The following is a 57,671-nucleotide window of genomic DNA, read 5'->3' on the forward strand; positions in this document are numbered from 1 at the left end:
TATTGTAGTAGAAAGACCAACAGACAGTCGTCTTAATAGTTGGGTGTAAACCCAGTCTATAGCATGAAAAAATGGGTTGTGCTCTCTTTCAATCAACCGATGGCGTTAATGGATAGTCCGGATGTGTTTTTCTCTGATTTTGCTTTGTACATATCTTGATCTGCCGAGGCCATCAGTTCATCTAAATCACGAGGGGACCGATGGTTAAAGAGGGCACAGCCAATACTGAGCGATGGGTAGATATGATAGCGCTGCCATCGACATGCGGAGGCCTCGACCGTTTCTTGCAGGCTCTTTATCACTTTGTTGACATCGCTAGGATGTACATCTCGCAATATAACAATAAACTCGTCACCGCCCATCCTTGCGACCAAGTCTGATGAACGGGTGCTTTGGTTTAGTGCTGAGGCGACATGGCTAAGCAGTGCATCGCCAGCTTCATGACCGTATGCGTCGTTAACCTTCTTAAAATCATTTAAGTCGATATTGAGCAGCGCAAAGGACTCTTTTTTCTCTTGCGTGAGTGAATCAAGTTTTTCGATCGCGAACCGCCGGTTAGGAAGTTGGGTTAACTCGTCGACGAGTGCTTGTTTTTTCGCGATAAGAAAACTGCGATAGAAAAGTAATATGAGGCCATAAATAACGATAAATATGCCCGCGCTGATCACGTAAATCATGATACCTAGGCGCACGATTTCGGGCGAGCGTTTAAGTGTGTATTCGACGGCGAGAGACCATTCGCCGCTAGGTAAAGAAATCGGGACTGTAAAGTCGGCATTGACAACTGTCGATTGGGAGCCATAAAAGTAAGCCAGTGTTTCACTGTTTTTGATGGCTACATTGGCGCCACTGAGATCGTATAATCCGACTTCACCGAGCATCTTGATATGGTCAATGACAACACTGACTCCTCCCCAATAGTCCGACGTATCTGTCGGGGAGGAGAAGATAGGAAACCGTGCAATGATCGCTTGGCCACCTTGAACGAGGTTAACGGGCCCAGCGATGTAAACGTCGCCAAGATTTCGCGCTTTTAATACCGCACGGTACTGGTCTGGACGAGAGCGAAAGTCTAATCCGATGGCAGCTTGGTTCCCTTCGAGAGGATACACATGACTGATAATATTATCGGGCGCTAAACCCACATTGCGGACATAATCTGCCTTGTCTAGGAGTTTTTGCGCCACACTGTCCCAATTGGCCATGGCGAATTCCGGATCAATGGTGACCACGGTCGCTAAGCTATCAGCGACATAGGTATCATGATATATCGCCGCCTCAATCCGGGACCGTATCAAGGAGGCTTTACGATTAATGTCCTCTTGCTCTTCTTGGATGACTCGGTTGACGATAGTGTCGCCAATGAGAGCCGTCACGCCTACTGCAGCACCTAGGTACGCGAGCGTGAAAAGGATAAACCAAGTTTTAAGGCGGCGAGGTAAAACCATATTGCTCCAAGCTAAAAAAGGGGAAAAGAACCATTCTCTTCCCCTTAAGCATACTCAATATTTCTGTATGCGATCAGTTTATGCCATATTTTTTCAGGATTTTTTCAAATGTACCATCTGCTTTTATCGTATTAAGCCCTTTATTGTAGGCATTGATAAACACCTGGCTATCGGGGTTGGCTTTGCCACTCGTGACATGTAAAGGGTTGGTTGAGAGCGCCTGGTCAGTAAAGGCAAACTGGTTACTATCAAGCCCTTCTTCTTGCATCACTGATTGGGCGACGATCTTGTCTTCCAAGGTCAGGTCAATACGGTCGGCGAGCAGCTTTTTCAAATTGGTTGCTAAGTTATTGGCAGCGGGTTTATCAAAATGCGTCGCCTCCAAAAACGCATCACCATAGCCGTAATCGCGCACAATACCAACCACTTTTCCCTGTAAGTCATTCAAACTCGAGAACTGAAAAACGTCATCTGCGCGTTTAATAAATGTTAGCTGATTGCTCATATAAGGGTTGCTGTAACGCAGGAACTCAGTGCGTGCTTCAGTGTGCCAAGTGGCGGGAAGCAAGTCGATATTCCCTTTGCTGACAGCATCGAGGGCGCGAGCCCATGGCATGTTTTTAAACTCGACTTCATAGCCTTGGGTGGCCATCGCAGCTTTGACAAGCTCGACAGAAATCCCCGGCCGATCGGGATCTGTAGTCACAAAGGGTGGCCACGGATCCTGAGCCGCTGTCAGCGTTCTTGCCATCGCACTAGGCACCAGTAATAGTATTGCCAAGCTAACGGTAAACAGCTTTTTCATGTTCTCTCCTTGTTATTATTCCTTTGATTACGTTTTAAATTTCCCCATTTGTGCTTTGATGTCTTCACTTAGAGTGAGCACTTTGTCGGTGCGTGCTGCGTTTTCTTGTGCACCTTCAGTCACGTAATTGGTTGCTTCTGAGGCTTCATTGATTGCTTGACTCACTTCATCAATGGCTTGACGTTGCTCGTCAGTGGCTTGCGAGATTTGTCCACTACGCTCGGAAATATCCGTGATGGTCTCGCGTACCTGACTGACAGACTCTTGCGACTCAGAGACACGACCGGCGGTGTTTTCTAAGATACTACCAATGCGTTTTATCTCTTTTTCTACCGACTCAGTCGCTTCACTCAACGACTTGATGTTGGATTGAATTTGCTCGGTGGACTCACTGGTTTTGACTGAAAGACTACGGACTTCGTCAGCCACCACCGCAAAGCCTCGGCCTTGTTCACCCGCACGCGCCGCCTCAATCGCAGCGTTCAGCGCCAAGAGGTTGGTTTGTTCAGAGATATCATTGATGACGTTCACGACATCTGAAATTTTCTCACCTTCCTCAAGCAGTTTATGCATTTCAGCATTCACGTTCTCCATCTCTGAACGCATATTGATGATTTCAGACGCGGAGCTCTCAATGGTGCCGTACACTTGGTTAACCAGATCCGTGGCACCCGCCGCACGGGTAGCCGCATCGTTCGCCGTATCCGCAACGGTGGCAATGGATTGATTCATCTGCGTGGCGGCGGCAGCAACGGTAGAGAGGCTTTGTTTCTGTTGCTCCAAGCGTTCCGCATTCGTGCGCGCCATTTGCCCACTCTCTGCCGAAACTTCAGCGAGATTGATAGAAGCTTGGGTCACTTCATTGACGATTTCACGCAACGAAGCGGTGAAGTGGTTAATATGCTCGGTGATCTGGGCGAATTCTTTGTATTTCGGTGCTGGTATAACGGTAGAGAGATCGCCATCACCACTGGCGAGTTCTCGGACGCGCCCAGTTAAATCGTTGAGCGGTTTAACGACGGTGGCAGTTAAGGCCAAAATTAAGAATACGATGATCACAAGATCGAGCACTAGCAGCTCAATGAGGCTTCGAGTGAGGGTCTCGGATAACTCCGCCTCTAGCCTGTCGGTATTGTAGAATACCTGAAGTGTCCCAACTTTGTTGGTTTCACCATACTCGGTAAATGAAAGCTCACTTTCTTCGTTGGGCATGGACTCGTACATCGATTTTTCGCCGTCGCCAATGTCTTTCGGCTGGCGTTGCCCCTCGTCATCGGGTGGCCCGAGGCGCAGAAAGACGATGGCAGACCCTTGATTATCCAGTATTCGCACCGCTTTGATATCGGGTGCTTTTAATTCGGCAGAAATCGAGAGTTTGGCCGCTTCCAGGTCGAAGTCCCAAATGGCTTTGGGCAAACTGAGATTCATACGATTGGTGGCATTTTCCACTGTGGTTTCAAGCGCGCTATTCAGTTCCTGTTTGGTATTTTGATAATCAATATAACTTGATATCCCTAATACCACAGAAACAGCAATAACCACTTGAGTGACAAATATTGCTTTTAGACTCTTAAACATAGCGCTACTCTTCCATTTACATTGTCATGCGACCTGACTGCGGCCACTTTCCCCTCGAGTGTTCATTATTCACCCAAGTGTTCTGTCATTATCTGCTCAATATTGATTTTCTTTAGTCCTTGATTGACGATGTCACGCCATTTTTGCCCTTCGGCATTGTCGGCAAACGCAATGTAGAGTTTTTTATCAACCAAGAGTTTTTTGTTCATTTGTAGATTGGCTTTAACGGCACTGAGAGCAGGGTCATTCTCTTTGAGATAGTCCAGCACATTGGCATCCACGACGGCTAGCGGGATACGTTCACGTCCTACTTTTTGTAAATTTTGTGTGTCACTGGTGACCGCAGACGACTTGAGTGTGCCATTCGCAATGCGCTCATCTAGTTCTGGTGTGTTGACATAGCCACGCACCACACCAATGGTATGTTGAGTAAGATCATCAAGGGTTGACCACTCGATAGGCTTATTGACGTTTTCAACGAACCCTAGCGGGCCTGTGCCTATGGGGTCAGAGAAGATCAGTTCGTCTGTTTCGTAGTGATATTCTGGGAAATAGCCAGCGTACTGCGCATCATTCTTGACCAAATACACAGTGCGCGACCACGGGTAAAATTCGACGTTAAGTTCGTGACCCATGGCTTGTACGGCTGCACGCACAACCGCAACGGATGCGCCCTGATCAGGCAAATTTTTGCCAGAATAAGGCGGCCATTCGAGCGATGGCATGGTGAGAACATCGGCTCGAGCTGGTGTTGCTAGAAGAAGGGCCGAGAAAACGATGGCGAACAGATGCTTGAGCATAATGCCTCCAATTTATCCATAATTCTCTTAAGCGTAGACGAGATAAAAATAGGTGGGTGCAGTGATCGTTTATTTGTCGAAAAATATGCGTTTTTTATTGTCATAATGTGATGAAAATAAACAATTTTCTGGTCGGGCCAACAGAAGAGAAGACGATGACTAGCCGGAAATACAGGGGGGATTTCTGGCTTTGTCTATAAACCTGGCCTTTTTTGTCTTTGAGTTAGACAAAAAAGCCGCTGCTTTAAACAGCGGCTTGTTAGTGAGCGATTAATCACGCTCAAGGCTGACGTTAGAGTAGCTACGGTAGCCACGTACCATTACATGGTACTCGGTACCTTCTTTTGCACTGATACGACAGGTCTCATCGTTGCCATAGTCATAAGGACGACAGTCCCAGTTGTTAGTAGTGGGTTTGCTGCCCGCTTTTACATAAAGGTCGGCATCACCCGTGCCACCGCTCATTGCCACATTCACGTTACGGCTGCTATCAACTGTGAACGTAAAAAAGGTTTCACTGCCGCTGCCACCACTTAAACCGGTAACCGGCTGGTTGGGCTGAAGCACGTTTCCACCGTTGTCACCACAACTTGCATCGACGCCTACGGTATTAAATGCATCGATAACGTCTTGCGCATTGTAAGCCAAGTCTTGCGTGGCTTTCACTACGCCGCACGCACCTTGGTCAAATGTGCTGCTGGCGGTCCAGTACAGTTGGTTCGCGGTGGTGAATACTTCGAAGCCTTTGCGAACATCCCAGTTTGCTTTGTTAGCGAGGAGGTAGAAAGCACGGTTATATACGCCGCTTGAATAGTGCACATTCATGCCATCACGGTACTGGCTGGCGTCATCAATTGATTTGCCATCGCGTGAAGGTTGGTCAAAATAGCGCAGACCACCAGTGCCTTTAAAGATGTCGGCACCGACCACCCAATCGACTTCATCATGCATGTAGTATTCTGCAGCTTCACCGGCAATATCAGAAAACGCCTCATTGATCCCGCCCGACATGTCTGCATAGATGAGACCAGAGTTTTGCTCAGTAAAGCCGTGGCTGACCTCGTGGGCACTCACGTTGATATCGACCAGTGGGTAGAACGTTGATTTGCCATCCCCGAATGTCATTGAGCTACCATTCCAGAATGCATTCTCATAGTCGTTGCCGTAGTGGACGCGCATAGTGAGCTGGAAAGTCAGAGGTGCGGTGTTCATCCAATCTTGGTACATGTCAAAAACAACGTTACCGAAATAGTGCGCATCGTTCAGTGCAGAGTAAGCGCCGTTAACATATCTTTCGTCGTTGTAGTTACTGCTATCTGTACATGGGTAGGTGAAGGCAGTGCTGCCTGTGGTACCGTTCTCTAGATCGACCGTTTTCACTTTGTCGTTTTCTAACGTACACGTGGTGCCGGTTTTGTCGATAGGGAAGCCATCATAGTCCGTGCCATAAATATATTGGCCCGTTTTTTCGTTCCCACCAGGGCCTGTTCCAACGGCAGTGGCATGATTAATACCATCCCAGTGCTTCAAGATCTCACCAGTGTCGGCATCAATCATATAAAAAGGACGGCTTGGGTCGTCACCAGCGATAAAGAAATCAACGATGTAGACGAGCTGCGCATTCTGCTCATCATCCAGTTTGACCACCAAGCGAGTGTTCTCGTTTTCAAATGGGGCAGAGGTAATGGTTTGTTGGTTCTGCGTGAAAGCAGCCTTCGCGGTTTCTAAGGCCGCTTGGCTATTGAGCGCGGGTGAGATAGAGGTGATATCGTTCGCGACACCTTGTGCCATGGTACCGTAGACGTCGCTACGTTGACCTTGTTTTTCTGTCGCGACGACAGCCGTGTCAATAACGGGCACACCTTGATAGGTTTGCTGGTAACGCACTTTGACTTTGCCGTTTGGCAAGGTGACACGCTTCACTTCTTTAAACCCTAGTGGGTTGGCTTGTGAACCTGATGGCGCATAAACACCTGCAGGTTGGTCTAAGACCTGACTTAGCATTGCATCATCAGTGACGTTAATCAGTTCTGCACTCAGTGCCGGTGTGCTAGCGACAACGCTAGAGGCGATAAGCCATGTCAATTTAGAGAGTTTCATTTTATTGCCCTAATTGTTGTTGAAAGATTCCTTTCTTCCCAACTGCACAATAGGAAGACGAACATGTCGGTTCGCATCTTTAACGTGGCCTATCAATAGAATCATTTACAAGCTCGTTACAATTAACAGTGTAAACAATAAATTACGCTATCGGTGTGTTTCAAACGTCAATGAGGTAGAAAACGTATCGTGACTAGTTTATCTGACAGTTATGCTGGTTAATTATTAATTAATGACCATAATTCTTTACAGCATAAATGACTGTTCATTTATGAGATATTTACCGCAATATTGATGAATGAGCTTGCCGCCCAAAAAAGAGGTGAAGGCCACAAATTAAGTGACCTTATTGTTATTTGTGGGGCGTGAAGCGGTCAGCTTGTTAAGGATTACTGATACGTCGCCACATACAGGTTTTGTCGCCTGTCTGGGTGTCAGTCAGCCAAGTATACTGGCAATTATCATCGTAGCTATAGCGTCCTGTCTGTACTTGAAAGCGACCTAGCTCCGTGTCTTGCAGAGACGTGAAACGACCATCTTTAAGGATTGAGAAGTGCAGGTGCGGACCTGTTGATGAACCGCCTTGGCACAAGGCGACTGTGCGTTGGCTAGCATAGGTACCGATTTTTGTGTTCTTACTGACCCACTGATTGTTGTTCACTTGAATCCCATCCATGTGGAAATAATTGGTTGCCCAACCATTATCGTGCGTGACCCGTAATTGGCAGCGAGATAGCACAGTGACATAGCCGTCATGTGCGGCTGTGACACTGTAGGTTGTCCCGCCCCAGCGAGGCCAATCGTATGAGACGTCGATGGATGAAAGTGGATAGCCTGAACCCGAGTGGGCATGTGGACCATTTGGAACCCAAGCATATCCTTGACGCCACGGCCACTGCATGAACCCAGTGGCTTTTGATCACTAAACCAAGCTTGATAGTGCGCTTTCCATGCTTGCCAATCACTGGGCGTATTAAGTGCGCTGACTAGCACTTGTGTCGCATGATGCGCCATTTGAGTGGTAGGTTTTTGGGACTGGTATAACAGAGAAGATAGAGTTGCCGCCGTTTGTTTAATGTCTTCGAGCAGCTTGAGTTTGCTGATCCGATCGAGGGCGATGTTTTGCGCTAAAGCAGGCTCATTTGTAATCAGCGTTGTAATCACAATACGCGGGTCGATACCAGATGCGCCGCTCCAGTGCATAACAGCTTCACTCACCGGTTGCCAGTGTGGGAGGTGTGATCCGAGAAACGCATTGATATCGAGCGGATACTGCCGTGGTCGAAAAGTCAGGTCTTCTTCCGTGACTAACTGACTATTAATGCCGACATTTTCAAGGCTTGTCACTGGGCGTGTTTGTACGTGATTTGCCATCAATGTATGTGCTTGCGATGAGATTGAAAATGCAATAGCGCAGGCTGTAGCAAGGTGGGATAAACGAATCATGCTATGCTCTCCTTTCATGGTATGAAAAGTAAGCGTGGCACGACATGCCTTACTTTCTAGTCATTATTGTCAGTCTGCGATTGCCTAAAAAGATTGAATGTAATGAAGAAGACACAATGATAGAAAGTGTGATACCGGCCATCCGCTGGCCGGTGATAAACGCGTTGGGTTTTATGGTGTACGGCGTTGACTTGCACTTTGCGATTTCACTGCAGGAACCGGATCTTTCGGCCAGAATAGACTAGAGGGGTGTTGTTTGATTTGTGTCAGTACCGCGGTTCTCACCGACTTAATGTCTAATTCACAGTTACGAGAGCGTAGAGCGACGAATAACGCCAAACCAAAGCTGACCCAAAGGTTAATAAAGCCGATCATTAACACAAAGAATAGGCTGGATAATACTGTCCCCCATGACTGGAAATCACTAATATGTGCGTATGCCGCGTGCGCAGATGAGAACGCCACGTGGCGTATATCTAGGGGGACCTCAATCAGGTAGCCCAAATAACTCGTCATGCCCAATAAGACACCAAAAATAAAGTTACCACCCAGTGCGCCATAATTTTCGTGAATGTAAAAAGCCGCTTTCTCACGGTGTTTAGTGGGGATGACCCGAAACAACCGATGGGCGACTAATCGATCTTTTAGCTCAATATAATCCGCTCGGTTATCTAAAATGCCGGTGATGATGCCAGATAAAAACAGCCACACACCGGCGATGCCAGCATAGAGCCAAGCCAAACCACTAAGTGGATGGATGGCTGCTTTTTGATAAGCCGCTTGTTCGCTACTCAGTAATGGGCTGTGATAAAAGTGGCTAAAAAGCAGGCTTACTAAGATGCTCACAGTGATGGCTGCAGTAATGTTTCCCCACACTGCAAACCATTGAGAGCGGTTTACATTTATTAACAGGCGCGCGAGTTTTTTACTGCGTGTCCGTCCTTGTTTGTTTTTCTCTACGTGCGCAGCAAAGTTTGCTGCAGTCATCGCGGGCTGCTTGGTGGCAATGGTAAAGTGCAAAATGTGTACGAGCATAAAGCCGACGCCATAGTTTAGGCTCACCAGTAGGGCGTTATTGAGAGGGGCAAGTTGCAGGCTCTCAATATACATTTTTACCCACGCTAGTAGCGAAATAATCACCCCAGCACCACAGGCCCCGCGCAGGATTTTAAAATAATCCTTTTTGGTCTTGGCAATGTAGTGCTCGCCGTGGTTACTTTTGTTTTGGGTGACACTTTGCGCAAAGGTGCGAGTGCTTTTGCGGTAAATCGCGCGTACACTGTTGCGCTCGGTCACCGAGGTCAGTAGTTGTCGCCAAAGGTTAAGCACGCAACGCGCTTTTTGGTGAGGATGGCGAAAATCTAAGATTTGAATCAGCAGTACCATGCGGTTCAACGTTTGATCAAGGCGCTCGAGCATATGCGAAGCGTGTGCGGAGAAACCCATTTGGCTGATGCCGCGTGCGCGGATCCGTTTTACCTGTTGTTGGCATTGTTCAATCATTACCCAAAAATGGGCTGTGTCTTGGCCAGATATGTCGTTGGCCTTGATAGCCGCGACCAAGTGGCTGGTTTCACGTTGAAGCGCAATGAACGGTGAGTCGATTTCACTCAAACGGCGGTCTATACGAAGTAGCTCAGGGTCTAGCTCTTCTGCCGCAATCCAGATAGATAGCATTTCTAGCGAATAACAAAGCTCGCTTTTGATATAAGCGCCTGTTGTGCGAATAGCCTCTGTAGGGGCGTTTTTCACCAATAGACAATAAAGCTTAAACCAACATTTATGGGAAATGGTTTTAACCCACGCTTTGTCTTCACCACCGACAAAGTAACTGAGCAAGTCATTGATATCGTTGCAGCGTTTTGGCGGCGGATTGACTTTATTGTAAAGGCGGCGAAAAATTTCGGTGACGAGCCCGTTTTTAGAAAAGATCCCCAATTGCACAAATGCGGGTGACAGTTTTATTTTCTTTGCCTCATTGCACACGCTGTTGGCGAATAATGCTGCTTGAGAAGGGGAGTTGGCTAAGGCTAAGACAAGTTGTTCAAGACGCAGCTCTGCCAGCTCGGGTTCACCTTCACGAAGATAGGTAAAAAATATATCAAGGCGCTCTGTGTCGCTGGCACAGAGTGAGAAACCGTCTATCACTTTAAAGGCCGGTGTAATTGCAGGCATATATCAATTTTCTTATCAGTAGATAGTCAACGCGCGCGTAGTCTACAAGAGGGAGTGAATAGGGGGAAGTAAAAGTGTGTTTAGATCACATCTGCAATGTTCTGACTTGGAGGCGGCAAGCATGAATTTTATCTCTATCCTTGTTCGTTTAATAAAAAAAGCTTTTTTATTAATATCTTGGATAAGATGGTATAAATGCACCATCATGAGTCGATGCTATCGGCTGAGCCAACTGAATAGGCCTTTAAGGGGGAGCCATGATCAGAGAAATTACCCGACCTGACTTTGCGTCGTTTTGGCCAACATTCTCAGCCATTATTAAGGCAGAAGAAACCTATGCGTTGGATCCTGACATGACGCAGCAAGAGGCTTTTTCGCTTTGGTGTGAATCAACACTGGAAGCCTATGCATTGGTAGAAAATGATGTAGTTTTGGGTATTTACTACCTCAAATCTAATGGAATGGGCCCAAGTCGCCATATCTGTAATTGTGGTTATATGGTGGCCAACGAGGCGAGAGGAAGAGGCATCGCACGCCTTTTATGTGAGCATTCACAGGAGAGGGCGATCGCGTTTGGGTTTCAAGCCATGCAGTTTAATAGTGTGGTCTCGACCAACGAGGTGGCGGTAACGCTTTGGCAGAAACTCGGCTTTTCGATTGTTGGTACCATCCCTCGAGCGTACAAGCATTCGCAATTGGGGTTGGTTGACAGTTATGTGATGTACAAATGGTTATAGCATCGCTCAGTATCAGAAAGGTGAAAGCGCTCTCAGTCATTTTACTGGTCACCCAACTCGTGCTGATTGGCTTTTCTTACTACTACCGGGGCATGGCGAGTGGTGAGCTACAAAATATATCGACAGCGGCAGGTAATCATCTTGATGAGTACCTGTTTCGCTTGCAGCACTATGATCGCTTGGAGGCCCTTCTTGGTTACGCTGCGGCGGGTGTTTGGTTATTAACAGTTACTATCTTGAATGTCGGAAAAGCGACAAAGCTTGTGTGGGCACAAGTATCGATTGTTGTCCCTATGGTGATCAGCTTTTTACTGAGTTTTTTCTAGCGCCACTGAGCCGGATAGGAATAGTCTCTCCCTTCGGTTGTGGCAAGCATAGTCGCGTTAATTAGGCACGCTCCGATCAGCCTACAATAACCACTATGGACTGGAATCAGCAGACTTGTATGATGAACCCTCATCAATGACAATGATAGCCATTCTCATTAATTCTCGTTTATAAGATATGACGCAATTCGCTTTCATACAGTCACTGTGCCCTGTGGCCTTGCCTGATCCTGACACGTCAGTATTAATGGTTCAGTTTGATGTACAGCATTATTCCCCAATGCTATTTGCCAAGCTTGGTATTGAGATGCCCGAGGCGATTCGTCGGGCAGTGTGTAAGCGGCAAGCGGAGTTTTTGGCGGGTCGTTATCTGGCAAAAAAAGTACAAATGAGTCTGGGAGTGATGCCGATTGAGATAGCTATCGGTGACAGCCGCGCACCGGTTTGGCCATCAGCATGGACGGGAAGCATCAGTCACAATGATTCGTTAGCCATATGTGCGATGACGCCTCAGAGCAACGAGCATGAAGGCGTCGGTATCGATATTGAGTCATTGATTGATGTGGATAGGCTATCGGAGATGAAGGGTGTGGTCGTTACCGAAAAGGAGCTGGCGGCGCTACCCAGCAATGTACAAAATTTAAGTGGGTTGATGACTCTGTTGTTTTCGGCCAAAGAGAGTATTTTTAAAGCCTTGTACCCTCAAGTTAAACGCTATTTTGACTTTTTAGATGTCGCCTTTTTGCGGATGGACGACCAATGGTTGTACTTTGAGCTGAATACAAAGCTTTCTGACACCTTATTGCCCGGTCTGCAGGGAAAGGTGTATTACTCTAGGATGGATGAACGAGTGCTTACCTTTACGCGTTCTGAATATTTCATATAATAATAATTATCATTTATTGAGTTTGTGTTATCGGGCGGTTACAATCGATTTTTTTAGATAGGTTGTGTCCATGGATAGTAACACGCTGAATGCGAAGCCAGTTTTAAGGCTTGCGCTGCTTATTAACATGCTCTCTGTTGGAACCTTGATGATGGTGATGCCGTTGGGTCCCGATTTAGTCCGAGATATTGGCTTAAAAGGTGAGCACATCGGATACATCAGTGGCGGTGCGACGTTTGGCTCCGCAATCATTGGTTTTTTTCTCGCACCGGTATTAGACCGTTATGATCGACGAGCCGCTTTGACATTGTTTCTCCTACTTCGTTCTGCCCTGATTGCCTTGTGTGGATTAGCGACAGAGCCGAAACAGTTGTTACTTATTTTTATTGCCGCAGGCTGTTTCTCCGGCCCTCTTAGCGGCTTAATCATGGCGTCTGTCCTTGATGTAACTAACGTGGCGGAGCGAGGTAGGGCGATGGCCTTCGTTGCCAGTGGATTTTCTCTGGCGGCGATCATCATTGTGCCAGCTTCTTTGATGTTGGCGCAGTGGATGGGTTGGCAGATGACGTTCTTTTTCTTTGGTGGCATGGGAGTAATATTGGCGGTCGCCGTCAGGATCTATATGCCATCGCTGGTCCCACAGGCAAGCGCGATGACAAGTCCAACAATGCGTTCGGCAGGACTATCTAAAATGATCGGCTCCACGCCGTTTGTACTCGCGATGGCGATGATGGGGTTGACACTCTTTGGACATTTTCTATTGGTGCCAAACTTGTCGGCGTATTTCCAGTTTAACCTTGATTTCCCGCGGAACGAGATCAGTTACCTTTACCTCTTGGGTGGGGTGATGAGCATTTTAGCGATGCGTTACAGCGGCAGAATGATGGACAAAGGCTCAGGGCAACCGGTGTTATTTGGCTTAAGCGTGATTGTCGCTATGGTGGTTTATTATGGGTTTATCAGCGATAGCACGGATAAGTGGGTCTATCTGATTTTTATGATTTTGATGGCATCGAGTTCGGCGCGTAGTGCGGTCCTGGCAGCGTTTACATCAAGGGTACCACCACCACAATACCGTGCCGCCTTCATGACGTATCAATCAACAGTGTCTAATTTGGCCGCTGGTAGTGCAGGGATTGTCAGTTCCATCTATCTTGTTTCAGGGTCTGCGAATCAATTAGTAGGGCTCGATAAACTTGCCACAATGACTATCATTAGTACGCTCGCGGTTCCTCTGCTTGTTTGCTGGTTTATCCCATCACTTAAACAGTCTCAAGCTTCACAACAAGTTCCGGGTTAATTCCCGGAGCCATCCCACTCCGTTTTCACCCTTTACCTGTACGTTTTTCGCTCGTCTTACCGGCTTGCTCGTTTTGCATTGTGAATATCTACGCAAATTTTCATGATCAAACGCAAATAATAATAAAAAAGATTATCAATTGTCTGCGGTTGGGATTGAGCGTAAAATAGAAATCATTATCATTTGCACCACCATTTATATGGAGTGGTTAATTTTTGATGGACAAGGAGATAGCGTGTTTAAGTTGACTCGCCTGAATCAGGCTTTATGTGTAGTAGGTATGGTTTCTTCATTTACGGTAATGGCAGACACGGCCAATAACGACGTTAATGAAGTGATGGTGGTGACGGCGAGTCAGACAGAGCATCCGGAGCTCACAGCGCCGGCTTCTGTCTCGTATATTACTCGCGAAGACTTGGATAACCTTGTAGTCAATGATGTTGCTGAAGCGATTGAAAAACTGCCGGGTATTCACATCAACGCGGGCACAACATACGGGCGGAATGAGATCAAAATCCGTGGATTGGATTCAGATTATACCCTGCTGCTAATCAACGGTCGTCGGATTAACTCTCGAGATGGACTCCTTAGCTCTTACGGTAACGATTTTGATCTGTCCAGCATTCCGATGTCAGCGGTCGAGCGTATCGAGGTAACCCGTGGCCCTATGTCATCTTTGTATGGTGCCGATGCGTTAGGGGGTGTAGTGAATGTGATTCTTCGCAAACCCACAGAAGAAACGCAGGGCTCTTTGGGTTACCAGTTTGATGGTATTACTGAGGGCTCTGGTGGTAATACTCATAAAATGAATGGCTACGTCAGTGGCGCCCTGGTCCCTGACACCTTATTGGGGAACCTGATCATTGAAAAAAGTGATCGTGATGCGTGGCGGTCAAACCAATCCGTTAACCCAGATACGGATGTGCTGGAGGAACGTGATGAGTTGAGCTTGTACTCCAACCTGACATGGCTGGTGAATGATCAGCAGGATATCGAGCTTGATCTTAACTACAACACCGATGACCGTGATGCGGATTGGAACAACTGGGGTAACGCCGTAAACAATGTGCAGGAAATGGAGCGTTACAACCTGGCATTGACCCATTACGGTTACTGGGAGGCGATGAACTCTCGAGTGCGTTATAACCTCGACCATTCTGAATTGCGAGATGATTCAGAGCTGAATAGTGCAGTCGGTGATATCGAGCAAACCAATAACACTATTGATGCCCAGCTTTCTGGTTATTTAGGCGATCACCTTCTCACGGGCGGCGGCGAATTTCGTGATACTAAACTGGAAAATAACCTGACGCTGACGACCGATTCAGTGCACTACAGTCAGGCGGCGATTTACCTGCAAGATGAAATTTCGCTAGGCGACTTGGCACTGACTCTGAGTGCGCGTTATGACGATCACGAGGTGTACGGCGGTGAGTTTAGCCCGCGTGCTTATGCGGTTTATACGATCACTGACAACTGGGTGATTAAAGGTGGTGTCGGGGAAGCCTTTAAAGCGCCCGGCCTGAATCAGTACAGTGATTCTTACTCGGTGCTAGCGTGTCGGGGTAAATGCCATGTGGTTGGTAACCCGGATCTAGAGGCAGAGACCTCACGGAGCTATGAGCTGGGAACCAGCTATGAAACTGCTCACTGGGGCGCCGGGTTAACCGTGTTCGAAAATGACATTGATGACATGATTGAGGCGGAAACGTGGGATCGCGTCAAAACTGAGTTGAGCTACTTCAACGTCGACGAGGCCGAGATCAAAGGGGTAGAAACATCGCTATGGGCCGACATTACCGACACGGTCAGTGTATCGGTGAATTATACCTACAGCGATGCAGAAGATAAAAGCACGCAGACCGATCTGCTCAATACGCCCGCCCATGTGGCTAATGTTCAACTCGACTGGCAGGCGAGAGACAACCTTTATGCTTACACGTCATACCAATACACAGGCTCTCAATACGCAAAAAATGGGTCGGATGTGGTGAAGCTAGATGCTTATGGCACGCTGGATCTAGGGGCTCGCTATCAACCTGTAGATGACCTGAACTTGAAGCTGGGGGTCACCAACCTTACTAACGAAGAGCGAGATGAGACCGCGATAGACCTGGATTACATCATGAAAGCACGCAGCGTCTATGCTGGCGTTTCATACGACTTCTGATAACAACATTCATCAGGACCACCTGATGCCAAAGGAGCCAACACAGGTTGGCTCCTTTTCGTACACAAAAGCAATGTGATGTCACCTTATAACAACTAAACCTACCGAGTTAATACTAAGCCTGTCAGTTTGCAATTAAATGCAACAAAAACAGGCTATTGTGTAAATGGAGTTGTGACATGCAACATACCCAACGTGAGAGGCTAGGATCGACCCCCGTATTCTCACCCGACAGAGATCTTTTTTTCTCATCGGAATACAAAACGGTCAGTGGAAAGGGAATTAGCCAAACGATTACTACACCCGCTATCTATGGTGAGCAACGCCAGAGCGCGTTCCAGCAAAAAATACAACAAGCATTCGCGGACGAAAAATCTAAAGGCGTCGAAAATCCGATTTTAATGGGGTCGATTCCGTTTGATGTATCTGAACCGTCTTGTCTCTATATTCCTGAATCTGTTGAGGTGACGGAGCACAACGCGGCAATGCCCGAACCCAATGGAATACTCGCACGTGAGCCTTTACAGATATTGGCTAAACGTAGTGAACCCGATGAATCGTTGTTTAAACATGCGGTTGCAGAGGCCGTAAAAAAGTTTCAGCGCACTGAATTAGAAAAAGCCGTGTTATCTCGGGTACTGAACCTAGAGTTAAGTGATGCCATCTCCGCTGATGATGTGCTTTCACGTTTGATAAAACAAAATCCTACTGGCTTCCATTTTGCCATTCCACAGCAAGACCAATCGGTTTTACTCGGCGCTAGTCCTGAGCTTCTGATTCGGCAGCAAGGGACGTCTATTTTATCGAACCCATTAGCTGGTTCAGCGAAGCGTCAGGGTAATACGGATGCCGATCGACAGGTGAGTGATGCTCTGCTGAAATCGGTAAAAGACAGATATGAACACCGTCTGGTCATTGAAGAAATCGCTCAACAGCTGACACCGTATTGTCGCGAGCTAGACGTACCTACTGGTCCATCGCTGATTTCTACCCCGACTATGTGGCATTTGTCGACACGCATCGAAGGGCAACTTAATGGTTTGGGTGATGAACAGGGTAAGCCGTCGAACTATAACGTCCTGCAGTTAGCGTGCCTACTACACCCAACTCCGGCTGTTTGTGGTTTCCCCTTCACGTTATCACGCGATGCGATCAAAGAGCTGGAAGGCTACGAACGTGGCATGTTCACCGGCATGGTGGGTTGGTGTGATTCTCAAGGGAATGGCGAGTGGGCGGTCACGATCCGTTGTGGAAAGGTACGTGAGAACTCTGTTCGCTTATTTGCAGGAGCGGGGATTGTAGATGCCTCTTGTCCGCAGGCGGAATGGGCGGAAACCGAAGCCAAGTTAGGTACGATGCTCAATGCGTTCGGATTAGATGAGAAGGGGGCTGCATGAGTATCGCCTTCACCTCATGGCCGCCTGAGCTTGCTGAGCATTATCGCCAGAAAGGCTATTGGACAGATGTGCCGATGACAGACATCTTAACGCGTCACCAACAGAACCCTACTGACCACCTAGCGTTGATTTGTGGCGAACGAAGCTGGACGTACCGTCAGCTTGAGCACGATGCTGAGCGGCTGGCTGTCTCCCTGTTGCAGCTTGGTGTACAACCTGGCGACACGGCGTTGGTGCACCTACCTAATGTCGCTGAGTTTTATATTACCTTTTTTGCCCTCATGAAATTGGGCGTGGTGCCAGTGAATGCGCTATTCAGTCACAACCAGCATGAACTCACTGTCTATGCTGAGCAAATCAGACCGACGCTGGCGATCGTTTCTTCAGGCCATCACTTATTCAGGCAAAGTACGTTTGCTCAAACCTTGAGTGAGCAGGTGACATCACTCAAGTTCTGCTTGGTTGATGGTGATGCGGACTTTGGCTATTCGCTCGCCGCAGCCATTGCGGGTACCTTGACGCCTTGTCATGCGTTCAGTAGTCAGGCGAAAAAAGCCGTCTCTTGGCCAGAGCTGAATGCCTCTGACGTTGCCTTTTTCCAGTTGTCTGGCGGCAGTACCGGTACCCCAAAACTGATCCCCCGAACGCATAATGACTACTACTACAGTGTCCGCGCCAGTGCAGAAATTTGTCGCTTAGACAGCGATACGGTTTATTTGTGTGCATTGCCTGCACCACACAATTACACCTTAAGCTCTCCTGGCGCGCTGGGTGTGTTTTATGCAGGGGGAACCGTGGTTTTGGCGGCAGAGCCCAGTCCAATGACCTGTTTTCCATTGATTCAATCTCATCAGATTACCATGGCTGCGTTGGTGCCCTCTGCTGTCACCTTGTGGTTGCAAGCCGCGGCAGATGATCGCTCGGCGCTTAGTAGTCTGCAATGGCTGCAGGTTGGTGGTGCGCATCTTGGTGAGAGCCTTGCCCGTCGTATTTATCCTGAGTTGGGATGTCATCTACAGCAGGTGTTCGGTATGGCCGAAGGCCTAGTGAACTATACGCGGTTTGAAGACAGTGAGTGGCATGTTCTTCATACTCAAGGGCGTCCCATCAGCGACGATGATGAAATACGGATTGTTGATGAAAACGGCGACGATGTGCCGAGAGGAACTCCCGGTGCCTTGCTCACTCGTGGGCCATATACCTTCCGGGGCTATTACAACAGCCCAGAACATAATCGCGTTGCATTTGATAAGGATGGGTTTTACCGCTCTGGTGATGTCGTCGTGATGACCGAAGACGGTTACTTGATGGTGGTGGGCCGCGACAAAGACCAGATTAATCGTGGTGGCGAAAAGGTGGCGGCCGAAGAGGTCGAAAACCAGCTACTGGCGGTGCCGGAGATCACGCAGGCTGCGTTGGTTGCCATGCCTGATAGCGTCATGGGAGAGAAAAGTTGCGCATTTATCGTGACGACTAACCCGAAGCTAAAACCTCTTACGATCCGAAAACACCTGCGCATGCGTGGTATCGCTGACTATAAACTCCCTGATCGGATCGAAAAAGTCGATGCCTTACCTATGACCCCTGTCGGAAAAATTGACAAAAAAGCGCTGCGTCAGCGGATTGCCAACCTACTAAAAAAACAGTCACAGCCTCAGCCCGAAAAGGACGTTTTATCATGACTATTCCTGCATTACCGACTTATACCATGCCTGCCGTCGAGGCCTTTCCAACCAACAAGGTGTCCTGGACGTTTGAGCCAGCGAAAGCGGCGTTTTTGATCCACGATATGCAAACTTATTTTGTGAGCTTTTATGAGCGCGATAGCGCGCTGATGCAAACGCTGCTCGATAATTTGGTGGACTTAAAACACTTCTGCAAATCTCACGGTATTCCAGTGATCTACACGGCTCAACCCAAAGAGCAGAACCTGGCAGATAGAGCGCTACTCAATGATATGTGGGGGCCAGGTCTTAACAAATCGCCAGAACTGCAACAAGTCGTTGAGGCGTTAGCACCAGAAGAGGGAGATATTGTTCTCGACAAATGGCGTTACTCGGCGTTTCAGCGTTCACCTTTGGAGCATACGCTCAACGAACTAGGACGTGACCAGTTATTGATTGGGGGGATCTATGGTCATATAGGTTGCCTGATGACGGCAGTGGACGCTTTTATGCGTGACATTAAACCCTTCATGATCGGTGATGCCATTGCTGACTTTTCACTCGAAGAGCATCAAATGACACTCAAGTACGTGGCAGGACGAGCAGGTATGGTGATGTCAACGGCCTCGGTGATAGGTCAGGTGTCGAAAGCCGAGCCGCACGCGTTGCCTGATGTGCTCACTCACGGTGGTTTACTCGCCCGCATCGCGAAACTGGTCGACGAAGAGGAAGACGCGTTTGACCCGGATGAGAACCTGATCGATTACGGCTTAGACTCTGTGCAAATCATGGCGTTGATCACCGAATGGCGCAAGCACGGCGTTGAGATCAATTTTGTCCAACTGGCGGAGACGCCAACCTTCAATCACTGGTGGATGTTACTGGAGCAAGCACGAAATCAAGTGAATATGGAGGGACAAGTATGACACCGCTAAATACGGCTCAACATGGGTTATGGCTTGGGCACACTCTTAATGAAGATAAAGCGCTGTTTAACACAGCCGAATGTATCGTTTTTGACGGAAAAGTCGATGCAGACCTATTAGCGAGTGCCGCACGACAAGCAGTGGCGGAGAGTGAATGCCTCTCTTGCTACTACCGTAGTGAGAATGAACAACCCTATCGGGTTGCTACATCTGAACCAGTGGTATTTGAACGCGTTCACCTTACAGCCTCCTGCGAACAAGATACTGAAATGGCAACAGTGCGCCGTTGGGCAACCCAAGATATGAAGCAGGCGTTTGATTTGGCGCACCAGTTGCCGTGCCGCTTTACGTTACTTCATGGGGAACACCAAGACTATCTGTATCACTGTGTTCATCACATTGCGCTAGATGGTTTCGGCACGACGCTTATCTTTCAACGTATCGCCGAGATTTACTCTCAGTTAATGGAGGAGAGAGCACCCACACCATCGCCTTTCGGTTCGTTTCAGGCTGTGCTGGATGAAGACCAGCAACGCCGAGACTCCGGCGCTTATGACAAAGCCCGTCAGTTTTGGCTCGACACCCTTGCTAAAAATGTGGCGCCGTCTTCTTACCGCCATGATATCGCGCCGATTTCTGCTCAATTTCATCGAGAGAGTTGTACGTTCAATGACACGCTATGGCAACAATGCCAGAGCCTCGCTGAGCATCATCAATTAACTTGGGTGGATTTATTTCTCGCTGCACTTTGTACGCACCTGCGTCATTACAGCGACAACGAACAAGTTGTACTGGGGATGATGGTGATGAACCGTTTAGGTTCAAAATCGTTGACGGTTCCTTGTATGCAAATGAACATCGTACCGCTGGTGGTCGATGTCGTCGCTGACGATGATTTGCTAGACGTTGCCAGAAAAGTTGCGGCGCACAAAAAGAAGATGCGTCGCTTTCAGCACTATCGCTACGAAGACCTTCGTCGGGACCTGAACCGGGTCGGTGGCGGCCAGCGATTGTTTGGTGCCTTGGTGAATATCATGCCGTTCGATCATCCTTTGCATTATGGCAACGTAGCGGCTAGCACGCTAAATCTAAGTGCTGGGCCAGTAGAAGATCTGACTATTGAATTGCACAGTAAGTCAGAAGGTGTGCCAGAAGTAGACATTGATGCCAACCCTGCAGTGTATGACAAAGGTGACCTCGCTGAGTTGCAACAAGAACTGATGAGCTTACTGACACACTGGCTTGCATCGCCGACACAAACGACGAGCCGTGTACTGGCAAGCTTACATGCGCAGGCGCGGCAAGATGCTGTTATCTCTGGAGAAACCGACGCACGAACTCACACCCCTGCGGAGTCTGTACTGAATCAGATTCGCCGTCATGCAGCGCAGCAGCCAGATGCCATCGCCGTGGAACAGGATGGAGTAGTGTTGACCTATGAGAGTCTGGTCAATAAGGCAGACACGATCGCTAGCGCTTTACGGGCACAAGGTGTGCAATCAGGAGAGCGAGTTGGAGTGGCACTAAGCCGATCGCTGTCTTGTATCACCACAGTGTTAGGAGTCATGTTCAGTGGTGCTGTATACGTGCCGCTCGATCCAGAGCAGCCGATTGAGCGTCAGCACCTGATTGTCGATCAGGCGGCGATCCGTATGCTGATTACCGAAGCGCAGTATCAACACTCCTTATCGGCCTTGCCTGTTACTGTTCAACTGGCGGGGCGTCTGCATAGCGAACCTGTCGCACTACCGGTTGTCGAGGCTGCTGACCCAGCTTATATCATGTTCACGTCTGGTTCGACCGGACAGCCGAAAGGCGTGGTGGTTAGTCATTCGGCGATGAATCATTTCGTCGCAGCGGCAGCTAAGCGTTATGACATCGCGGCGATCGATCGCGTCCTGCAGTTTGCGCCTTTCCATTTTGATGCCAGCATCGAAGAAATCTTCGTGACGCTGGGACAAGGTGCCACACTTGTGCTCCGCACTGATGCCATGCTTGAGTCAATGGCGAGTTTTTCTGATGCGATCACCGCTGAGCGGGTCACTGTGCTGGATTTGCCGACAGCGTTCTGGAATGAGTGGGTGGTGAGTCTACGAGCTAGCACTGCGACATTACCGAATACGCTGAAAGGCGTGATCATCGGTGGTGAAGCGGTTTATCCCGAGCCGTTAGTCCAGTGGAAGACAGCCGTCGAAGAGGCAGGGTTGACCAACCGCATCCGTCTATTCAATACCTACGGCCCGACAGAAACGACCGTGGTTGCAACGTGTAGTGAGTTGCAAGACGTTGATGGTCGTCATGGTCAATTACCTATCGGTCTGCCTTTGTCCGGCATCGACGTATTGGTGCTTGATGATCAGTTGCGCCCGACAACCACAGGCGAGCTGGTGATCCTAGGCGATACACTTGCGGATGGCTACCTCGGCCAAGCGCACCCTGCTTTTATCCGCATACTCGTGGGCGGGGTTGAGCGCCGTGCATACCGTACCGGTGATCGAGTGACACTCATTGATGGCCAGCTGATTTACCTAGGTCGCATTGATAACGAGTTCAAAATCAGTGGTTATCGCATTCAGCCGGGCGAAGTTGAATCCCACCTCCTTGCGCTTGATGGCGTGGAAGAAGCCTGTGTACAGGGGATGGTATTTGATAATGGCCTCCGTCGTTTGGTGGCATTTGTCGCTGGGAAGGGTTGTCAGAATGAAGATGCACTGGCGATTAAAACCGCGCTGCAGTCGAGTCTTCCACCGGCGATGATACCGACCGATTTTCGTTTCTTTGCCAACTTGCCGAAAACCCTCAATAACAAAATTGATCGCAATGCCTTGCTGGCCAGTTATGAGGGGGACAGTGTTGAATCGGTGTTAGCGAGTGAGACTGAAAGCCGAGTCGGTGCAATCTGGCAGCAGATCCTCGGGGTCAGCCTGATTCAGTCGCAGGATAACTTTTTTGAATTAGGCGGGCAGTCACTGCAGACCATTCAAATTGTTAACCGTCTAGGCGCCGAATTTGGTGTCAGTATCAAGGTGTCCGATGTATTTGATCGCCCCGTTTTGAATGAATTTTGTCGCTATCTCGATGAGATGCAGCAGCAGAGTGAAGACGAAGTGGAGATGGTGTGGTGAAGGCCGTGAAGCAGCAAACAGCAGTGACCTCCAGTGGTCAATTTGACAGCAAAGTGGTTTGGGTTACGGGGGCGGCTCGTGGCATTGGCTACGCGGTAGCTATACATTTCCATCAACTGGGTGCTCAGGTGATTGGCTTGGATAAAGACTTTGGGGCTGGGGGCGACACGGGCGCAACGTACCCGTTTGCAACTTATCATGTGGATATTGCTCATCCAGACCAGGTTAAAGCGGTTGCTCAGCGCATCTTATCAGATGTACCGGTGATCGATGTGCTCGTCAATGTGGCGGGTACCTTACGCATGGGAAAAACCGAGGAACTGACCGAAGACGATTGGCATACCTGCCTTAATGTAAATGCTTCCGGTGCTTTTTACTTATTCCAACAGCTGATCCCTGTATTTAAGCAGCAACGTCATGGTGCCGTGGTGACGGTCAGCTCGAATGCCGCCCATGTTCCCCGTCAACATATGACAGCCTACTGTGCCTCTAAAGCCGCACTGAGCAGTCTAGCCAATTGTGTTGCGCTAGAGCTTGCCCCCTATGGGATACGCTGCAATCTGGTATCGCCGGGATCAACCGATACGCAGATGCAGCGCTCTCTGTGGCACAGCAAAGATGCCGAGCAGCGTACTATTGCGGGATTTCCTTCGCAATTCAAACTGGGTATCCCGCTAGGAAAGATAGCCCAACCTGAGGAAGTCGCGAACGTCGTCGTGTTCCTAGCATCAGATTTAGCCAGCCACGTGACAATGCAAGACATAGTGGTGGATGGCGGCGCAATTCTCAACGCGTGAAGACGACCCGTAGTGATATAGGAAAAACCATGACAGATATGATTTCATTTTTGGCGGATCTTGAGCGCAAAGGTATTCGGTTAGCACTGAATGAAAAAGGTCAGCTGGTTTCTCAGTGCAGCAAACAAGCGATGACGCCAGAAATCGGCCAGCAGATCCGTACTCATAAAGAAGCGATTATTCGGTGCTTACGCGCCCGTCAAGCGTATGAGCAGCCTATTCCGGTGCAAGACGATAAAACAGGACCGCTTTCATTTTCGCAGAGTGGTTTGTGGTTTATCGAGCAATATGAGGACAACTCGCACTTATATAATATGCCAGTGCATTTTCGCCTCACCGGTAAACTTGATGTTAATGCACTAGAATACGCGTTTGCTGCTTTGGTGGATAAACATGCCAGCTTGCGAACTCGATTTGTGCGTAATCGCCATGGAAAAGGCGAACAACATATAGATAACCAGACCGCGCTTACTGTGACGCATCATGATTTGTCCCACCTAGACAAAAAGTCGCGTGAAGAAGCCTTACTGACAAGGATCGAGGAAGACATATACCAGTCGTTTGATCTAGAGAAAGGCGCTTTGACTCGGGTCGAATTGATTCGACTGGATGAGGAAGAGCATTTGTTGATGCTCACCCAACATCACATCATTTCAGATGGCTGGTCAGTAAAAAACATGTTTGCCGATTTTAAGCAGGCTTTTTTGGCATACCAGAATAACCAGTTAGCACCGTTGAAACCGACTGCTGTCAACTACATCGATTACGCGCACTGGCTCAACTCTCCAGCCTTTCGCGATTATCACCAAGAATTTCGCCCGTTTTGGGTAGAGCGATTGAAAGGTATTCCTGAGGTTCATGCCTTGCCACTGGATAAACCGCGGCCTGCAAATCACAACAATGATGGCGCACTGGTATTTTCGACCATTTCTTTAGCTAAGTGGCAGCAATTTCAGCGGCTATGCCAACAAAATAGTTGTTCGTACTTTATCGGCCTACATGCGGTTTTCTCGCTATTAATGGCGCGCCTAGGTGGAGAAAAGGATGTCGTCATTGGAACACCTTTGGCGTACCGAGAACGCGCGGATATTGAAGATGTCGTGGGATTCTTTGTCAATACCATTGTGTTGAGGACACAGCTTGATGAAGATGCAACCTTTATCGATTACTTGCAATATTGCCGTGAGCAGGATTTGTCAGCGTTTGACCATCAGCTGTTTCGCTTTGAATCACTGAGTGAGGCCATTGGGGCTGATCGAACCACGGCACACAACCCTATTTTCCAGATTATGCTGGTTTATCAGGCAAAGGTCGACTTTAACGATTTGATCCCAGGGTGCGATGCGGTGGAAGAGCCGTCGCCAGTATTACCGGCTAAAACTGACCTGTCACTAAAAGTGACCGAGTTGGTAGATGGTGTCCGTCTCGAGTGGCTATACAGCAAAGGGATATTCGAACATCAGACGATTACCCGCTTCGCAGATATGTTTCTGCAGCTGTTAGACGGTATTCTCGCTGCTCCCGAAACAACAGTAACGGCCTTCCCGCTTGTGGAACAGGCGCACCAAGCCCAAATGGCAAGCGCCTTGGCTCGCTTACCAGCCCACATAGAGATGCCCACGTTGACGCATGAGCAAATCAGTCGCCATGCGTCAACGTGCCCGACTCGACTCGCGGTCACTGGGGTGGACGGTCACTTAAGTTATCAAGCGTTGGAAGAGGCAGCAAATCGTTTAGCCCACTACTTATTGGCACAATCCGCCCACCGCCAAGCGTCGGATGCTGAGACTAAAATAGGTGTTGTCGCCAGTCGAACAACCCAGTATGCGGTGTCGGTACTCGCTGTTTGGAAAGCGGGTATGAGCTATGTGCCGCTCGACCCAGCGTATCCAACCGCGCGACTACAGCACTTAGTTGATGATGCGCAGCTGTCGTTGATGATTGCGCCAGATGCGGATTTTTCGCAATCTCATCCGGCACTGACTGGTTGTGAAGTCATTGATCTCTCCGAACCATCCACTACAGAGAAACTCTCACTGGCCGTACCGACGTCGCCCTCACGCGCGGTCACGGAAAAGGACTTGGCCTATGTGATTTACACCTCGGGTTCAACAGGCCTGCCGAAAGGGGTAGAAGTCGAGCATGGCGCGTTTACGAACCTGCTAACCGACCATACCGCGCGATTAGCGCTGAATCACGATAGTGTGATGCTCAACCCAATGTCTTTGGCGTTTGATGCTGGAAACATGACTGCCATTCTCCCCCTGTTTGCGGGGGCCCATCTGGTGTTTGGTACGCCAGATGACACCTTGCTTGACCAGGCGGACTCATGTCGTGCAACACATATGATCAGCGCAACGGCACTGTTTGCCGCCATGGTTCCTCGGCCACTGCGTACACTTCATACCGTCGCGTTTGGCGGTGAAGCTTGTCCGGCCACATTGGTGAGTAGTTGGCAGGGCAACCTCCGCCTGCTCAATATGTATGGCCCGACAGAGTTCACTGTAACGGCATTGGTCAAAGAGCTTGAGCCTGGTGAGCCAGTGACCATCGGTCAACCTATCGATAATACACAAGCGCTGATCATAGACGAGCGAGGACAGCTTTGCCCCGTGGGGGTGGCAGGAGAGCTTTGTCTTGCTGGTCTGGGGTTGGCTCGGGGCTATCTGAACCAACCAGATTTAACCGCAAGTGCCTTTGTAACCCTAACCGTCGCGGGACAGCGTGTACGTTGCTACCGAACGGGTGATAAGGCGCGATGGCTTAACAACGGCGACGTCGAATATCTGGGTCGGTTAGATCAACAGATCAAACTGCGTGGTTATCGAATAGAGTTGGCTGAAATTGAGAGTCAACTGGCCAAAGTCGCACCGCAACTTAATCAGGTCAGGGTCATTCTTGCCGGAGAGGGTGCGCAGTGCCAATTGGTTGCTTACGCGACACCACAACATGTGTCATGCCCCGAGCATTCGGTTGATCAAACGGGTGTGGATGTTGGTCAAATTCTGTCTGAGGCGACCCGAATCTTGCCTGAATATATGGTACCAGCAGAGCTTATTATGCTGGATGAACTGCCGCTGACGGTGAACGGTAAGTTGGACGTCAGTCGATTGCCAGCACGCCAACGGATAACACAAGCATATGCGCAGCCAGAAACAGAGATGGAAGCCGACGTACTTACTGTGTGGCGAGATGTGCTGAATACGGATCTGGGTGTGGAAGATGATTTCTTCCGTTTGGGAGGCGATTCAATTTTGAGTATACAGCTCAATACTCGTCTTCGTGATGCAGGCTTTCCTTGCACCGTAAAAGATGTTTTTGAAGCGAAAACAGTTCGTAAACTGTGCCGTACTCTTACCGCACGCGCGGTGACCGAGCAGGCCGTTGATGCCGAACAGGGGCAACTATCTGGCGAGTTTGATTTGCACCCTATTCAGCACTGGTTTGATGCTCAGCCTTTTACTCGGCCAGCGCATTGGAACCAAGCGGTAGTTTTGGCTATTCCCAACATCGATACGGGTCGTCTCAACGAGATGATGTCAATGCTATTGGCACATCATGACGCACTGCGCCTACGGGTGACTGAAGAGGGAAAGACGCGTCGCCAGCGCTACCAAGCCTCTGTCACTGTGCCCGAGCTGAAAGAGCTGGATGCGTCCACCATGACTCAAGAGTCACTTTATGATGCGCTCACCACATTGCAGTCGCAGTTTGATCTGGTTAACGGCCCCATCATGGCTTGGGCTCGGATCCGTCACTTACCTGCCCAAGGAGAGCAGGAGCCGCAAACTGGTCTGTTTTTGGCATTCCATCATTGGGTCATTGATGCCGTCTCTTGGCGGATCATCGCTGATGATCTGAGGCGCTTATCACAAGGGTTGCCGTTGGCGGATAAAACCTCCAGCTATCGACAATGGGGAGAGGCGCTTCGAGACTATGCGAACCGTCACTCGGCACAGTTTGATTTTTGGTATCGTCAGCTGGATAACATCAGAAACGGTGAAGGCAGCACCTTGCCAGCGGTTCTTAACCAAGACCCAGATGGTCGTGTCGTTCCTAGCCAGGCGATGTTACAACTCGATCAAGCCAACACAGCGCGTTTGGTTGGTCCTGCAAATACTGCCTTTAATACCGAGGTGCGTGACTTGCTGTTATCGGCTTTGAGTATCACGCTTAATGAACTGGGCTGGGGAGAGCAAGCCACCGTGATGTTAGAGGGGCATGGCCGGGAAGAGATTGACGCGCAATTGGATGTCAGTCGCACCGTGGGGTGGTTCACTAGCACCTATCCATGCCGAGTTGCGGTGAGACCAACCTTGGCAGAAACCATCAAGCACGTTAAAGAAGCACTGCGTGAGGTGCCTGATAATGGGGTGGGGTTCAACGCCTTACGTTGCTTCCACCCTCAAGGTGAGCAGCTAACTTTCTCACCGATTGTCTTGAACTACTTGGGCCGTCAGACACAAAAGCACGATCAACCGGCTGAGCAATGGCGTCCTTTACCTATTGTGCCTGGACAGACCGCCTCACCGCTTAATCCTGGCGAAGAACTGCTCAGTTTGCATGGGGGGATCGATGATGGCCAGTTAACACTACGGCAGGTTGGCGTTTTAGATCAGACGCTTAGCGAGCAATTCATGGCAGCATTTAAAGCCAACCTGGTCAAGATCGTCCATGATTGTGAGCAGCACGCGACAATATATGGGCGTAGGTTTACCCCCTCGGATTACCCGCTTGTGAGCCTTGCTCAAGGCGAGCTAGATAGACTGAGCGAGCGCTTTGATATTGAAGCGTTGCTGCCCGCATCATCACTACAGCAAAGCATGTTTGTTCACCAGCGTCGTTGCCCAGACGATGAGGCATACCTGTTGCAGACGCCGATTCGGTATCGTCAACCGGTGGATAGGGTGCGGTATCAGCAGGCTTGGCAGGCCGTTGTCTCGGCGTTTCCAGCCCTACGGACCGTGATGAGTGGCCCTTACGGCGCTGATAATCAGTTGGTACAAGTGGTTCAGCGTCAGATAGCTATGCCATTCGAATGGGTCGAACTGGCTGATGAGGAAGATCCTGCCACTCAGATTGCGTCCTATTGCCAGCAAGACCGTCAACGTGGTATCGCGCTTGATGGCGATGCTTTAATGCGTGTGCGTTGCTTCCGGCTTGCCGATGATGATATTCAAGTTATCTTCAGTTGCCACCATGCTGTCATTGATGGTTGGAGCGGTCCGCGTTTGTTTTCAGCGTTGCATCAGGCCTACGAGGCACTGAGTGAGCCCAATAATGGCCTGCCATCGGCATTGTTGCCGGCAGATGAGGCCTATATAGCGCATGCAGAGTACGCTGCGAGTGCTCGTCCTGATGCGGCGGCGTTCTGGGCGAATAAAGCATTGACGACGGCCAAAGCCGACGATTTAACCCCGCTATTCGGTCCGGACTTTGCCTCTTTACCCATGCAGCGACAACCAGAAGTGGTTAGAACAGCACTCAATGAGCAAGAGCAGGCGGCATTGCAGCATTTTGCTCGTGAGGTCGGGGTAACCTACAGTACCGTGGCGCAATTTGCGTGGCACCGTCTCGTCGCACGTGAATGCGGGCTGCCAAGCGACAAGACAACGACGATTGTTGGCAATGTTGTACCGGGTCGCGATGCGCCTGTGACGGGAATTGCTAACAGTGTTGGATTATATATCAACACGTTACCCTTGATCGTCGATTGGCAGAGTCACCTAACATTGGCTGATCAATTGCGTGCGCTGCAAGATGAAGCGATGGCACTGAATCAGCATGCGACACAGTCGCTGATCGAGTTACACGCTGGACGTCGTCGTTTGTTTGACAGTGTCTTTGTTTATGAGAATTACCCACGAGCAGAGGTGGATGATCACCAAGCGCACATGGTTCCCGGAGCTAACCTGTATCCTGAGTTTGGCGTTGCGTTTGAAAAAGTCGAGGTACCGCTCAGTTTGGTCGTCAATGAAGTAGGAGGTCAGCTGTCGCTGCGTTTCGAGTTTGATGGCGCGCAGGTCGAGCCATCCCGTGCTCGTGATGTGTTGGACCAATGGCGGGCGTCACTATTAGAAGTGTTTACCGCCGATCCGCAATACACCTTGGAACTTGACCCCGCAGAAGCTTTGCCTGAGGTATCGGTCGATATAGCGTCTCAGACAAAGCGCGATCAGCAGCCAAAAGAAGGTGTGAAGTCTGATTGTGCACAAGGCAGTCAGTATTCATCGGAAGTGGCGCGTTTGGTCAGCGAGGTGTGGCAACAAAGTACTCACCTTTGTGTCACCCCTAAGAGCCCGCATTGGTATCAGCCTTTATGCGTGTTAGGGATAAGCTCACTGGCGGCGATTGGGTTGGTGCAACGGCTCAATTATGCGCTGAACATGCACGATGTATCAGCGATGGGTGTCGCACAGTCGATAACGTTAGCGTTTTTGTATCAGCATGCGACACCAGATGCAATTTGCCGAGCACTCAGTGTGGGTCGCGCACAACCGCCAAAGAGTGAGCAACCTGTGATGGAGGCGACCGATGCGGGCGAATAATCAATTCAGTGAAGAGACAACCTGTTTAGCACCGATGCTGGAGGCCGCCCTCATGGAGGCGGCTACCTCAGGCCTCATTGCCATTGACTTTGGCGACCAATCGATCCGCTATGATCAACTATTGGTGGCGGTCAGTCAGGTGCAGCAGCGGTTAAACCAGGCTGGATTGCAGCCTGGTGATCGCGTTGGCATACATTTAATGCGCTCGCCAACCCTGATAGCGACCTTATTGGCGTGTGTGTTTTCAGGTGTGGCCTTTGTGCCGCTCGACCCGCTGTTTCCTGCTGGGCGATTAAGAGAGATCGCCGATGAGGCGAAGTTAAGCGCGGTGATAGAGGCAAACAGCGATGGGGCAGCGCCAATTGCGTTTGACTGTCCTGTTATCACCTTGGGTCTTGTTGAGGAGTGTGTAGCAAACGAAAGTGGCCTGACGCCATTACACTTACCTTTACTGAGTCCGCAAACCACCGCCTATATTATGTTTACCTCTGGTTCAACCGGTAAGCCGAAAGGAGTGGTGATCAGCCACCAGGCAATGGCGACTTTTTTGTCTGCCGCTGTGACGCGACTCAACCTTGATGACAAGTGCCACTGGCTACTGATCACGACCATTGCGTTTGATATCTCGATATTGGAGATTTTTGCGCCTTTGTTGGTTGGTGGTCGCCTATGCCTCGCGAATAGTGAGGAGCACAAAGATCCCCATCTTGTCGCGACGATGTTAACACGTCATCCATCGTTAAATACGCTTCAAGCAACACCGACGTTTTGGCGAATGATGATCAATACTGGTTGGAGCGGAAAGGCAGGCCTAAGGGCATTGATAGGAGGGGAAGCATTAGATGCTGGATTAGCGGAACAGCTAATGGCGCGTTCGAGGATACTTTGGAACTGCTACGGTCCGACAGAAGCCACCGTGTGGTCAATGATGTCAGAAGTAAAAACCGCGCACCAGATCACCATTGGGTCTAGCCTAGTGGGATATGCCCATTGTGTGCTGGATGACGAGGGGCAGCCTGTCGATTTAGGGCATGAAGGGGAGCTATGTATCTCAGGTAATGCACTCAGCGATGGTTACTGGCAAAGGGATGACCTGACGGCGCGTCAGTTTATTACGCGCAATGATGGTCGGCGTTATTACCGTACCGGCGATATCGTTCGGCGGTTGGCGGATGACTGTTATCAATATATTGGCCGTCAGGATAGTCAGATTAAACTGCGTGGCTACCGGATTGAATTAGGAGAAATCGAAGCGCGTCTCCGCGAGTTAGATACGGTGCTTGATGCAGCGGTGAAACTAGAGGGAGAAGGTGAGAATCGTATTCTCGTTGGTTATATAGAGCAAGGAGAATGCGGCACCGCCTACACGCCGGAGATGACGCGTCTGCAATTGCGAAAAGCACTGTCCCCTCATTTACCCGGTTATATGATCCCCACTCGTTTTGTCTGGCTGGCGAGCTTGCCGAAAACGGCAAGTGGAAAGGTTGACCGCAAACAATTAACGGCGAGCTAACTCGGCTCACGACGGAAAAAACCGCCGAAAGGCGGTTTTTCAAACGGTAACACGACGTTTATTCGCTCAGTGGCTCAGCGTTGGGCTTATTGACCAGTTCAGCAATATCATCCATGACTTTAAGTGCAGCGAGTGGACCACCGACTGAAGTCCACAACGAACCATCAACCGGTGCAAAGCGACCTGCTTCAATGGCGCTAAGTTGGCGGAATGCTGGGGTGCTTTCTGCTTGTTTCATCGCGTCAACCGCGTCACCAGACGCGCTGAGTGTACCGATTACCATCCAATCACCATCTAGTACATCAAGTGCTTCCAAGCTCAGTGACATGGAATGGGTATGGCCTGGATCCTGCTGGTCGCTCGGGCGCTTCATGCCAACATCGGCGATCACCTGACTGGCAAAAGAATCCCGGAACATGTACGCCGGCCCTTTCGGATTCCAGCGCACGACACTGATGGTTTGCCCCAGTTTGTCGCCAATCGCCTGTTTTGTTTTTTTCACATGGGCGTGGTAGCGCGTCATAAAGGCCTCGGTTTCGGTTTGACGGTTTAGAATAGTCGCGGTGCGCTTAAATACCGTTTTCCAATTTTCACCGTAGTCAAATGTGACCACTGTTGGTGCAATTTCGCTTAGCAGCGCAATCACTTCAGGTCGATTGGGCGCGGTTAAGATTAAATCTGGCGCCAGTTCTAGAATGCTTTCTAAGTTTGGCCGAGACAGCCCACCGACGACCTGGATTTCATCGTCAATGACAGGTTTTAAATATCGAGGTAAAGACGACTGGCCGCGGCCATTGACCGTACCAATTGGGGTGAGGCCTAACGCGAGGGTGGTATCTAAGTCGATTTCGCTTAGCGTAATGATGCGTTTAGGCTGGGCAGGGATCGCAACACGCTCTCCATACGCATTCTCGACTGTACGGGTTTCGGCGGCACTGGCTTGGTTCACCATGCAGAACAGAGCGAGGGCCGTAAAAAGGCTTCTCAGCAAAATAATGCTCCTTATTATATGTCCAATGAAATGAATAAATTCTGGTGAATCTTACCTAATAAGGCGACTGATAACTATTTTTATTTAATTCTGTTATCAGAAAACGGGTGTTGATATCATGCCCGACATCGTTGTGATACAAGGAGTTGCAAGCGTGTCGAAATCTCACCTCGCCTGGTTAGGGGGCGGTGTTCTCAGTGTTTGTCTTTTTTCGATGATATCAATGTCGGTTGGGGCAGGGGAGTATGGTGCAGCAGACGCTTTTGCGTACTATTTGTCTGCAATCATCCCATCCTCTTCAATGCATCCGTCAGAACATATGACAATGGTGATGGACACCCTACGCTTGCCACGCACACTGTGCGCATTGTTGGTCGGTGTTAGCTTATCATTGGCGGCGTCATTACTCCAAAGCGCGACCCGTAACCCACTGGCAGAGCCAGGCTTGCTGGGTGTGAATGCCGGCGCAGTGCTAGGGTTGGTCACCGGCTTGACTTATTTTGGCGTCGAATCTGCATTGGGATATCTCGTCTGGTCTGGATTAGGCGCGTTGGCGGGCAATGTGTTGGTCTTACTTGTTAGCCAAGTGGTGGGGAAGTCCAGTCCACTCAAGCTGATTTTGGTCGGGGTCGCGATGAATGCCACCTTTGGAGGGGTATCCAATTACCTTTTACTGTCAAACCAAGTGGTCTTAGATCAGTTTCGGTTTTGGAACCTCGGCTCGCTGGCGGCTGCGGACATGACGGCGATGATGCTGATCTCTCCCTTTATGCTCGCTGCCATCGCGTTGACATTCTTACTGGCGCGTCAGCTCACCATGATGCAGCTTGGCGAGCAGCAGGCACAATCGCTTGGCATTAATACCTATTGGGTGCGAGTGGGGGTGTTACTGGCGTCTACTCTGTTTACCGCTTGCGCTATTTCTGTGGCTGGGCCGATCAGCTTTGTTGGTTTTCTAGCCGCTTATTGTGCCCGCATGGTCGAGCCCGTTCGCTTGTCTCTCCAGGTTATCTTCTCGGCGCTATTCGGTATTTGTTTTATCTTGATTGCCGATATCTTGGCGCGTTGGATCATTCAGCCTTATGAAATGCCAAGTGGCGTGTTGTTGGCAATGATAGGCGCGCCGGTGTTGATTGGTGTGGTTCGACGTGGCGGGTTTCGCGCATTGCTGGCCGTTAAGTAGGAGCAAGTAGTATGGAAAAAATGGTTACTCAGGCTCGGCAAATAGCGGACGATTCATCAAGCAATCAAACGCCGCGCCACATACCAAACGGAAAATGGCTATGGCAGTTTGGTCATTACACAATGCTTATCGAACGCCGAGCGTTGTGCATAAGCATACTAATGATGCTGATCCTTATAGTGATGAGTTTGCTGGCTGTAAGTATTGGCTCGGCCAAGCTGACGCCCTGGCTGGCGTTTAAATCCTTATTCGGCGAGTCGAGTCGCATGGCAGAAATCATGGTGTTTAACATTCGCCTGCCGCGTGTGGTTGCGGTGTTAGTTGCTGGCGCGGCGATGGGTTTGTCGGGGTGTATGATCCAAACCTTAGTGCGCAACCGGCTTGCAACCCCTGATATGGTCGGTGTCAATGAGGGGGCGACATTAGCCATCACGTTTTTTACCCTTTATATCACATTGGGAGCTTGGCCATGGTGGGCGGCTCCCTTGGGGGCAATGTTTGCTGCATTCATGTTGTATACATTGTGCCGACACCCTGGAGAGCAAGGATACCTGTTTGTGGTGATTGGTATTGGTGTTTCTGAGCTCATGCGGGCTGTGGGTGAGTTTCTGATGTCGACGGAGTCCATTGTGCATGTCAGCAGTGTATATTTTTGGACCATGGGAAACTTTGTGGGTCAGGGGTACAGTGTTAGCGTGCCGGTGGCGTGCCTATTACTATTATTGACCCCGGCCGTGATTTACTTTTCCCGACAGTTGGATGTGCTGCGGCTGGGTCTTCCTACTGCCCAGAGCCTGGGGGTAAACATCAGCCGTGTGCAGATAGCCATTCTACTGTTAGCGATTGTGACTGCCGCGTTGGGAACCGCAATTGGTGGTCCCGTGGTGTTTATCGCCATGGCAGCGCCTATTATTGCGACTTACCTACTTAAGGGGCGTGTCGTCCCACTTTGGACAGCAGCAATACTTGGCGCGCTGCTACTTTTGGTGAGCGATACATTGGTCAGGGTCTTAGCCGATCCCCACGAAGTCGCGACAGGGATCATGACCCGTATTCTAGGTGGCATCATGCTATTTGTGTTTTTACTGCGAGATAAAGGGCAGGCAGATTAATGACAGCATTATCGATGACAGGTGTCGGGTTTTCTTATGAGAAAAAAACGATCCTCAAAGATGTTTCATTCAACTTGAGTAAAGGCAAGTTGGTGGGAATTGTTGGCCCGAATGGGGGTGGCAAATCTACCTTGCTCAAGATGATGGCTAAGCACCTCGTGCCGCAGCAAGGCGTGATTACTCTGAACGGACAACCCTTGTCGGATTATTCGATGAAAGCGCTGGCCAAAGCGCTGGCATTTCTACCCCAGCAGCCGATCAGTCCGGCTGGGATCACGGTTGAACAGCTCGTGCAGTACGGGCGACATCCTCACCAAGGTTGGTTCAATCAATGGAGTGATGAAGACGCGACTCAAGTCAGCAACGCCATCGGTAAAATGAAATTGAATGGTTTGCTCACGCAACCCATGACAAGTTTATCGGGGGGGCAACGTCAACGGGCTTGGCTAGCAATGATTTTGGCGCAAAACACAGAGGTTATTCTGCTTGATGAGCCGACCAGCGCATTAGATATTGGCCATCAAATCGAAGTGATGGAGAGCATTCACCAAATGGTGGCGATGGGTAAAACCGTGGTGCTAGTTATCCATGACCTTGCGGCGGCGGCGCGTTACTGTGATGAACTGATCGCCATAGGTGATCAAGGTATTGTGGCGACAGGGCCAGTGACGGATGTGATCACTGAGCCGATGATCAACAAGCTCTACAATACCCAGGTGGATATTCTCAATGCGCCTTTCGATGATGCCCCGGTCATCGTCCCACGGCGTCAAGCCGCGTATAGCACTGATTAATTTATGTTTTCACGAGTAGATTGGCGAACAATGAAAGCCAGCTGTTGAAGCTGGCAGTGGTCAATCAAACGCGCGTTTGCGGTCGTACGGCTACGCCTCTAGCATGCGTTGGCGACTAAAGGATCCGAATGTCTTTGACGGCGAACATTAACGGCAGTGGCGAGCATGTCTAGCATGGTCTCAGTATCTTTCCAGCCGAGACAAGCATCTGTGATTGATTGCCCAAAGGTCATCTCTTTCGATATCTCTTGCCGACCTTCAACCAGGAAACTTTCCGCCATAATGGCGTTAATGCCATGATTTCCGTTGCTAATCTGACGACATAGCTCTTCGGCGACAAGCAGCTGGCGTTGGAATTGCTTCAGACTGTTGCCGTGACTACAGTCGATCATTAAGCCTGTATTTATTCCTTTGTCTTGCAGTTGTAGCAAAGCGTTACTGATATCTGTTTCGCTGTAATTGGGGGCTTTACCACCTCGTAAAATTAAATGACAGTCGGGGTTACCGGTGCTGTTCACCGCATAAAGCTGTCCATCTTGACCTGTCGCGGTGTAACGATGGGAGTGGTTGCTGGCAATAATGGCATCCATCGCCACACTAATATTTCCGTCAGTGCCATTTTTAAAACCGATTGGACAAGGGAGTCCAGAGCTTTGCTGACGATGGGGTTGAGATTCCGTCGTTCTCGCGCCAATGGCGCCCCAGCTCATTAAATCAGCGAGATAAGTAAAGCTGGTGGTATCGAGAAACTCCGTCGCAGTTGGTAGCCCCAGCGCATTGATATCAACCAGCAACGCTCTAGCTTGCTGAAGCCCCTTGCCGATTTTATCGCTGCCATCCAAATCGGGATCAAACAGCAATCCTTTCCAACCAACAGAGGTCCGTGGCTTTTCAAAGTAGGTTCGCATCACTACAACCAATTGATCCTGGTAGCGCTCGGCATAACGAGCCAGTAGCTTGGCGTACTCTAGCGCTGCCGCTGGATCATGAATTGAGCAAGGGCCGATAACGACCAACAAACGATCATCGCGACCATGTAAAACCTCTCTTATTGTACGTCGAGAGTGATCAATGTGTTCGCTTAGTGTGTCTGGGCAGGGGATGTCGGTTGCAAGTGCAGCCGGTTTAGGCAGTGCCTGCCACGAATGGGCGCGGATCACTGAAGGGTCAATAGCCATTATTTGTTCCTTGTTTGTCATCATGAGATGACACCACTCTTGTGCTTCAAAGCGCCATTACAGACTAATGGGTAAATAATCTATATTGTTATAATTATCATCAAGATATGCTCACCGCGCTCGCGGCCTCAAACAAGTGTTACTGATGAAATGATATCTATTCGCGTTTGATTATACACAAACTCATCAGCGATAAAAGAGCAAATATTTGCCTCAGCGATGTTGCTTTCCTACATTATCCTACAGCGCTGAAGTGCCCCTTTTCTTGGCAACTCTTCGCTCTAAAGCGAAAAATGCAATTCATAGCAGTCAGTCGGGGATTCAACCGCGAAGTGCAACACTCTCGTTTGCAGCTAATGATAATTTTGACATTTATTGTGAGGAGTGTGTTCCGTTTTGATGGTTTTTCTAGCAATGAATAGGCTGTGGTATTAGCCTTTTTATTTCTCTAGCGAAAGCAGGTGCGTGATAATTTTGATTCTAAGCCTCACTAGTATCAAGGCCTTCAGGGTATTTCACTAACTAGCACGCCTTTCATTTCTTTATATTTTAAGCTGTCTTTTATTGGTGTTGGCTCAGGTTCTCACGTTGACAGTATTTTTACTTGGAGGTATATTTCTATGCGCATAAATTCAGTGATTTATGCTTATAAATGAACGCTTCAGCCCAATGTCGTTTAATTTTTATAATACGTCTTTAGGATCTAAATAGAATGAACAAAAAAAGTCTGTGTGAAAAAGGGTGTTTTTTGTTGGTGGTGAGCCTGTTTGCTAACGCTTCATATGCGCAAGAATGGTTAGAGGGTGTTTATATCAATCAAGAAAAAGACTCTCTTGTGGAAGAGGTGGTCTTCTGCAAAGATGGTAAAGCATATGCAGGTATGTCACCTCGAAACTATGAAATGACGACTAAGAACGATGAAAGATTCGTTGTTCTGAAGTCAAATGGTGTGTTCACTTTTAAAGTATCTGATGACAGTAAAGAGTTGTTCCCTGTCGATAGTTTCACCAAAAACTGGTTTACAGAAAAAACACTTCTTCTAGATAGTGATCGAAAAGACACTTGTAGRTAGGAAAGGTTATCTTCCACGAGCCATACCAAAACATACAACCAGATCAAACACTTTGGTTAGACTGTTTTTACTTCTGATAACCTTTTCGACTAAATACTTTGCTTTATTATAGGAAATATAATGACTAATGAAATTACTGAGAGTCCGATTAAAGTGGTTCAGTTCTCGCGTAAGAATGTTATCGCGCAGGTAGTGATAGGTGGACTGATGATTGCTGCAGGTATAGCCTTAAATGTCTTTGTCGCAGCTTTGGGCGGTTTGTCATTTATCTTAATGTCAGTTGCCAATAATAGCATCGATCATTTAAGGTTTTATCAAGACCGTATGGAAATAAAGCTATTAGCTCTTCGCTCTAGAGATACAATTTTTAACAAAGATATATCGGATGTGCAAGTAGAGTCCAATGTTGTGATCTTGACCGTTAAAGAGGGCGAAAAGCAAAAGACAAAGAAAATCCCCTTAGGTTATTTTTCCGAAGAGGATAAAAAAGAAATAGTCGCTTACTGCGAAGGTATAAAAAATGATGCTTTACGGGGTTAATGCCTCTCGTGCACTTTGCTCGTCAACGACAGATATTATGCATTGTTAATAATGGTGAAACATGAAAATATGCCCAGAAATCGAAGTATCGAACGCGCAGCATGAGGCTATTCAAGCGCTTAGAAACAAGGCATTTCCTGACCATCAAGTTTCCCGTTCTTACCATAAGCAGCTTCTCCACATGCGGGCTTTGCAGTACCACGACAATCAACTGATTGGTTATATGGGGCTGGATTATAGGGTCGTGAATGTCGGTGGTGAGGTATACAAAGTGTTAGGCGTGAGTGATTTTTGCATCGACAGCGCTTGGCAAAGAAAAGGGATTGGCTCGGGTATGCTGGCGCAACTGGCTGACTATGCACGAGATAAAGATGTTGATTTCATTATTCTTATTTCTGATCTGCACGATTTTTATGTGGCCAATGGCTTTCAGCTCGTCGAGTCACATGCCTCTTGGCTACGCATTCATGAACATACAAATTATGGCGTTGCGGTCGAGTATGTTGATGAATTGTACGTTAAACCGATGAAAGATAAATCATGGCCTGCAGGGCATATGGATTGGCTTGGGTATATGTATTAATGCCATAGGTATAAGTAGCTTATGCCGCGTAAGAGGGGGGTTAGTCGTTTTTTGTGTTGTGTGCTGGGCGTTGCTCAAATCCCACTTGATCACGTCCATTGTTCTTCGCCCAATATAGGCGTTGATCCGCCAAGTGGACAAGATAGTCAGGCGAGATGTCTGGCGTACACTCAATGGTCGCAACCCCCAAACTAGCGGTAACATGACGAGCGGCGTTGGATCTGCTGTGGGGAATACCGAGTGCTGCAATCGACGCTTTAATCGTCATCGCAATCGATACGGCGTCTGCATGCTGGGTTTCCGGTAAAATACAACTAAATTCCTCGCCACCATATCTCGCGGCCAAATCTTGTGGACGCTTGAGGCTTTGTTGAATCACCTCGCCAACTGCCTTTAGGCATCTATCGCCTGCCAAGTGACCATAGGTGTCATTGAAGTGCTTAAAGTAATCTAAATCGATCATGATCAGCGACATAGAGGCGTTTATCCGCTTGAGCCTTTGATATTCGCCGTCGAGCACGTTATCAAAGCGGCGGCGGTTCGCTAAGCCAGTGAGGGCATCGGTAATACTCAGCGTTTCAAGCTTGTCACGAGCTATTTTGAGCTCGGAAAGGTAGTTTAGTTGATCCCAATAGGTGCGAAGTGTAAATAAGGCGAGTAACCACAACACAATCAGCGCTCCCACAGCGACTCTCACCTGATGACGCCAATCTGCCTGCCAATGCTGGTCTGCTTCCCCAACTACGGCATAAAAGGGGAGCCCCTCGACTTTACGAATACTGAATAAACGTGGCACGCCATCTATTGGCGAGGTGGCGCGAAAGCTCTTGTCGGTTTGCCCGGATGTGATAAAAGCCTCAACGATAGGATCATCAATGAGTTTACCCAAGGTTTCCGGCATAGCGGGCTTTCTTGCCAATAATCGAAGGTTTTTGTCAGTGATAGCGACCACGTCCAGGGGATCTATGGAAATATGCTCGACCCATTTAGAGAAAAAGGTGAGATCAACGCCCACCGCGGCAAACCCTTTGAAGCCTGGCTGCTCGGGCAAAAGCTCACGCGTCTGTGTGATGTTTAGTGGGCCGGTCGTACTTTTAAACGCGTTGGAGACAAAGGTATCTCGATCAGGGAAATCGCGCAGTGCTCGGCAATAGTCTCGGTGACTTCCATCCCACCCTAGTTCGTCACTATTCGCATGGGTAATGATACAGTTTTGATCAAAAAGGCCGGCGAGAATGACATTAGGGACGGTGTTCATTTTGGAGACAACAAGCTCTGTTAGTTGCTGATGTGCTTGCAAATCTTTGGGCGGATAGACGAGATCCTCAGGCTCAACATGCCCTAGTATATCTCTTAATAAATAGTCGGTGATTTGAAATGAGCCATCGATCCATTCGGCGATCAAAAAACTCACGCCTTCGACGCGCCCACGGGCTTTATCTTCTTCTTGTTGTAACGAGCGCATTAAGCCCATTGTTGCGACTGCACCGAGAAGCAAGCAAAAAACCACACAAAAAATCAGACTGCTCTTTCGGTTGGACACTAATCACACTGCTCCTTTGTTCACAAATTTAACTATAGGAGCCGCTACTTCGGTTGTCGACAAGGCTGAATAGACGCGCGCCTGCAGCTGTCGGCAGGCGCGATCGTAGCGTCTTGATGTGATTGGTAGACTGGGCGCTCTTTTATTGCATCACCGTAAACGACTCGTAAGGGGCCAGTTTATAGGTGGTGCTTAACTGTTTAACCGGATCCATGTTGTAGCTGAGGCAAGTTAGGGGCTTATCGCGCCAGTGATCGGGGAGGGTGATGGCTTGTTTTTGCTCGCTAAAGTTGCTGACCACCAAAACACGGTGGGTGTCGTCGAAACGCTCGTAAGCGATGACATCCGAATGGTCTTCCGCCACAGGCGCAAACTGGCCGTGTACGATCACTGGATATTGCTTGCGCAGCTTAATCAGTTCACGGTAGTGATAAAGCACTGAGCCGCTATTTTCAGTCGCCCGTGCCACATTGATGGTGGTGTAGTTAGGATTAACCGGTAACCATGGCGTCCCTTGGGTAAAGCCTGCCTGCGGTGCGTTCTCCCATTGCATCGGGGTACGGGCGTTATCGCGACTGTTTTGGTATACCGCCTCCATCATGGTGTCTGAATCCACGCCTTCTGCAACACGCAAGTCGTAAAAATTGCGGGTTTCGATGTCTTGATAATCGTCGATAGACGGGAAGGCGACATTGGTCATCGCAATCTCTTCCCCTTGGTAGATATACGGCGTACCTTTCATCAAGTGCAAGGTGGTGGCGAGCATTTTTGCCGAGCGGGTCCGATATTGGCCGTCGTGACCGAACTTGGACACCGCGCGAGGCAAATCGTGATTGTTCCAAAATAGTGAGTTCCAACCGCTATCGGCCAGCGCTTGTTGCCATTTGAACAGTACCTGTTTGAGGGCGGCGACATCCAGCGGCACGGGCTGCCATTTATCGCCGTCTTTCCAGGTAGCGGTAATGTGTTCAAATTGGAACACCATGGAGAGTTCATTGCGTTCCGGTGCGCTGTAAAGCTTGGCAATCTCGGGCGTTGCGCCCCATGTTTCGCCGACGGTAAGCAAGTCTTTGCCGCCAAATGTGGCCCGATTCATGGCCTGTAGCAGTGGGTGAAGGCGCGGCCCGTTGCCAGTGATGCCTTTATCGATTTCTTTACCAATTAAATCAATCACATCAAGGCGGAATCCGCCAATGCCTTTGTCAATCCACCAGTTCATCATTTTATACACGGCGTCATGGACGGCGGGGTTTTCCCAGTTCAGATCGGGCTGGCGTTTGGAGAACAAGTGAAAGTAATACTGCTCGGTGTTTGGCTCCCATTGCCATGCGCTGCCACCAAAAATTGAGCCTTGATCATCGGGTGCACTGCCATCGGGTTTGGCATCGCGCCAAATGTAAAAGTCGCGATAAGGACTGTTTTTGTCGTGAAGCGCGGCTTGGAACCAAGGGTGTTCGTCGGAGGTATGGTTCACCACCAAATCCATCACGATTTTGATGCCAAGCGCGCCGGCTTTATCAATTAAGCGCGTCATGTCTTCCATGGTGCCAAATTCAGGCGCGATCGCGCAGTAATCGGAAATGTCATAGCCATTGTCATCCATCGGCGATTGGTACACCGGCGATAGCCATAACACATTGACGCCGAGCCAATGTAAGTAATCGAGCTTCTCGATAATTCCGTTAAGATCGCCAATGCCATCACCATTGGTGTCGTAAAAACTGCGTGGGTAGATTTGATAAACAACGGCATCATGCCACCAAGCGTTCTGCATACCGATTACCTCTTATTGACAATGAAAATCCTCAAAGCCTCGGCTTGAGCTGTGGCCAACAGCCTAGCGCGCGGGCGGTGCCAAGAAAAATAGGCGTGACGCTTGTTGATATAACCGATTGGCTATAGGTAAAGTGATAATAGGTGAAAAATATGCGTTATGATTGAATCACGTATCTTGATTAGGCTATAAAGTAAGCCATTAAACTGTGAGTGGGGGCGGTATGGATGTAGAAAAAGTCGCCGGCTACTTTATTGCGGTGGTTGAGGCAGGGGGTATTAAAGCGGCTGCGTTGCAGTTAGGGATCAGCCAACCTTCATTGACGGCACAGATCCAAAAGCTTGAGCAACGTTTCGCGTGTCCGCTGTTGGTTCGCCACCCTCGCGGCGTCAGTATGACTGCAGCAGGAGAGCTTTATTATCAGCATGCCACGGCACTGCACGCCGAGCGGCAAAGGCTTCATGCCCAGATTCATGCTTTGCAAGCGCGTGAAGCAGGACAAATAAAGCTTGGCACTGGGGAGGCGTGGTGGCCCTTGTTTGTCAAACCGGCAGTGCTTGAGTATCAAGCGGATCGTCAGTGTGCCGTCCACATCGAATTTGGCAACCGTTTGGCACTGATGGCATCGCTACTCAGTGGCGATGTGGATGTGTTTATCGGTCATGAAATTGACGATTTGGTTGCGAGCCAGCAAGTGCGCTTTATGCCGTTGTTTCAGGATACGGAAAGCTATTATGTGGCTGATAACCATCCGCTACTCACAGACACATCCGCCAGCATCGACTCTCAGCGCCTAAGTGATTGGCCTTTGATGCGTGTCACGCCTGATCATGCCCGGCATGCGCATTTGCTGGCGAACCCCATCAGCCTAACAACGCACGTCAACCAAGTGGTGTTTGATGTTGATGCCCTCAGTCCCGGTATCGACTTATTACACGACACTCAGTCGGTGATGCCCTATACCAGTCGAGCCCAGATGTATCTGGCGAGTCAGGGGGTAAAAGTGTTGGGTGCTCACCCGAGTAAGAGAGGTAACGTCGGTTTATATACCTTGCGCAATGATCGGCATGAGAAAGTCGACGCGCTGATCCAGCAGCTGTGTGAGGCGGCTCATCAGATGGACACTTCGCCATGTCATACCAGTTAGGGTAAAGCTTATTGGTTAAGAAAGTGCTAGACTAAGTCGCCTTTGTCGCACACTGTCTGTGTCGTGCTGGCTGCGAATGTAGGGATTAGCTAGCCGATTCAGCGTGTTCCAGTGGTGACATCGATGGCATCAATAGGTAGCGCCAATTACCAATTTGGCCTTAGCGCTGCTAATTTGTGGCGCAAATCACATGCAGTACCTTTATTATCAAAGGAAAGATGATGGTAATTCCAGAAAACAGCAGTATTGTTATTTTTGGTGCATCTGGCGATCTGACCTTCCGTAAGCTGATCCCAGCCCTGTACCACTTATATGCGAACAAACAGCTGCCTGCGTCTTTCGCGATTCTAGGCGCAAGCCGCACCTTCTACAGTGACGAGTCATTTCGCGATAAACTACGTCACTCCATGCAAGAGCTTGAAGAGACCGATCCTGCCACGCTCGACGCCTTTATGGCGCATGTTCACTATCAATCATTTAATATCTCTGACACCAACGAATATGGTGCGTTGACAAGCCGCTTGGATGCGCTTTCTGACCAATATGGCTTTACACAGCGCAATACGCTTTTCTACCTCGCGACTCCACCGAAGCTGTATAACTTTATTCCTGCCTGCCTGGCAGCGCATGGCCTCAATGATGAGAGCAACGGTTGGAAACGCTTGGTGGTTGAAAAGCCGTTTGGCTATGACTTAGCCTCCGCGCGTCAGCTCGACAAAGACATTCATGCTTATTTTGCCGAGCATCAGATCTATCGCATTGACCATTACTTAGGTAAAGAAACGGTGCAAAACCTACTGGTTTTCCGTTTTTCTAATGCGATGTTTGAACCGCTTTGGAACCGTAACTTCATTGACTATGTAGAAATTACGGGGGCTGAAAACCTTGGGGTAGAAGGCCGCGGTGGTTACTACGATCAGTCTGGTGCGGTGCGCGACATGTTCCAAAATCACTTGTTGCAAGTGTTATCGCTCGTGGCGATGGAGCCTCCGGCGCAAATCAATGCTGACGCCATGCGTGATGAAGTATTCAAAGCGTTGCAGTCACTCGAGTCGCTCTCTGAAGACGACTTACACAATAACCTAGTGCTAGGTCAGTACACCGAATCTCACGTGGGTGGTAAGCCACTGCCTAGTTATCGTGATGAGCCAGGTGTGGCGGAAGACTCGCGTACTGAGACCTATGTTGGCCTGAAGATGTTTATCAACAACTGGCGTTGGAATGGGGTGCCCTTTTATGTGCGCACCGGTAAACGCTTGCCAACACGTGTGACCGAAGTGGTGATCCACTTTAAACAAACTCCGCATCCTGTATTTGGTAAGAATGCCCCTGAGAACCGTTTGGTGATCCGCATTCAGCCCGACGAAGGCATACAAATGAGCTTTGGTCTTAAAGAGCCAGGTGCCGGCTTTAACGCGAAAGCGGTCAATATGGATTTCCATTATACGTCGCTGGAAGAAACCCAGATGCTGACCGCCTATGAACGTTTGTTGCTAGATGCCCTCAAAGGCGATGCGACCTTGTTTGCTCGCAGTGATGCGGTCGAAGCTTGCTGGCAGTTTGTTGAGCCTATTCTGCAGTACAAAGAAAATGACAAAGCCTTGTTTGGCTATGCCTGCGGAACATGGGGACCGAAAGAAGCGGATCAGTTGCTGGAGCGTGATGGCCATGCTTGGCGCTTTCCCTGCAAAAACCTGACTGACACGGAATACTGCGAATTATGATAAATGCCCGAATTTTTGATGATGCCGACGCGGTGGTCAATCACTTAGCCGACGCGATGCAAGCGCTCAGCGCGCAAGATCGTGCCGTGCACATTTCGCTTTCTGGCGGCAGCACGCCCAAAATGCTGTTTAAGCGTTTAGCCAGTGATGATTATGCCAATGCGATTCAGTGGCAAAACCTGCATTTTTGGTGGGGCGATGAGCGCTGTGTGGCACCGGATGATGCCGAGAGTAACTTCGGCGAAGCCAATAAGCTGCTATTTAGCCACATTCGCATCCCGGAAGAGAACATTCACCGCATTCGGGGTGAAGACGATCCGGATGTGGAAGCGGCCCGCTTTAGTGCGGAAATGCAAGCCTTGATCCCAAGCGAAAACGGCACGCCTGTGTTTGATTGGATTTTGCTGGGCGTCGGTGGCGATGGCCATACCGCCTCACTGTTCCCGCACGATCCTCAGTATGACAATACTGCGCTCGCGCTGGTGGCTTCGCATCCAGAGTCGGGGCAAAAGCGTGTATCAAAAACCGCCCGTGTGCTGCGCGCGGCGAAGAAAATCAGTTATCTGGTGTTGGGTGAAGGTAAGCAAGCGATCGTGCATGAGATCGCCACACACGAGCCTACCCAACTGCCATATCCTGCCGCCAATATCCGTAGTGCCAAAGGCACCACGGAATGGGTACTCGATGCCGCGGCAGCAAAAAAATTACCAGAACAGAATTAATGGAGAGCACGATGAAAGGTGATATCGGCGTAATTGGTTTGGCGGTCATGGGCCAAAACCTGATCCTCAACATGAACGACAACGGTTTTAAAGTGGTGGCGCATAACCGTACCGCTGCCAAAGTTGATGAGTTTCTTGAAGGCCCAGCTAAGAACACCAACATCGTTGGCGCTTATTCGTTGGAAGAGCTGGTTGAGAAGCTAGAAGCACCGCGTAAAGTGATGCTGATGGTTCGCGCTGGTGATGTGGTCGATACCTTTATCGACAAACTGACGCCATTGCTGGACGAAGGTGACATCATTATCGATGGCGGTAACACCAACTACCCAGATACCAACCGTCGCGTGGCAGCACTGCGTGAAAAAGGCATTCACTTTATTGGTGCTGGTGTCTCTGGCGGTGAAGAAGGCGCACGTTTCGGGCCGTCTATTATGCCAGGCGGCTCAGAAGAGGCGTGGCCTGCGGTCAAGCCTATCTTCCAAGGTATTGCGGCGAAAACCGATACCGGCGAACCATGTTGTGACTGGGTCGGTCGTGACGGCGCGGGCCACTTTGTGAAAATGGTGCACAATGGTATCGAGTATGGCGACATGCAGCTGATCACCGAAGCGTATCAGTTCATGAAAGACGGCCTTGGCATGAGCCATGACGAGATGCAGCAGGTGTTTACCGATTGGAACAAAACCGAGCTAGATAGCTATCTGGTCGAGATCACTTCAGACATCTTGGGGTATAAAGACCAAGACGGTGAGCCACTGGTTGAGAAAATTCTCGACACCGCGGGTCAAAAAGGCACCGGCAAATGGACCGGCATCAACGCGCTGGATCTTGGCATTCCGCTGACTCTGATTTCTGAGTCGGTCTTCTCACGTTGCCTGTCGGCACTTAAAGATCAGCGTGTCGCGGCAGAGAAGCTGTTTGAAAAACACATCCAGCCGGTTGAAGGCGATAAAACCGAGTGGGTTGATGCGCTGCGTCAAGCGCTGCTGGCGTCAAAAATTATCTCTTACGCGCAAGGCTTTATGCTGATGCGTGAAGCGTCTAACGAGAATGGTTGGGATCTGAACTACGGTAACGTCGCACTGATGTGGCGCGGTGGCTGTATTATCCGCTCGGCCTTCTTGGGTAATATCCGCGATGCGTTTGATAAAGATCCTAACTTGGCCTTCTTGGGCTCAGATGCGTACTTTAAAGGGATTTTGGATAACTGCTTGGCGGCATGGCGTAAAGTGGCGGCGAAATCGATGGAAACCGGTATCCCAATGCCATGTACTACATCGGCGCTGACCTTCTTGGATGGCTACACCACGGCACGCTTGCCCGCGAACTTGCTGCAAGCACAGCGTGACTACTTCGGTGCCCACACCTATGAGCGTCTTGATCAGCCGCGCGGTGAGTTCTTCCACACCAACTGGACAGGCACTGGCGGTAACACCGCTTCTACCACGTACGACGTGTAACGTGACAGACTAAGTCACTGCCTGTCGCAATAAATAGAAAAGGGATGCCTCGGCATCCCTTTTTGTTGGCATAAGCAATAAACTCACTTAGCATAAGCGAAAAAGGAGATCCTATGCCGCGTCCTAAAATGCCCCGCCGTATTTGCGGGAAACCCCATACCAACTGTTTTAAACCCAACGCCATTCCACTCAGTGGGCTAGAGACAGTGACCATTGGTTTGGATGAGTTCGAAGCCATGCGTCTTGTTGATCATCAGGGTATGCAGCAACTGCAAGCGGCGGAAGTCATGGGCGTATCTCGTCAAACGTTAGCCAACCTAGTCAAACGCGCCCGCGCCAAAACCACCGCCTGCCTCGTAGAAGGCAAAGCCTTGGTGTTTGAGTCAGAAGAGTCGTGTTAGGTTAGCCATCTACAAAAACAAGATCTGTGCTGCGTGTGACTCACCAAGGTGCTTTTATGGTTTACTAAACTGTAATTTCACGTCAATGATTGCCGTGAAAATAGGTATTTTTAAACCAATACTTCCATTTAGTTATTGTCATTCATCATGCGGCTTAGCAAGGATGAGCGAGTGTTCGAAAAAGCATTTTGTCGCACGGCGTTGCAGCTTGACGCGATCACTCTCCATATCTTTATGCGACAGCTCTCATTTTTCTTTCACAGAATAGTTTGCATATGCCACAAATCAAGCGTATTTTTGGCATATGCTATTTATATAAAGAGAGAACGGAAGATGACAATTGCTATTGCGATGACCCAAGACCGCCCGGCGGGGCATTTTATGAAGGCCGAGCACTTTGCGCTGTTTGACGACGATGGCCAAGCACTCGTTCAGTTCGCCAACCCACGTGTAACAGAAGGTTGCGGTGCCAAAAACGCCTTGATAGCGATGCTGAAAGCTAACCAAGTAACACGTGTGGTGACTCGTCATATTGGCGAGCATGCGTTAGCGGGATTACTTGATGCTGGCTTACATGTTTATCAGTTAACCAATGGTCGCCTAAATCCTACCCAGTGGCTGTCGCCTGCGTATTGGCAACCGCTTACGGATGCGAGTCAAGGACGGCCGGCGTTGCAGCAAATGAAGCAGCAATCCCAACTACGGAAAGGAGCGTGTCGTGCTGATCGGATGTGCGGGTGTGGTTCTAAACGAAGTGGGTTAGGTTCTGAGCATCGCGGATGTGGCAAGCGGCAAGGTAAAGGCGGTCACGCCAGTGGACAGGGTTGCGGTTGCCATGACTGAATTACGTGTGATGCCGCCACGGTCGCATCATCAGTGTGTAGCTTGCAGTGACAACGGGCTATTCAACCTTAAATTTTATCAAGACGATAATAACGCCGTGACCGCAAGCGTATGGTTAGAAAGCGCTTGGCAAGGGTATCAAGATCAGCTGCACGGTGGGGTAATCGCTACGCTTATTGATGCGGCGTTGACCCATTGTACCTTCCTGTTTGCCCCGCAAAGTGTGACAGCGTCACTTAATATTCGCTATCACCATCCAGTGCCCATTGCGGTTGAGGCGGAGGTACGAGCATGGTGTGTAAAAGCGAAACATGGAATGAGTCAGTTGGAGGCAACGCTTACCGTTGCGGGCACTGTGTGTGCCAGTGCAACGGCAAGCTTCATGCGAATGCGTGCGTCAAAAACTAGCTAACGGCGCGGCGTAGGCGATCATGCACGGCAAGCCATGCTTCGCCATGAGGAGGCTGGGCGAGCCAGATCTCATCGACGCCCAGTTGGTCGGCTTGGGCAAGTTGGTGATATAACGCTTGCCCGTAGCGTGCAGCGTCATCTGGCATGGCAATACAGACCAGATCATCCCGTGCTGGGGCGTCGCCAAAGTGAAGCAAGGCTGCGCGTTTTTCCGGATGGGGCGCAGGGAGATCAGACAAGTCTGCCGCCACCATCTGCAACCGCGTATTGGGCTGGTAATGGCTTCCCACATTGCCGGGCACCACGGTGTCGTGCTGCTCGGGAGCGTCAACCGTTTCACCCAGCACGGCGCTCAACTCGCTAGCGGTGATTGGACCGGCGCGAAGTACGCGGAATGGACGCTTGGTAAGATCGACAATGGTCGACTCCAGCCCATGTTGGCAAGGGCCGCCATCAATCACCGCAGCGATCTTTCCGCCTAAACCATGCATCACTTGCTCCGCCGTGGTGGGACTGAGCTTTTTATACGGGTTCGCAGACGGGGCGGCAACGGCAAGCTGATGGGTGGCGAGCAGGTCTAACAACACAGGTTGCGCGGGTACGCGAAGCCCAATGGTATCTAATCCACCCGTGACTACCGGTGAAACATGCTCGGCACGTGGCAGCAGCAGCGTCATCGGCCCTGGCCAGAAGGCATTCGCCAGCTTATATGCTTCATCCGGGATTTGCGTTGCCCACTCGGTGATCGATGCGACGTCACCGAGATGAACAATCAAAGGATGATTGGCGGGTCGCCCTTTAGCGGTAAAAATGCCCGCGACGGCGCCTGGATTGCWGGCATCCGCTGCCAAACCGTACACGGTTTCTGTGGGCACCGCGACTTGTTCGCCGGCTTTTAGCAGCTCGGCGGCTTGTGTTAGGTCCGTTGAACACTGCGCTGAGAGAAGTTGCGTTTTCAACGACATGCTCCGTTTTATTTTGCTACGTTCAGGTGATACCACTGACCCGAGCGATCGCGTTGCCATACTGCACCTTGCGCATCAATTTGCATCAAGTACAGCCAGCCGTGATTCGCCAGCGCGGCTATATCGTCATGGCGTGCAAGTATACTATCAATTGCCTCCCGAGGGGCAGCGATAAATACGCTTAATCGCACTGGCTGGTGGCGATATCGACGGCCATCGTGCACTGATTGATGCGATAAGCCAATTCGTAAGTCGCCACCATTCCCTTCAAATACGCCAATGTGGCCACCCACGATGTTGTGTAGCAATTTGTTTCCACTGCCGAATTTTTCCGGTGCGGTGACAGAAGCAAAGTACTGCAGATTGATCCAATTGGTCACCACCATGGGCGCGGTGAGTATGGTTTCAAGCTGGCTAAAGTCACGGTCTTTGTGCATGTCGTAGTCGTGTAAAAAGCTGCGACCTTGCAAATTAATCTGTCGAGACAGGGTGCGCGGGCCCACGATTAACGCCGCGTTGTCACACAGTCCCCACTCAGGACGCATTTGCGCCCAGTCTTTGGCCCGTGTACCAAAGAAGCGTTTGAGTTTGGATGGCTGGGTAGGCGCCTGATCAAACTGACTGGCGCGGGTAGCACGTGCTTGCTCGCTTGCGTTGACCAGCCAAGTTTGCCATTGCGCATGCTCGGGAGCGTGAAAGACATCCAGTGCGTCGGTGGTGGTGTTGTGCATGGCGGCATAAAAACGGGTGCTGGCGGGAATCGCCACGCCTTGCTTTGCCATGGCATCACGTACGTCGGCATCGTTAAGAAGCTGTGCAAGTACGCGGACATTTACCTCGCCGGTTTGTCCGCCGCAGGCACCACAGTCAAGCCCTGCTGCATGAGGGTTGTTACAGGTTTCACTGCCATGACCGACCAACAGGACGGCATCGGCCAGTTGATCAGCAATGCCCATCGCGCGCAAGATACCAGCGCCTAGCTCGGCCTTTTCTGCTGCGGTTAACGGTGTATTGTCACGGGTGAGCGCCCAATCACTGTCAGTATGGCTGAGTCGATTTAACGGGTTCTCGGTGCCAGAAATGCGTAATGCGCGTTTTAATAGGCTCACTAGCTTTAACATGCCACCGGCTTCGACCATGCCTAAATTGGCAGCGGGCGCATCAAGGCTGTGCTGCCAGCCGAGCTTGGTCATTCGCAACCAGCGTTCGGGGGTAGCATGAGTTTGTGAGGCGGTGACCGCTGGCGCCAGTAAGCCGGGCAGTTGTGGCCGATGAATATGGCTATCGGTGGGCTGATAGGCAATCGGCAAGCCAAAAAAGCCAGCAAAGCCAAGGGTTTGAATTCGTTCGGATTGCGCTTCTAATGCGCGACGCATTGGCTCAGAGCGCACATCGATACAAAATACAGCCTGAAGCGTGGGGGAGGTGTCGAGCGTGTCGACACTAGCCTGCGCAGATAGGGCGTGTGCCCAAGGGCGCTGCTGACTGATTTCCAGCGCTTGTTGCCAAATCCACAGGGGCGCGAGCTGTTGCTGTGCTTGGTGATACCAATGGCGCACATTCACCGCTTGATGGTGCATGGACTGACGAATGCTTGCCCACGCTGCGTCACGGTGTTTAGCAAGCCAGCGTGCCAGCACTGTATCCCACGCGAGTAAAATCGCGAATAGGCCCATGCCATGATCTTGTTGTTCACTGTCACTGAGCTGTTGCTGCCAATCTAACCAAGCTTGCCAGCTTGCCCAACCTGATAAACCATGCATAAGCGCGTGGCAATAGGCCAAGTTACCGTCTTGGTCGTGAAGAGTCGGTTGCCAAAAGGCGGCCGCTTCAGCGATCAGGGCATCGATTTGAGTGGGCAGTGCGGCGAAATCGGCAAGTAAATCCACGCCAGTGAGGGTTTTAATGCCTTTATCTTGGCTCACCACATCCAACCAGCATTGATAAAGGTGCTCACCGCCTTGGCCTTGAGCATCAAAACGCTGTGGGTATTGGTGATAGAGCGCGAGAAACTGGCTCACTTGCTGCTGGATTTCTTGCTGCCACGATAAGCCTTCTTGTGCTTCTCGAGTGCGGTCACACAACTCAGCTAATGGCTTCCAACGCGGGAGGTCACTGCTATGACTACGCAGTGCACGCAGGCAATCACTTACCGTCAATGCGCTGCCAGAGGTTGAAATGGCCTCGGCAAGGTGTGCCTCACTAATCGGCGATTGCCAATGTGACAGATAGTACGCCGACGACATTAACGGACAATGGCCGCTTAACACCGCTTGTTCGGCAAAAACTTGCTCAATGGGGGTAAAGCGTTGCGGCCACCATGGGTTCACCGCAATCATTTGATCCAACGGCCAGCTTGGCGCAATCGCGGCGACTGCTTGCTGTGTGGCATCGCGAAAATCGCTCACATCGAGGGACTCAGGGTATGCAGATACATTGGGCGTTTTCGCAATCATTAACGGGTCTCCTTATGCGGTTGCCATTGAGTCGTCTGTAGTTGGATTAAAGAAGCACTCGGCCACCATTTGAGAGTCAAGCGCGTCGCCCACTCATCAAGGTAAGCGCCGGCGTTCAGCCAGATAAATAGGCGATTCACCCACGCTTTGTGAGGACAATACTGGACCGCCAGTGACAGAGCAAACAGCGCGATAAACAGCACCAGCGCAAAGGCATCGGCAAATAAGTAGGTGGCATTACCGCCCGCGACAAACACAATCAAGCTATGTTTAATGGCGGCGTAGAGTCCGAGCAGGCCAAGTGCAAACACGCTACTGAGCAGCACGCGTGTCGGGCGGGCAGCGCCTGGGCGCGTAAAGGCTGGTAATAGCAGCATGGTCATCGCCATCCACAACAACCAGCCAGCGGCCAAGCTATTTAAAATACCGACACTTAGATGTACGGCGACAATCAAACCGCCTGCGGTGGCCATCGCGGCAAGCCAATGGCTACGACGCGGGACTGAGGCATCAGCCAGTTGGGTTGCGAGCCAATGATTCACGCCATTGCCGCTGTTGAGGAAAGAGAACGCCTTGTAGAAAGAGTGCGCCAGTAGGTGCAGCAGTGCCAACTCGTAAAGACCTAGGGCGATTTCGACTAACATCAGCCCCATTTGGGCGACGGTCGACCACGCCAGTTTTACCTTGATGCTCACGCGTGTCAGGCTCACCAGCCCAGCTACCAGCGTACTGACGCCCGCGATAACCAGCAGTGCTAGGCTGGCACTGGGGCTCGCCGCGAGCACTGGCGCGAACAGCATCAATAAGATCCCGCCAAGGTTCACAATGCCAGCATGCAACAAGGCAGAGACAGGTGTTGGCGCTTCCACCACTTGAATGAGCCAGCCGTGCAAGGGTAGTTGAGCGCACTTGATAATCGCCACGCCCACCAACATAAAGGCGGCGATGCTTACAGTCAGCGTATGAGGTTGCTGGCTGACTTGAAACATCAATTGGTCAATCTGCGCGGTTTGGTAGTGGAAAAACAACAGTAAAAATGCGCCACCGAGTAGCAATTCGCTAAAGCGGGCGAGCAGCATCTTTTTGTGTGCCGCGAGTTGGGCGCGAGGCCGATGCGGATAGAAAAGAATTAAACGACCCAATGAGAGGCTAACCGCCACCCAGGCGAGCCAAAACAGCAACAGGTGATTGCTGACTAAAACTAACAAGACTGCCGACAAGGTGAGCAGTAAAGAGGAAAGAAAACGGTGCTTGTCGGCTTCACCTGCAAACGCAGTGGCACTGTATCGCCAGATAACACCGCCAAGAAGAGCAACCAGTGCGAGCAGCACCAGTTTGAGCGGGGTGACGAGAAATAGGGATAACATGACTTACCTCACAGCAATAGTTATGAGATACATTGTGAAAACTTACTACAGTTAAGTAAAATACATAATAAATCATTTTTCATTCTGTTTTAGAGAACGATGAGCCGACTTAACTACCATCATTTGTATTATTTCTGGCAGGTAGCGCGCCACGGCAACCTGACTCAGACTGCCCGTCAGCTGCATATTTCGCAGTCGGCGCTGTCGTCGCAAATCAAGCAGCTTGAACAGGCGATGCAGGTGCAATTGTTTGAGCGCCAAGGTCGTACATTGACGTTGACCGAAAGTGGCTATCAAGCGATGAACTATGCCGAAGAGATATTCCGACAGGGGGAAGAGCTTGAGCAGTTGCTATCCAGCGGCGGGGCCCTGTCCAGTGCCACGATTCGCATTGGCACCTTATCCACCATGTCGCGGAATTTTATCGAGCAGTTTATTCAGCCATTGGTTAATCAACGAGAGTGCCGCTACGTGTTGCAGTCGATGGATCAAACCGGCTTGCTCCATGCGCTGTCTGATCACCAGTTAGATTTGGCGCTAACCAATATTGCGGTGCGGGGTACCAATAAACAGATTTGGCAGTATCAGCAATTGGCTCGCCAGCCGGTAGCTGTGATTGGTTGGCCGGGTAAAGCCTTATCGCCCACCTTAGACGCCAGCTACCAGCACCAAGCGTGGGTGTTACCTTATGGCGATAACCCGATTCGCTCGGGGTTTGATGCTATCTCTGCGCAGTATCAACTCAAGCCTTACATCATGGCAGAAGCCAATGATATGGCGATGCTACGCCTGTTAACCCGAGACAATGACGCGTTGGCGGTAATGCCCGAAGTGGTGGTTCGCGATGAGTTAGATAGTGGCATGCTCACCCGCTACGCTTTACTGCCGAGTGTGTATGAGCCGTTTTATGCGGTATCAATTAAACGTCAGTGGGTACATCCGAAATTGAATTCACTGTTAGATGCATTCAGTGCGTCGCCGCTCGCGCATGGCGACGACCTTCGCGACGGCAACGGTCAGAGCAATACCTAACCTCGTCCCAACAGCGCGCCCACTTTTTACGCCATGTAAACGGGCGTTCGCACGTCAAACATACCTTGCTGGGAAGATGTGGCTTTTTATGCGCCATCTTGGTTGTCTCCGATAGATTGAGCAGCAGGTGAACGTGATTTTTGAGCGCGCTTGTCCGCGTTCTCGGGGCTATTTGTTGGCTCAGGGCTGTTTGGACGCACATGGGTGGCGAGGATCCGTGCTTTCTCGATACGAACGGCGTCTTGTTGACGAAACGACCATAAAATATCTCGCGCCCGTTTGCCTGTTTGTTCGATATCGACAATGGGTTTCGGGTAGTCTTCGCCAAGCACCACACCGTACATCATCGCTTCCATGTCGGTCATTTGCCACGGGGTATGGATCAAACTGTCGGGCAAGGGAGAAAGCTCGGGCAACCATTCACGAATAAATGCCCCCTCGGGATCTTGCTCCTGCGATTGTTTCACTGGGTTATAAATGCGCAAGGTATTGGCGCCTGTCACGCCAGCTTGCATTTGAAATTGGGGGTAATGAATTCCGGGCTCAAAATCGAGAAATAACTGCGCGAGGTGATGCACACCGCGGCGCCAATCAATCAACAAATGGTGGGTTAAAAAGCTGACCAGCATCGCCCGCATACGAAAGTTGATATAGCCAGTGGCGTGTAAGCAACGTATACAAGCATCGACGAGCGGATAACCGGTATTACCTTGTTGCCATGCGCGCAGGTGCGCATCGCTCTGCGGACCGTTTGCGTACTCAAAATGTAAGTAGCCTCGATTGACGGGCCGATGCTCCATGTGGTGCTCGCTTTCAAATTTCTGCATAAAATGACAGTGCCAATGCAAACGCGACACCATAGCTACCAGCGCACGCCGCCAACCCTTTTTTTGCCAATGAAGGAGGGTGATTTGATACATCTCGCGTAAGCTGATGTTTCCCCAAGCAAGATAGGGTGACAGTCGCGTACAGCTTTTGCGGCTGGCGAGTGGTTTAGAGATGTGGCGCTGATAGCGTTGCCCACGCTCGCGGAAAAAAGACTGCAAGGTTTTATACGCCCAACTCGGCCCGCCGGGTTGAAAGCGTGGCGCGGGCGAATCCCAGTTATGGTGACCGAGCGACGGTAGCGTGAGTGATGCGTTTAGCCAGCGCGCTTGTTGCCAATCCGGTTCGGCAAGGGGAGCGCGCATCACCTTTTGCCATTCAGCGTCCCAATCAACCCGATCTTTCGCGCCGCGGATCACCGCCCCAGTGGGAAATTCATGCCAAGGGATCTGATGGCTTGCTAGCCATTTCGCCACCGCTTTATCTCGAGAAAATGTCGCGTCGACGCCAATTTCTTGATGGCTGTACACCGCGCCAATTGCCTGCTGCTGGTGGATGGCGTCGAAAACGGCGAGTGCGTCACCTTGGCAAATGGTGACCTGCCCGCCAAGCGGCGCCAGCTGCTGATTAAGATCGCACAGCGACTGCCAGACAAATCGCCAGTGGCGCTTACTATGGTGCGGATCCTTAAGCAGCAGTGGCTCAAACAGGTACAAAATCACCAAGGGACGCCCAGCGGCAATGGCGGCTTGTAATGGGGCATGATCCCGCAGGCGTAAATCGCGTTTTAGCCATACAAGGCTGATGGGCGCGGACATAGGGCTCTCGACAGTCGTAACAACAATTTATATTTATCCATGGGCGATACGAGGCTGAATGACGCTTGGATCCCTAAGGGGGAGTTGGTTGAGGTCTAATTTCTCTCATTAACAAGCGCTAAGCACACAAAGCGAAATCAAAATGGTTTGCATTTGCCTTTTAAGCATCGGAAAATTACCGCTCTTAGAGATAACGGGCAAGTGCTACGCGCTTGTGTTTGCAATAGTAGGATCGAGATATGTTAGAGGCAAAGGACGTTGCGTTTGCCGTCAACGGAAAAGTGTTACTCGATAAGGTGAGCTTGTCGTTTACGCCCGGAAAAATCTGTGCGTTGGTCGGGCATAATGGCTCGGGTAAGTCGACGTTGATAAAGCTGTTAGCGCAGCAACAGGCAACCAGCAGCGGGCAGATCGCATTAGACCAAAAGCCCTTATCAAAATGGTCGGAAAAAGCCTTTGCGCGCGAGGTGGCGTATTTGCCACAGCATTTACCGGCAACCGATAACTTAACTGGGTATGAGTTGGTCAGTTTTGGTCGCTATCCTTGGCATGGCTTGCTGGGGCGGTTGACCAAAGCCGATCACCAAGCGATTAACGAGGCAATGGCGCTCACTGGTACCCAAGATTATGCCGAGCGCTTGGTCGATACCTTATCGGGGGGCGAGCGCCAACGGTTGTGGATTGCGATGCTGCTGGCACAGCAAACGCGTTACTTACTGCTCGATGAGCCGCTATCTGCACTGGATGTCGCCCACCAAGTCGAAGTGATGACCTTGGTGCGCAAACTCAGCCGAGAGCTGGATAAGTCCATCATTATCGTGGTGCACGACATTAATATGGCGGCGCGTTTTTGTGATGAAATTGTCGCGCTGCACAGCGGACAAGTCCTGACTCAAGGCGCGGTTAGCGATGTGTTTCAAGAGTCGGCCCTTAAATCGATTTATGGCATTGAGATGCCGATTGCCGATCATGCCGCCGGCTATGCGGTT

The 57,671-nt window shown here is 50.1% G+C and carries 44 protein-coding genes (1 of these 44 running past the window's edge); 27 read left to right on the top strand and 17 right to left on the bottom strand.

What is annotated here, in order from left to right; translation table 11 throughout:
• Positions 1 to 92 precede the first annotated feature (92 nt).
• The 8 genes from BZG20_RS11410 to BZG20_RS11440 all read right to left on the bottom strand — a co-directional run bounded on the left by BZG20_RS11410 (position 93) and on the right by BZG20_RS11440 (position 10,352).
• Positions 93 to 1,448 carry a diguanylate cyclase gene (locus BZG20_RS11410; protein WP_077579080.1) on the bottom strand — a complete coding sequence of 452 codons (1,356 nt, stop codon included), beginning with the start codon at positions 1,446 to 1,448 and terminating at the stop codon, positions 93 to 95.
• A gap of 73 nt (positions 1,449 to 1,521) precedes the next feature.
• Entirely contained in the window at positions 1,522 to 2,253 is a 732-nt protein-coding gene (locus tag BZG20_RS11415; protein WP_077579081.1) for a transporter substrate-binding domain-containing protein, read from the bottom strand.
• Between the two features lie 27 nt (positions 2,254 to 2,280).
• Complete coding sequence (locus BZG20_RS11420) at positions 2,281 to 3,831, bottom strand: methyl-accepting chemotaxis protein (RefSeq protein WP_077579082.1); 1,551 nt, start codon at positions 3,829 to 3,831, stop codon at positions 2,281 to 2,283.
• Between the two features lie 65 nt (positions 3,832 to 3,896).
• The gene (locus BZG20_RS11425) at positions 3,897 to 4,631 is read right to left on the bottom strand and encodes a transporter substrate-binding domain-containing protein (RefSeq protein WP_077579083.1); all 735 of its coding nucleotides are present in this window, start codon (positions 4,629 to 4,631) and stop codon (positions 3,897 to 3,899) included.
• Between the two features lie 270 nt (positions 4,632 to 4,901).
• Positions 4,902 to 6,731 (bottom strand): M4 family metallopeptidase, encoded by a 1,830-nt coding sequence (locus BZG20_RS11430; RefSeq protein ID WP_077579084.1) that lies wholly within the window; start codon positions 6,729 to 6,731, stop codon positions 4,902 to 4,904.
• Between the two features lie 382 nt (positions 6,732 to 7,113).
• The gene (locus BZG20_RS16260) at positions 7,114 to 7,470 is read right to left on the bottom strand and encodes a M23 family metallopeptidase (RefSeq protein WP_274534126.1); all 357 of its coding nucleotides are present in this window, start codon (positions 7,468 to 7,470) and stop codon (positions 7,114 to 7,116) included.
• Positions 7,389 to 8,177 carry a hypothetical protein gene (locus BZG20_RS16265; RefSeq protein ID WP_274534127.1) on the bottom strand — a complete coding sequence of 263 codons (789 nt, stop codon included), beginning with the start codon at positions 8,175 to 8,177 and terminating at the stop codon, positions 7,389 to 7,391. Before BZG20_RS16265 ends, BZG20_RS16260 begins: the two co-directional genes overlap by 82 nt.
• Positions 8,178 to 8,348: 171 nt before the next feature.
• Complete coding sequence (locus BZG20_RS11440) at positions 8,349 to 10,352, bottom strand: hypothetical protein (protein WP_077579086.1); 2,004 nt, start codon at positions 10,350 to 10,352, stop codon at positions 8,349 to 8,351.
• A gap of 257 nt (positions 10,353 to 10,609) precedes the next feature.
• On the opposite strand from BZG20_RS11440, the gene BZG20_RS11445 reads away from it, so the two are divergent.
• The 12 genes from BZG20_RS11445 to BZG20_RS11500 all read left to right on the top strand — a co-directional run bounded on the left by BZG20_RS11445 (position 10,610) and on the right by BZG20_RS11500 (position 31,741).
• Positions 10,610 to 11,089 carry a GNAT family N-acetyltransferase gene (locus BZG20_RS11445; RefSeq protein ID WP_077579087.1) on the top strand — a complete coding sequence of 160 codons (480 nt, stop codon included), beginning with the start codon at positions 10,610 to 10,612 and terminating at the stop codon, positions 11,087 to 11,089.
• Positions 11,080 to 11,415 carry a hypothetical protein gene (locus tag BZG20_RS11450; RefSeq protein ID WP_046075785.1) on the top strand — a complete coding sequence of 112 codons (336 nt, stop codon included), beginning with the start codon at positions 11,080 to 11,082 and terminating at the stop codon, positions 11,413 to 11,415. The genes BZG20_RS11445 and BZG20_RS11450 overlap by 10 nt, the downstream gene beginning before the upstream one ends.
• A gap of 178 nt (positions 11,416 to 11,593) precedes the next feature.
• Entirely contained in the window at positions 11,594 to 12,301 is a 708-nt protein-coding gene (locus BZG20_RS11455) for a 4'-phosphopantetheinyl transferase superfamily protein (protein WP_077579088.1), read from the top strand.
• A gap of 70 nt (positions 12,302 to 12,371) precedes the next feature.
• Positions 12,372 to 13,601: an MFS transporter gene (locus BZG20_RS11460; protein ID WP_158010034.1), complete on the top strand. Its 1,230-nt coding sequence runs from the start codon at positions 12,372 to 12,374 to the stop codon at positions 13,599 to 13,601.
• Between the two features lie 235 nt (positions 13,602 to 13,836).
• On the top strand, positions 13,837 to 15,771 hold the full coding sequence (locus tag BZG20_RS11465; protein WP_241829531.1) for a TonB-dependent receptor: 1,935 nt from the start codon (positions 13,837 to 13,839) through the stop codon (positions 15,769 to 15,771).
• A gap of 179 nt (positions 15,772 to 15,950) precedes the next feature.
• Complete coding sequence (locus BZG20_RS11470) at positions 15,951 to 17,168, top strand: isochorismate synthase MenF (protein WP_077579089.1); 1,218 nt, start codon at positions 15,951 to 15,953, stop codon at positions 17,166 to 17,168.
• Positions 17,165 to 18,850 carry a (2,3-dihydroxybenzoyl)adenylate synthase gene (locus BZG20_RS11475; protein WP_077579090.1) on the top strand — a complete coding sequence of 562 codons (1,686 nt, stop codon included), beginning with the start codon at positions 17,165 to 17,167 and terminating at the stop codon, positions 18,848 to 18,850. The genes BZG20_RS11470 and BZG20_RS11475 overlap by 4 nt, the downstream gene beginning before the upstream one ends.
• Positions 18,847 to 19,758 carry an isochorismatase family protein gene (locus tag BZG20_RS11480; protein WP_077579091.1) on the top strand — a complete coding sequence of 304 codons (912 nt, stop codon included), beginning with the start codon at positions 18,847 to 18,849 and terminating at the stop codon, positions 19,756 to 19,758. Before BZG20_RS11475 ends, BZG20_RS11480 begins: the two co-directional genes overlap by 4 nt.
• A complete protein-coding gene (locus BZG20_RS11485) occupies positions 19,755 to 22,883 on the top strand; it encodes a non-ribosomal peptide synthetase (protein ID WP_077579092.1) in 3,129 nt (1,042 codons plus the stop codon). Before BZG20_RS11480 ends, BZG20_RS11485 begins: the two co-directional genes overlap by 4 nt.
• A 5-nt stretch (positions 22,884 to 22,888) precedes the next feature.
• Entirely contained in the window at positions 22,889 to 23,680 is a 792-nt protein-coding gene (gene dhbA, locus BZG20_RS11490) for a 2,3-dihydro-2,3-dihydroxybenzoate dehydrogenase (RefSeq protein WP_241829532.1), read from the top strand.
• A gap of 29 nt (positions 23,681 to 23,709) precedes the next feature.
• Positions 23,710 to 30,228: a non-ribosomal peptide synthetase gene (locus BZG20_RS11495; RefSeq protein WP_077579093.1), complete on the top strand. Its 6,519-nt coding sequence runs from the start codon at positions 23,710 to 23,712 to the stop codon at positions 30,226 to 30,228.
• The gene (locus BZG20_RS11500) at positions 30,215 to 31,741 is read left to right on the top strand and encodes an amino acid adenylation domain-containing protein (protein WP_108743438.1); all 1,527 of its coding nucleotides are present in this window, start codon (positions 30,215 to 30,217) and stop codon (positions 31,739 to 31,741) included. Before BZG20_RS11495 ends, BZG20_RS11500 begins: the two co-directional genes overlap by 14 nt.
• 58 nt (positions 31,742 to 31,799) lie before the next feature.
• On the opposite strand, the gene BZG20_RS11505 is transcribed toward BZG20_RS11500, so the two are convergent.
• Complete coding sequence (locus tag BZG20_RS11505) at positions 31,800 to 32,732, bottom strand: iron-siderophore ABC transporter substrate-binding protein (RefSeq protein ID WP_241829533.1); 933 nt, start codon at positions 32,730 to 32,732, stop codon at positions 31,800 to 31,802.
• 154 nt (positions 32,733 to 32,886) lie between these two features.
• On the opposite strand from BZG20_RS11505, the gene BZG20_RS11510 reads away from it, so the two are divergent.
• The 3 genes from BZG20_RS11510 to BZG20_RS11520 all read left to right on the top strand — a co-directional run bounded on the left by BZG20_RS11510 (position 32,887) and on the right by BZG20_RS11520 (position 35,821).
• On the top strand, positions 32,887 to 33,915 hold the full coding sequence (locus tag BZG20_RS11510; RefSeq protein WP_274532369.1) for an iron ABC transporter permease: 1,029 nt from the start codon (positions 32,887 to 32,889) through the stop codon (positions 33,913 to 33,915).
• A 161-nt stretch (positions 33,916 to 34,076) separates the two neighbouring features.
• Positions 34,077 to 35,027, top strand: coding sequence for an iron ABC transporter permease (locus BZG20_RS11515; protein ID WP_274534125.1), 951 nt, complete (start codon positions 34,077 to 34,079; stop codon positions 35,025 to 35,027).
• Positions 35,027 to 35,821, top strand: coding sequence for an ABC transporter ATP-binding protein (locus BZG20_RS11520; protein WP_077579094.1), 795 nt, complete (start codon positions 35,027 to 35,029; stop codon positions 35,819 to 35,821). Before BZG20_RS11515 ends, BZG20_RS11520 begins: the two co-directional genes overlap by 1 nt.
• Before the next feature lie 98 nt (positions 35,822 to 35,919).
• Here BZG20_RS11520 and BZG20_RS11525 read toward each other — a convergent pair whose 3' ends face one another.
• On the bottom strand, positions 35,920 to 36,999 hold the full coding sequence (locus tag BZG20_RS11525; protein WP_077579095.1) for a 3-deoxy-7-phosphoheptulonate synthase: 1,080 nt from the start codon (positions 36,997 to 36,999) through the stop codon (positions 35,920 to 35,922).
• Between the two features lie 712 nt (positions 37,000 to 37,711).
• Between BZG20_RS11525 and BZG20_RS11530 the strand changes: the two genes are divergently transcribed.
• The 3 genes from BZG20_RS11530 (at position 37,712) to BZG20_RS11540 (ending at position 39,194) form a co-directional block, all read left to right on the top strand.
• A complete protein-coding gene (locus tag BZG20_RS11530; RefSeq protein WP_077579096.1) occupies positions 37,712 to 38,071 on the top strand; it encodes a hypothetical protein in 360 nt (119 codons plus the stop codon).
• A gap of 120 nt (positions 38,072 to 38,191) precedes the next feature.
• Positions 38,192 to 38,611 carry a hypothetical protein gene (locus tag BZG20_RS11535; RefSeq protein WP_077579097.1) on the top strand — a complete coding sequence of 140 codons (420 nt, stop codon included), beginning with the start codon at positions 38,192 to 38,194 and terminating at the stop codon, positions 38,609 to 38,611.
• Positions 38,612 to 38,672: 61 nt separating this feature from the next.
• Positions 38,673 to 39,194: a GNAT family N-acetyltransferase gene (locus BZG20_RS11540; protein ID WP_077579098.1), complete on the top strand. Its 522-nt coding sequence runs from the start codon at positions 38,673 to 38,675 to the stop codon at positions 39,192 to 39,194.
• A 40-nt stretch (positions 39,195 to 39,234) separates the two neighbouring features.
• On the opposite strand, the gene BZG20_RS11545 is transcribed toward BZG20_RS11540, so the two are convergent.
• Complete coding sequence (locus tag BZG20_RS11545; RefSeq protein ID WP_158010035.1) at positions 39,235 to 40,659, bottom strand: diguanylate cyclase; 1,425 nt, start codon at positions 40,657 to 40,659, stop codon at positions 39,235 to 39,237.
• 220 nt (positions 40,660 to 40,879) lie between these two features.
• On the bottom strand, positions 40,880 to 42,511 hold the full coding sequence (locus tag BZG20_RS11550; protein ID WP_077579100.1) for an alpha-glucosidase: 1,632 nt from the start codon (positions 42,509 to 42,511) through the stop codon (positions 40,880 to 40,882).
• Between the two features lie 223 nt (positions 42,512 to 42,734).
• On the opposite strand from BZG20_RS11550, the gene BZG20_RS11555 reads away from it, so the two are divergent.
• From BZG20_RS11555 to BZG20_RS11585, 7 genes are all read left to right on the top strand, one after another.
• A complete protein-coding gene (locus BZG20_RS11555) occupies positions 42,735 to 43,658 on the top strand; it encodes a LysR family transcriptional regulator (RefSeq protein ID WP_077579101.1) in 924 nt (307 codons plus the stop codon).
• 221 nt (positions 43,659 to 43,879) lie between these two features.
• On the top strand, positions 43,880 to 45,382 hold the full coding sequence (gene zwf / locus BZG20_RS11560) for a glucose-6-phosphate dehydrogenase (RefSeq protein ID WP_077579102.1): 1,503 nt from the start codon (positions 43,880 to 43,882) through the stop codon (positions 45,380 to 45,382).
• Entirely contained in the window at positions 45,379 to 46,104 is a 726-nt protein-coding gene (pgl, locus tag BZG20_RS11565; RefSeq protein ID WP_077579103.1) for a 6-phosphogluconolactonase, read from the top strand. Before zwf ends, pgl begins: the two co-directional genes overlap by 4 nt.
• An 11-nt stretch (positions 46,105 to 46,115) precedes the next feature.
• On the top strand, positions 46,116 to 47,564 hold the full coding sequence (gene gnd / locus BZG20_RS11570) for a decarboxylating NADP(+)-dependent phosphogluconate dehydrogenase (RefSeq protein ID WP_077579104.1): 1,449 nt from the start codon (positions 46,116 to 46,118) through the stop codon (positions 47,562 to 47,564).
• A 113-nt stretch (positions 47,565 to 47,677) separates the two neighbouring features.
• Positions 47,678 to 47,965: a DUF134 domain-containing protein gene (locus BZG20_RS11575; protein ID WP_077579105.1), complete on the top strand. Its 288-nt coding sequence runs from the start codon at positions 47,678 to 47,680 to the stop codon at positions 47,963 to 47,965.
• A 333-nt stretch (positions 47,966 to 48,298) separates the two neighbouring features.
• A complete protein-coding gene (locus BZG20_RS11580) occupies positions 48,299 to 48,808 on the top strand; it encodes a NifB/NifX family molybdenum-iron cluster-binding protein (RefSeq protein ID WP_158010036.1) in 510 nt (169 codons plus the stop codon).
• Positions 48,801 to 49,220, top strand: coding sequence for a PaaI family thioesterase (locus BZG20_RS11585; RefSeq protein ID WP_077579107.1), 420 nt, complete (start codon positions 48,801 to 48,803; stop codon positions 49,218 to 49,220). Before BZG20_RS11580 ends, BZG20_RS11585 begins: the two co-directional genes overlap by 8 nt.
• Here BZG20_RS11585 and BZG20_RS11590 read toward each other — a convergent pair.
• From BZG20_RS11590 to BZG20_RS11600, 3 genes are read right to left on the bottom strand one after another with little or no spacing between them, the layout of a single operon-like run.
• Complete coding sequence (locus BZG20_RS11590) at positions 49,213 to 50,184, bottom strand: L-threonylcarbamoyladenylate synthase (protein WP_077579108.1); 972 nt, start codon at positions 50,182 to 50,184, stop codon at positions 49,213 to 49,215. The two genes, BZG20_RS11585 and BZG20_RS11590, sit on opposite strands and share 8 nt — an antisense overlap.
• Before the next feature lie 8 nt (positions 50,185 to 50,192).
• On the bottom strand, positions 50,193 to 52,640 hold the full coding sequence (locus BZG20_RS11595) for a DUF2309 domain-containing protein (RefSeq protein WP_077579109.1): 2,448 nt from the start codon (positions 52,638 to 52,640) through the stop codon (positions 50,193 to 50,195).
• Positions 52,640 to 54,007, bottom strand: coding sequence for an NADH-quinone oxidoreductase subunit L (locus tag BZG20_RS11600; RefSeq protein WP_077579110.1), 1,368 nt, complete (start codon positions 54,005 to 54,007; stop codon positions 52,640 to 52,642). The genes BZG20_RS11595 and BZG20_RS11600 overlap by 1 nt, the downstream gene beginning before the upstream one ends.
• Positions 54,008 to 54,106: 99 nt before the next feature.
• Here BZG20_RS11600 and BZG20_RS11605 point away from each other — a divergent pair, with 99 nt between their 5' ends.
• The gene (locus BZG20_RS11605; protein ID WP_069589407.1) at positions 54,107 to 55,039 is read left to right on the top strand and encodes a LysR family transcriptional regulator; all 933 of its coding nucleotides are present in this window, start codon (positions 54,107 to 54,109) and stop codon (positions 55,037 to 55,039) included.
• On the opposite strand, the gene BZG20_RS11610 is transcribed toward BZG20_RS11605, so the two are convergent.
• Both BZG20_RS11610 and BZG20_RS11615 read right to left on the bottom strand, forming a co-directional pair.
• On the bottom strand, positions 54,975 to 55,136 hold the full coding sequence (locus BZG20_RS11610; RefSeq protein WP_077458369.1) for a DUF2256 domain-containing protein: 162 nt from the start codon (positions 55,134 to 55,136) through the stop codon (positions 54,975 to 54,977). The two genes, BZG20_RS11605 and BZG20_RS11610, sit on opposite strands and share 65 nt — an antisense overlap.
• Positions 55,126 to 56,682: a deoxyribodipyrimidine photo-lyase gene (locus BZG20_RS11615; RefSeq protein ID WP_077579111.1), complete on the bottom strand. Its 1,557-nt coding sequence runs from the start codon at positions 56,680 to 56,682 to the stop codon at positions 55,126 to 55,128. Before BZG20_RS11615 ends, BZG20_RS11610 begins: the two co-directional genes overlap by 11 nt.
• Before the next feature lie 239 nt (positions 56,683 to 56,921).
• Between BZG20_RS11615 and BZG20_RS11620 the strand changes: the two genes are divergently transcribed.
• A protein-coding gene (locus BZG20_RS11620) for an ATP-binding cassette domain-containing protein (RefSeq protein ID WP_021023558.1) crosses the window boundary here: on the top strand, positions 56,922 to 57,671 show its 5' portion. It continues 30 nt past the right edge of the window; the window shows 750 of its 780 coding nt (coding positions 1-750); its start codon is at positions 56,922 to 56,924; the stop codon falls past the right edge of the window.

This window comes from Salinivibrio sp. IB868, assembly GCF_001995655.1.
GTDB lineage: Bacteria > Pseudomonadota > Gammaproteobacteria > Enterobacterales > Vibrionaceae > Salinivibrio > Salinivibrio siamensis.

Excerpts from the sequence above, each read along its gene's own strand:
- BZG20_RS11605 (WP_069589407.1), top strand. The coding sequence starts at position 54,107 with ATGAGCCGACTTAACTACCATCATTTGTATTATTTCTGGCAGGTAGCG.
- BZG20_RS11455 (WP_077579088.1), top strand. The coding sequence starts at position 11,594 with ATGACGCAATTCGCTTTCATACAGTCACTGTGCCCTGTGGCCTTGCCT.
- BZG20_RS11480 (WP_077579091.1), top strand. The coding sequence starts at position 18,847 with ATGACTATTCCTGCATTACCGACTTATACCATGCCTGCCGTCGAGGCC.
- BZG20_RS11615 (WP_077579111.1), bottom strand. The coding sequence starts at position 56,682 with ATGTCCGCGCCCATCAGCCTTGTATGGCTAAAACGCGATTTACGCCTG.
- BZG20_RS11535 (WP_077579097.1), top strand. The coding sequence starts at position 38,192 with ATGACTAATGAAATTACTGAGAGTCCGATTAAAGTGGTTCAGTTCTCG.
- BZG20_RS11585 (WP_077579107.1), top strand. The coding sequence starts at position 48,801 with ATGACTGAATTACGTGTGATGCCGCCACGGTCGCATCATCAGTGTGTA.
- BZG20_RS11520 (WP_077579094.1), top strand. The coding sequence starts at position 35,027 with ATGACAGCATTATCGATGACAGGTGTCGGGTTTTCTTATGAGAAAAAA.
- BZG20_RS11475 (WP_077579090.1), top strand. The coding sequence starts at position 17,165 with ATGAGTATCGCCTTCACCTCATGGCCGCCTGAGCTTGCTGAGCATTAT.
- gnd (WP_077579104.1), top strand. The coding sequence starts at position 46,116 with ATGAAAGGTGATATCGGCGTAATTGGTTTGGCGGTCATGGGCCAAAAC.
- BZG20_RS11485 (WP_077579092.1), top strand. The coding sequence starts at position 19,755 with ATGACACCGCTAAATACGGCTCAACATGGGTTATGGCTTGGGCACACT.
- BZG20_RS11500 (WP_108743438.1), top strand. The coding sequence starts at position 30,215 with ATGCGGGCGAATAATCAATTCAGTGAAGAGACAACCTGTTTAGCACCG.
- BZG20_RS11595 (WP_077579109.1), bottom strand. The coding sequence starts at position 52,640 with ATGATTGCGAAAACGCCCAATGTATCTGCATACCCTGAGTCCCTCGAT.
- BZG20_RS11415 (WP_077579081.1), bottom strand. The coding sequence starts at position 2,253 with ATGAAAAAGCTGTTTACCGTTAGCTTGGCAATACTATTACTGGTGCCT.
- BZG20_RS11580 (WP_158010036.1), top strand. The coding sequence starts at position 48,299 with ATGACAATTGCTATTGCGATGACCCAAGACCGCCCGGCGGGGCATTTT.
- BZG20_RS11550 (WP_077579100.1), bottom strand. The coding sequence starts at position 42,511 with ATGCAGAACGCTTGGTGGCATGATGCCGTTGTTTATCAAATCTACCCA.
- BZG20_RS11410 (WP_077579080.1), bottom strand. The coding sequence starts at position 1,448 with ATGGTTTTACCTCGCCGCCTTAAAACTTGGTTTATCCTTTTCACGCTC.
- BZG20_RS16265 (WP_274534127.1), bottom strand. The coding sequence starts at position 8,177 with ATGATTCGTTTATCCCACCTTGCTACAGCCTGCGCTATTGCATTTTCA.
- BZG20_RS11420 (WP_077579082.1), bottom strand. The coding sequence starts at position 3,831 with ATGTTTAAGAGTCTAAAAGCAATATTTGTCACTCAAGTGGTTATTGCT.
- BZG20_RS11525 (WP_077579095.1), bottom strand. The coding sequence starts at position 36,999 with ATGGCTATTGACCCTTCAGTGATCCGCGCCCATTCGTGGCAGGCACTG.
- BZG20_RS11575 (WP_077579105.1), top strand. The coding sequence starts at position 47,678 with ATGCCGCGTCCTAAAATGCCCCGCCGTATTTGCGGGAAACCCCATACC.
- pgl (WP_077579103.1), top strand. The coding sequence starts at position 45,379 with ATGATAAATGCCCGAATTTTTGATGATGCCGACGCGGTGGTCAATCAC.
- BZG20_RS11470 (WP_077579089.1), top strand. The coding sequence starts at position 15,951 with ATGCAACATACCCAACGTGAGAGGCTAGGATCGACCCCCGTATTCTCA.
- BZG20_RS11450 (WP_046075785.1), top strand. The coding sequence starts at position 11,080 with ATGGTTATAGCATCGCTCAGTATCAGAAAGGTGAAAGCGCTCTCAGTC.
- BZG20_RS11440 (WP_077579086.1), bottom strand. The coding sequence starts at position 10,352 with ATGCCTGCAATTACACCGGCCTTTAAAGTGATAGACGGTTTCTCACTC.
- BZG20_RS11425 (WP_077579083.1), bottom strand. The coding sequence starts at position 4,631 with ATGCTCAAGCATCTGTTCGCCATCGTTTTCTCGGCCCTTCTTCTAGCA.
- BZG20_RS11540 (WP_077579098.1), top strand. The coding sequence starts at position 38,673 with ATGAAAATATGCCCAGAAATCGAAGTATCGAACGCGCAGCATGAGGCT.
- BZG20_RS11460 (WP_158010034.1), top strand. The coding sequence starts at position 12,372 with ATGGATAGTAACACGCTGAATGCGAAGCCAGTTTTAAGGCTTGCGCTG.
- BZG20_RS11600 (WP_077579110.1), bottom strand. The coding sequence starts at position 54,007 with ATGTTATCCCTATTTCTCGTCACCCCGCTCAAACTGGTGCTGCTCGCA.
- BZG20_RS11430 (WP_077579084.1), bottom strand. The coding sequence starts at position 6,731 with ATGAAACTCTCTAAATTGACATGGCTTATCGCCTCTAGCGTTGTCGCT.
- zwf (WP_077579102.1), top strand. The coding sequence starts at position 43,880 with ATGGTAATTCCAGAAAACAGCAGTATTGTTATTTTTGGTGCATCTGGC.
- BZG20_RS11445 (WP_077579087.1), top strand. The coding sequence starts at position 10,610 with ATGATCAGAGAAATTACCCGACCTGACTTTGCGTCGTTTTGGCCAACA.
- BZG20_RS11610 (WP_077458369.1), bottom strand. The coding sequence starts at position 55,136 with ATGGCGCATAAAAAGCCACATCTTCCCAGCAAGGTATGTTTGACGTGC.
- BZG20_RS11495 (WP_077579093.1), top strand. The coding sequence starts at position 23,710 with ATGACAGATATGATTTCATTTTTGGCGGATCTTGAGCGCAAAGGTATT.
- BZG20_RS11515 (WP_274534125.1), top strand. The coding sequence starts at position 34,077 with ATGATGCTGATCCTTATAGTGATGAGTTTGCTGGCTGTAAGTATTGGC.
- BZG20_RS11555 (WP_077579101.1), top strand. The coding sequence starts at position 42,735 with ATGGATGTAGAAAAAGTCGCCGGCTACTTTATTGCGGTGGTTGAGGCA.
- BZG20_RS11545 (WP_158010035.1), bottom strand. The coding sequence starts at position 40,659 with ATGCGCTCGTTACAACAAGAAGAAGATAAAGCCCGTGGGCGCGTCGAA.